The 57,671-nt window shown below is 43.4% G+C and carries 49 protein-coding genes and 1 rRNA gene (1 of these 50 running past the window's edge); 36 read left to right on the top strand and 14 right to left on the bottom strand.

The genetic code is table 11. The annotated features are described in order from the left end of the window. Together BM739_RS05105 and BM739_RS05100 are read right to left on the bottom strand one after the other, a co-directional pair. Positions 1-491, bottom strand: partial view of a chromophore lyase CpcT/CpeT gene (locus tag BM739_RS05105; protein WP_076538063.1) — the 5' portion only. 142 nt of this gene lie to the left of the window's left edge; only the first 491 of its 633 coding nucleotides appear in the window; the start codon lies at positions 489-491; its stop codon lies beyond the left edge, outside the window. Positions 492-617: 126 nt separating this feature from the next. Then, complete coding sequence (locus tag BM739_RS05100; RefSeq protein WP_076538060.1) at positions 618-3,791, bottom strand: DUF3427 domain-containing protein; 3,174 nt, start codon at positions 3,789-3,791, stop codon at positions 618-620. 934 nt (positions 3,792-4,725) lie between these two features. Between BM739_RS05100 and BM739_RS05095 the strand changes: the two genes are divergently transcribed. The 3 genes from BM739_RS05095 to BM739_RS05085 are packed head-to-tail and all read left to right on the top strand — an operon-like array spanning position 4,726 to position 7,355. Then, the gene (locus BM739_RS05095; RefSeq protein WP_076538057.1) at positions 4,726-5,016 is read left to right on the top strand and encodes a helix-turn-helix transcriptional regulator; all 291 of its coding nucleotides are present in this window, start codon (positions 4,726-4,728) and stop codon (positions 5,014-5,016) included. After that, positions 5,006-6,316, top strand: coding sequence for a type II toxin-antitoxin system HipA family toxin (locus tag BM739_RS05090; protein ID WP_076538054.1), 1,311 nt, complete (start codon positions 5,006-5,008; stop codon positions 6,314-6,316). The genes BM739_RS05095 and BM739_RS05090 overlap by 11 nt, the downstream gene beginning before the upstream one ends. A 40-nt stretch (positions 6,317-6,356) precedes the next feature. After that, the gene (locus BM739_RS05085; RefSeq protein WP_076538052.1) at positions 6,357-7,355 is read left to right on the top strand and encodes an SEC-C metal-binding domain-containing protein; all 999 of its coding nucleotides are present in this window, start codon (positions 6,357-6,359) and stop codon (positions 7,353-7,355) included. Positions 7,356-7,464: 109 nt separating this feature from the next. Here BM739_RS05085 and BM739_RS05080 read toward each other — a convergent pair whose 3' ends face one another. Continuing rightward, complete coding sequence (locus BM739_RS05080) at positions 7,465-8,328, bottom strand: YicC/YloC family endoribonuclease (protein ID WP_076538049.1); 864 nt, start codon at positions 8,326-8,328, stop codon at positions 7,465-7,467. A gap of 303 nt (positions 8,329-8,631) precedes the next feature. On the opposite strand from BM739_RS05080, the gene lgt reads away from it, so the two are divergent. Next, complete coding sequence (gene lgt, locus BM739_RS05075; RefSeq protein WP_076538047.1) at positions 8,632-9,414, top strand: prolipoprotein diacylglyceryl transferase; 783 nt, start codon at positions 8,632-8,634, stop codon at positions 9,412-9,414. 148 nt (positions 9,415-9,562) lie between these two features. Here lgt and BM739_RS05070 read toward each other — a convergent pair whose 3' ends face one another. Further along, a complete protein-coding gene (locus BM739_RS05070) occupies positions 9,563-10,627 on the bottom strand; it encodes a 2-dehydropantoate 2-reductase (protein WP_076538044.1) in 1,065 nt (354 codons plus the stop codon). A gap of 213 nt (positions 10,628-10,840) precedes the next feature. Between BM739_RS05070 and rph the strand changes: the two genes are divergently transcribed. Both rph and pyrE read left to right on the top strand, forming a co-directional pair. Continuing rightward, the gene (gene rph / locus BM739_RS05065) at positions 10,841-11,554 is read left to right on the top strand and encodes a ribonuclease PH (protein ID WP_055025233.1); all 714 of its coding nucleotides are present in this window, start codon (positions 10,841-10,843) and stop codon (positions 11,552-11,554) included. An 83-nt stretch (positions 11,555-11,637) separates the two neighbouring features. Continuing rightward, complete coding sequence (gene pyrE / locus BM739_RS05060) at positions 11,638-12,279, top strand: orotate phosphoribosyltransferase (protein ID WP_076538041.1); 642 nt, start codon at positions 11,638-11,640, stop codon at positions 12,277-12,279. Between the two features lie 86 nt (positions 12,280-12,365). Here the strand turns inward: pyrE and BM739_RS05055 are convergent, their stop codons facing one another. From BM739_RS05055 to coaBC, 6 genes are all read right to left on the bottom strand, one after another. Then, on the bottom strand, positions 12,366-12,764 hold the full coding sequence (locus BM739_RS05055) for a hypothetical protein (RefSeq protein WP_076538038.1): 399 nt from the start codon (positions 12,762-12,764) through the stop codon (positions 12,366-12,368). Positions 12,765-12,816: 52 nt separating this feature from the next. Next, positions 12,817-13,461 carry a GTP cyclohydrolase I FolE gene (gene folE, locus BM739_RS05050; RefSeq protein WP_076538035.1) on the bottom strand — a complete coding sequence of 215 codons (645 nt, stop codon included), beginning with the start codon at positions 13,459-13,461 and terminating at the stop codon, positions 12,817-12,819. A 189-nt stretch (positions 13,462-13,650) separates the two neighbouring features. Then, positions 13,651-15,615: a S9 family peptidase gene (locus BM739_RS05045; protein ID WP_083698072.1), complete on the bottom strand. Its 1,965-nt coding sequence runs from the start codon at positions 15,613-15,615 to the stop codon at positions 13,651-13,653. A gap of 191 nt (positions 15,616-15,806) precedes the next feature. Next, positions 15,807-16,400, bottom strand: coding sequence for a nucleoid occlusion factor SlmA (gene slmA / locus BM739_RS05040; RefSeq protein WP_076538032.1), 594 nt, complete (start codon positions 16,398-16,400; stop codon positions 15,807-15,809). A gap of 34 nt (positions 16,401-16,434) precedes the next feature. Beyond that, positions 16,435-16,893: a dUTP diphosphatase gene (gene dut, locus BM739_RS05035; RefSeq protein WP_076538029.1), complete on the bottom strand. Its 459-nt coding sequence runs from the start codon at positions 16,891-16,893 to the stop codon at positions 16,435-16,437. Beyond that, entirely contained in the window at positions 16,890-18,089 is a 1,200-nt protein-coding gene (gene coaBC, locus BM739_RS05030) for a bifunctional phosphopantothenoylcysteine decarboxylase/phosphopantothenate--cysteine ligase CoaBC (protein ID WP_076538026.1), read from the bottom strand. Before coaBC ends, dut begins: the two co-directional genes overlap by 4 nt. A gap of 225 nt (positions 18,090-18,314) precedes the next feature. Here coaBC and radC point away from each other — a divergent pair, with 225 nt between their 5' ends. From radC to BM739_RS05005, 5 genes are all read left to right on the top strand, one after another. Further along, positions 18,315-18,992 (top strand): DNA repair protein RadC, encoded by a 678-nt coding sequence (radC, locus tag BM739_RS05025; RefSeq protein ID WP_076538024.1) that lies wholly within the window; start codon positions 18,315-18,317, stop codon positions 18,990-18,992. A gap of 122 nt (positions 18,993-19,114) precedes the next feature. Beyond that, a complete protein-coding gene (gene rpmB, locus BM739_RS05020; RefSeq protein WP_055025225.1) occupies positions 19,115-19,351 on the top strand; it encodes a 50S ribosomal protein L28 in 237 nt (78 codons plus the stop codon). A gap of 6 nt (positions 19,352-19,357) precedes the next feature. Further along, positions 19,358-19,531, top strand: a complete 174-nt coding sequence (gene rpmG, locus BM739_RS05015) for a 50S ribosomal protein L33 (RefSeq protein WP_011494790.1) — start codon at positions 19,358-19,360, stop codon at positions 19,529-19,531. Positions 19,532-19,925: 394 nt separating this feature from the next. Beyond that, on the top strand, positions 19,926-21,251 hold the full coding sequence (gene argA, locus BM739_RS05010; protein WP_076538021.1) for an amino-acid N-acetyltransferase: 1,326 nt from the start codon (positions 19,926-19,928) through the stop codon (positions 21,249-21,251). A gap of 216 nt (positions 21,252-21,467) precedes the next feature. After that, positions 21,468-21,992, top strand: coding sequence for a hypothetical protein (locus BM739_RS05005; protein ID WP_083698071.1), 525 nt, complete (start codon positions 21,468-21,470; stop codon positions 21,990-21,992). A gap of 35 nt (positions 21,993-22,027) precedes the next feature. Here the strand turns inward: BM739_RS05005 and rarD are convergent, their stop codons facing one another. Further along, positions 22,028-22,924 carry an EamA family transporter RarD gene (gene rarD / locus BM739_RS05000; RefSeq protein ID WP_076538016.1) on the bottom strand — a complete coding sequence of 299 codons (897 nt, stop codon included), beginning with the start codon at positions 22,922-22,924 and terminating at the stop codon, positions 22,028-22,030. A gap of 195 nt (positions 22,925-23,119) precedes the next feature. Next, positions 23,120-23,584 carry a thioesterase family protein gene (locus BM739_RS04995; protein ID WP_076538013.1) on the bottom strand — a complete coding sequence of 155 codons (465 nt, stop codon included), beginning with the start codon at positions 23,582-23,584 and terminating at the stop codon, positions 23,120-23,122. A gap of 156 nt (positions 23,585-23,740) precedes the next feature. On the opposite strand from BM739_RS04995, the gene recQ reads away from it, so the two are divergent. The 7 genes from recQ to glpK all read left to right on the top strand — a co-directional run bounded on the left by recQ (position 23,741) and on the right by glpK (position 34,844). After that, positions 23,741-25,609, top strand: a complete 1,869-nt coding sequence (recQ, locus tag BM739_RS04990) for a DNA helicase RecQ (protein WP_083698070.1) — start codon at positions 23,741-23,743, stop codon at positions 25,607-25,609. A 748-nt stretch (positions 25,610-26,357) separates the two neighbouring features. Continuing rightward, the gene (gene leuA, locus BM739_RS04985; protein WP_076538011.1) at positions 26,358-27,926 is read left to right on the top strand and encodes a 2-isopropylmalate synthase; all 1,569 of its coding nucleotides are present in this window, start codon (positions 26,358-26,360) and stop codon (positions 27,924-27,926) included. Then, positions 27,923-29,017: a 3-isopropylmalate dehydrogenase gene (gene leuB, locus BM739_RS04980; protein WP_076538010.1), complete on the top strand. Its 1,095-nt coding sequence runs from the start codon at positions 27,923-27,925 to the stop codon at positions 29,015-29,017. The genes leuA and leuB overlap by 4 nt, the downstream gene beginning before the upstream one ends. After that, a complete protein-coding gene (gene leuC, locus BM739_RS04975; protein ID WP_076538008.1) occupies positions 29,017-30,420 on the top strand; it encodes a 3-isopropylmalate dehydratase large subunit in 1,404 nt (467 codons plus the stop codon). The genes leuB and leuC overlap by 1 nt, the downstream gene beginning before the upstream one ends. Before the next feature lie 138 nt (positions 30,421-30,558). Then, the gene (leuD, locus tag BM739_RS04970) at positions 30,559-31,164 is read left to right on the top strand and encodes a 3-isopropylmalate dehydratase small subunit (protein WP_076538005.1); all 606 of its coding nucleotides are present in this window, start codon (positions 30,559-30,561) and stop codon (positions 31,162-31,164) included. A gap of 531 nt (positions 31,165-31,695) precedes the next feature. After that, entirely contained in the window at positions 31,696-33,039 is a 1,344-nt protein-coding gene (locus BM739_RS04965) for an outer membrane protein transport protein (protein ID WP_076538002.1), read from the top strand. A gap of 323 nt (positions 33,040-33,362) precedes the next feature. Continuing rightward, a complete protein-coding gene (gene glpK, locus BM739_RS04960; protein ID WP_076537999.1) occupies positions 33,363-34,844 on the top strand; it encodes a glycerol kinase GlpK in 1,482 nt (493 codons plus the stop codon). A gap of 28 nt (positions 34,845-34,872) precedes the next feature. Here glpK and BM739_RS04955 read toward each other — a convergent pair whose 3' ends face one another. Next, positions 34,873-35,118 carry a hypothetical protein gene (locus BM739_RS04955; RefSeq protein ID WP_076537996.1) on the bottom strand — a complete coding sequence of 82 codons (246 nt, stop codon included), beginning with the start codon at positions 35,116-35,118 and terminating at the stop codon, positions 34,873-34,875. 543 nt (positions 35,119-35,661) lie between these two features. On the opposite strand from BM739_RS04955, the gene mraZ reads away from it, so the two are divergent. The 15 genes from mraZ (at position 35,662) to lpxC (ending at position 52,704) form a co-directional block, all read left to right on the top strand. Further along, complete coding sequence (gene mraZ, locus BM739_RS04950) at positions 35,662-36,120, top strand: division/cell wall cluster transcriptional repressor MraZ (RefSeq protein ID WP_076538407.1); 459 nt, start codon at positions 35,662-35,664, stop codon at positions 36,118-36,120. Positions 36,121-36,142: 22 nt separating this feature from the next. Then, positions 36,143-37,084, top strand: a complete 942-nt coding sequence (gene rsmH / locus BM739_RS04945) for a 16S rRNA (cytosine(1402)-N(4))-methyltransferase RsmH (RefSeq protein WP_076537994.1) — start codon at positions 36,143-36,145, stop codon at positions 37,082-37,084. 14 nt (positions 37,085-37,098) lie between these two features. Then, the gene (ftsL, locus tag BM739_RS04940; RefSeq protein WP_076537991.1) at positions 37,099-37,413 is read left to right on the top strand and encodes a cell division protein FtsL; all 315 of its coding nucleotides are present in this window, start codon (positions 37,099-37,101) and stop codon (positions 37,411-37,413) included. 10 nt (positions 37,414-37,423) lie between these two features. After that, positions 37,424-39,160, top strand: a complete 1,737-nt coding sequence (locus BM739_RS04935; protein WP_076537988.1) for a penicillin-binding protein 2 — start codon at positions 37,424-37,426, stop codon at positions 39,158-39,160. Continuing rightward, positions 39,157-40,698, top strand: coding sequence for a UDP-N-acetylmuramoyl-L-alanyl-D-glutamate--2,6-diaminopimelate ligase (gene murE / locus BM739_RS04930; protein WP_076537985.1), 1,542 nt, complete (start codon positions 39,157-39,159; stop codon positions 40,696-40,698). Before BM739_RS04935 ends, murE begins: the two co-directional genes overlap by 4 nt. Next, positions 40,695-42,068: a UDP-N-acetylmuramoyl-tripeptide--D-alanyl-D-alanine ligase gene (gene murF / locus BM739_RS04925; RefSeq protein WP_076537982.1), complete on the top strand. Its 1,374-nt coding sequence runs from the start codon at positions 40,695-40,697 to the stop codon at positions 42,066-42,068. Before murE ends, murF begins: the two co-directional genes overlap by 4 nt. Next, positions 42,069-43,151 carry a phospho-N-acetylmuramoyl-pentapeptide-transferase gene (mraY, locus tag BM739_RS04920; RefSeq protein ID WP_076537980.1) on the top strand — a complete coding sequence of 361 codons (1,083 nt, stop codon included), beginning with the start codon at positions 42,069-42,071 and terminating at the stop codon, positions 43,149-43,151. It abuts the gene before it with no gap. Between the two features lie 9 nt (positions 43,152-43,160). Then, positions 43,161-44,486: a UDP-N-acetylmuramoyl-L-alanine--D-glutamate ligase gene (gene murD, locus BM739_RS04915; RefSeq protein WP_076537979.1), complete on the top strand. Its 1,326-nt coding sequence runs from the start codon at positions 43,161-43,163 to the stop codon at positions 44,484-44,486. Then, positions 44,473-45,687, top strand: a complete 1,215-nt coding sequence (ftsW, locus tag BM739_RS04910) for a cell division protein FtsW (RefSeq protein ID WP_076537977.1) — start codon at positions 44,473-44,475, stop codon at positions 45,685-45,687. Before murD ends, ftsW begins: the two co-directional genes overlap by 14 nt. Before the next feature lie 8 nt (positions 45,688-45,695). Continuing rightward, positions 45,696-46,784, top strand: coding sequence for an undecaprenyldiphospho-muramoylpentapeptide beta-N-acetylglucosaminyltransferase (gene murG, locus BM739_RS04905; protein ID WP_076538403.1), 1,089 nt, complete (start codon positions 45,696-45,698; stop codon positions 46,782-46,784). A 1-nt stretch (position 46,785) separates the two neighbouring features. Beyond that, entirely contained in the window at positions 46,786-48,252 is a 1,467-nt protein-coding gene (gene murC / locus BM739_RS04900) for a UDP-N-acetylmuramate--L-alanine ligase (protein ID WP_076537975.1), read from the top strand. 152 nt (positions 48,253-48,404) lie between these two features. Then, complete coding sequence (locus tag BM739_RS04895; RefSeq protein WP_076538400.1) at positions 48,405-49,133, top strand: cell division protein FtsQ/DivIB; 729 nt, start codon at positions 48,405-48,407, stop codon at positions 49,131-49,133. Next, entirely contained in the window at positions 49,133-50,368 is a 1,236-nt protein-coding gene (gene ftsA / locus BM739_RS04890) for a cell division protein FtsA (protein WP_076537973.1), read from the top strand. The genes BM739_RS04895 and ftsA overlap by 1 nt, the downstream gene beginning before the upstream one ends. 26 nt (positions 50,369-50,394) lie before the next feature. Continuing rightward, on the top strand, positions 50,395-51,573 hold the full coding sequence (ftsZ, locus tag BM739_RS04885) for a cell division protein FtsZ (protein WP_076537971.1): 1,179 nt from the start codon (positions 50,395-50,397) through the stop codon (positions 51,571-51,573). A gap of 210 nt (positions 51,574-51,783) precedes the next feature. Next, complete coding sequence (gene lpxC, locus BM739_RS04880; protein ID WP_076537968.1) at positions 51,784-52,704, top strand: UDP-3-O-acyl-N-acetylglucosamine deacetylase; 921 nt, start codon at positions 51,784-51,786, stop codon at positions 52,702-52,704. Positions 52,705-52,708: 4 nt separating this feature from the next. Here the strand turns inward: lpxC and BM739_RS04875 are convergent, their stop codons facing one another. Then, on the bottom strand, positions 52,709-53,161 hold the full coding sequence (locus tag BM739_RS04875) for a DUF721 domain-containing protein (RefSeq protein ID WP_076537966.1): 453 nt from the start codon (positions 53,159-53,161) through the stop codon (positions 52,709-52,711). Between the two features lie 27 nt (positions 53,162-53,188). Between BM739_RS04875 and BM739_RS04870 the strand changes: the two genes are divergently transcribed. From BM739_RS04870 to BM739_RS04860, 3 genes are all read left to right on the top strand, one after another. Beyond that, complete coding sequence (locus BM739_RS04870) at positions 53,189-54,088, top strand: M23 family metallopeptidase (protein WP_076537963.1); 900 nt, start codon at positions 53,189-53,191, stop codon at positions 54,086-54,088. A 58-nt stretch (positions 54,089-54,146) separates the two neighbouring features. Then, positions 54,147-56,867, top strand: coding sequence for a preprotein translocase subunit SecA (gene secA, locus BM739_RS04865; RefSeq protein ID WP_076537961.1), 2,721 nt, complete (start codon positions 54,147-54,149; stop codon positions 56,865-56,867). 642 nt (positions 56,868-57,509) lie between these two features. After that, positions 57,510-57,671 (top strand): 16S ribosomal RNA (locus BM739_RS04860); the annotation flags it as partial.

Below are 57,671 nucleotides of genomic sequence, written 5' to 3'. Positions count from 1 at the left end.
CTTAAACAAGTTTTCTCATCAGTAGAGCCTGTAAAGTGTTGCTCGGTTTCAGACCAAGCTAAAAACACCGTACAACCTGATTTTTCGGTTAAATCGCTCGGCGTGAGTTCGCTTAGGGGCGCCTCATCTTTGTAAACCCCAGCAAAGCTTTTATCATTTTCAAAAGTGTAAACCTTGCTCGCAAATCGGCTATCAGATAATGCCGTTACTTCATACACGCGTTGGCGATATGGCTTATCTAAATGCGTTGCAGCAGCTTGCTCGACATAAAGCCAAGTCGAGTTATCTTTAGGCCAAATCTGCACCATATTAAGATGAATATTATAAAAATCTTTATCGTCAACTGATTGCTGCTGACTATCGAAATGCCCCTGCATCCACTCAAGTAACAAAGCTTGTTTGTCTTGTTCAGTCGCTTGAGAGGTGATTGGCATTAAAGCCAAGGCAGAGAATGCGCTGGTTAGAGCAACAAGAGTCAATGATGTTTTCATAGGAAATCCTTTCCGTTAAATGGGGCGTTTATGCTGACAAATATATATATTTCTTGTGTTAAATTAACTGATTAGTTCAATTGTGTAAAATGGGACTTTTCAGATGTATTTAGTTAGCTTTTAAATCTAGCCGATCGCGAGCTTAGCCGTTTCATGCCATAAATAGGCTGGCATTGGGTGCTGCAATTTCCATGTGATATTCATCGGCTGACTACCTTCATATTTTACAAAGTCGATAGGACCAAAATTAACGAACCCCATGGTTCTGCCATGTTGATCCTTGGCTTGTTCTCTAACAAATAAGATGAATATTTTACCGTTTTTACTTTGGTTTATATAACTCAAACCTCGGCCTGAGCAAGGTTTGGAATTATTTTGGGTTTGCCAATGAAACAGAGTCGGGCTAATGGCGTAATCATGATACATGGTGGTTGCTGAGAATTGTTTTTCACATTTGTTTAAAGTAACAAATAGCAGCGCAACATTGGCATTGGGTATATCTAAAATACCTTCACGGCTTGATGATTTTTTATCGAAAGTACTGTCACCAAAAGCCACTAGAATATGCTCTTTTGGGTAACGAACATGCATTTTTAATGGTGAAGTATCTACCACTGAATTATTAACCACTGGTATAGAGAATTCATTTACTTCAAGTCTTTCTATAAGTAGAGAAATGACTTGGCTTAACTCATCTTGTAAGCTTTGATTTTGTAAGGCCAATAGGCTGTCTTTCAGAGTGTTAAATCCAGCGCTTTTACCTGTTTTATCCCAAAAATCATAATGGCACATTAGTGCTAAAAGTCGGTCGTTGGTTGAATGATTATGGAAGTTACTTTCACAGAGCGCTTTTACAAAGCGTAAATAGGAAATAGATGAACAGCTCAATAAGCGATTCTTAATCGCACGATAATAGGCTTCATAAATTGTTTTGCTATCTGGTGATACTTCTTCTCCTTTACTCAATGCCAGCAATACAGTCCATCCTCCTAATTTGTCATGTTTAACTTTGTAAATGTCTTCTAAGCTTATATTTGGGTGGATATGCAAGAAGTTAATCAAGGTTAAAGGCAGGTTGGTCACATGCGGGTAATTGATGATTAAGCTAATAAGCTTATTTTTATTGAGGGTAGCTTGGGTAATATTTTTAAGGATCATGGATTGAGTTTTTTCTTGTAACTCAATGCGGCAGCCTAAAGGTAAATGCGGAAAACCCTGCTTTATTTCTTTAGCGATCGGCTGATTAGTTTTACCCACTAATGCTCTAAATTTATGGGAAAAATCATACTCAGGTCGTGAGTTACCTACAAAGTCTAAAATGGTGCAGCATTCTTTATCATTAGTTAATCGTAAGCCGCGACCCAGTTGCTGCAAAAATATAGTTAAACTTTCAGTAGGGCGTAAAAAAAGCAAGGTGTCCAACTCGGGAATATCGACCCCCTCATTAAAGATATCAACCACAAACAAGACATTTATTTGCTTTAATTTTAACTGCTGTTGCAACACTTCACGGTCGTTACTGTTATCGCTAGTTAATACGCCACAAGCAATATTATGTAAGGTAAACTTTTGCGCCATGAACTTTGCGTGAGCTTTACTAACGCAAAATGCCAACGCCCGCATTTGGGTTATATCTGTCACTATCTCGTCAAGACTTTGCAATATCCGCTGTAGGCGTTGATCGTTATAAGTATAGAGGTGGGTCAATTCGGCAATATCATAACGACCTTTTGACCAAGATATTCGTGTTAAGTCGGTGTCATCATCAATAGCAAAATATTGAAATGGCGATAAGTGCCTTTGATTAATGGCCTCTGGTAAGCGAATCTCAGCAGCAATGACATTACAAAAGTCAGTTAAAATATCTGCCCCGTCATTGCGCTCCGGTGTTGCAGTTAAGCCTAATAGAATTTGAGGTGCAAAATGCTGTAATACCGCTCGATAACTACTTGCTGCAATATGATGTACTTCGTCAATGACGATGTAATCAAAGTAATCTTCACTCAAGGCTATGCTATCAATTTGATTATTTAGGCTTTGAATAGAGGCAAATAGCTGCTGAAATTGTGTTGGTTTGTGATTACCGACCCATAACTCACCAAAGGCACTATTTTTTAACACGCCACGATATGCCGCTTGTGCTTGTTTTAGTATTTCTTCGCGATGGGCAACAAATAAGAATTTGGCTTCGGGATTATTTTGATAAAAGTGCGCGAAATCAAAAGCTGAAATAATGGTTTTCCCAGTTCCGGTCGCCGCAACCACCAAATTTCGGTATCTGCCATGTAGCTCTCGTTCAACTTTTAATTTATCCAGAATGGTTTGCTGGTGAGAGTGAGGCTGAATGTCAAAATAGAAACTCGGCGCTGTGGTACTGAATTGTCCCTTTGCTGTTTGCAGTGCCGCATGCAATTTTTCACGGCTTTCAATGTTACCGTCAAAGATTTCGAAATCAGCTGACTCCCAATAGGTTTCAAAAGTACTTAAGGACTTTTCAATGATGTGGGGGATTTCTTGGAAGGTGATTTTTAGGTTCCACTCTAAGCCGCTTGTTAACGCTGAATGTGACAGGTTAGAAGAACCAATATAACCGGTGTGAAAGCCTGTGTTACGCATGAATAAATAGGATTTTGCATGCAAACGTTCACGATTGGTGTTGTAGCTAAGTTTAACTTCGGTGTTGGGTAGTGATGCTAGAAACTCAACCGCCTTTGCGTCAGTGGCGCCCATATATGAAGTGGTAATAATTTTTAATTGTTTGCCGCTACGGGTAAAAGACTCTAGCTCTTTTTTAAATATTCGAATACCGGCCCACTTTATAAATGAAACTAACCAATAGATTTTGTCAGATGACAGGATCTCTCTTTTAATTTCAGTTTCTAGTGAAACGCCCACATTACTGCCACAAAATAGCTCACTCTGCGTGAGGCCTGTGATTGGCATTATGGCTTCTACGTGTTTAGGTAAATCAGCTGCAATGGGATTTGATTTATCAAATAGCGCGGTAAGTATTTTACCTTGGCTATCGATTAAGTTTTCGTTAATTAATTCTTTATCGTGAATATGAGCACTGAGCCACTGAACGATTGTATTAGCTAAATTGATCTGCTGATGAGCTCTAGTATCGCTATTGGGAACAGAATCCATAGCAATTTCAATAATGCGGGTTAAAAATCGAGATAAGAATGTGGCCGCTTCAGCGGCTTCCAATGTGCGTTCACCAACATAAAAAGAATCACGATCTAAGTTGTGCTCAACCAACTGGGTAATGAGTTGCTCGTATATACCTGCTTGATTCATGGAAGCTCATTGTTATCTGCTATTTGTCAGCCAGGATAACTTAAATATCTGTAAAGATGAATGATGTGAATAATATTGAGGTAATCTTTTAAAAACAGCGGTTTGAATGGATTTTAAGGTAGGGTTACAAGGCCATAAAGTATACAAGCTTACCGCCTATAGCGTGTAAAAGTGATTTTAACGGTTATAGCGTGTGAAATTTGATTACCTAGACAATGGATAAACACTGAACGGCAGAAACACAAAACCCAGCCGTTGCTGGGTTTTACTCGTTTGATAAATTCAATTAAACGCTTTCAATAATGACGTAGTTACTTCGCTATAGCTTGATATGTTTCATTTCTTCAACTTGAGCAAGATAGTACTTAAAAGGTGTAATAACCTACACCGTTGTGAAAGTTGGTGCTTGCTCAAGGCAAAAGTGTAGGATCGTCCACATTGAATAAAATAATACGGTGGCACTTTTAAAAAGAGTAATAAGGTTCGCTATTTTTTGTGTTAATCAGTCGCTGTTTTAAATCTAGGGCAGAGTAAATTTTCCATCAATCCTAACCCCTGCTTTGTATCTCATTGCTATAAAATAAAAAGCCCAGCTTTTGCTGGGTTTAGTGTTATATAACGCCTGTAAAAAGGCTATTCAACGTTTTGAATCAGAATGTGGGTTGAAACTGCAAACATATTAAAATCAATTACTTGATGTTGAGTTAGTTTTGCTTTTTTATTTTTAACCACCAGTGGTTCACTTCCTAGATACAAGCCTATTAGGCAATTAATTACCTTAACTCAACCTCTTGCCTGACGCAAAGTATCAGCTTTAGTATCCTTCTCCAGTCATGTGATTGTTATTCATATTTATATTTCAATGGGCATTATTTTGTCCATAAATTAGAAAATATAGCTATAATAGACATTATTGTATCCATTGAGGCTGCGCATGAATTTTCCACTTTTAGATGATACCGATGTAAGCCAAGCTTTTGCTACTCATCTGCGGGGCTTGCGCAAACAAGCGAAGCTATCGCGAGAGGCACTGGCCCAGCGTAGTTGTGTGCCTGCTTCGACCATAAAAAAGTTTGAGCTTACCGGACAGATTTCATTTCGCCAGCTGCTGCTTTTGTGGCAGTCGCTGGATTCACTAGACAGGCTTTATCAATTGACACAAACAACTGCTGACCGTAGTGCTTTACCGACCAGTATAGAAGAGGTGCTTAAAGATGAGTTTTAAATCCATCCAAAAGCTGAATGTAGGTCGAACTCTCACAACAGGCGAAATCGTATCGGTGGGTGTATTAGCGCAAAACCGCCAAGGTGTTTTCTTTCAGTACAATGAAAACTATATAAGCAGGTTTGGCAATTTATCACCATATACTCTTCAAGGTGATGTGCGATTACAGCAAGCACCGAAAGGACCACATCAAGGCATTCACGGCGTTTTTGGCGATAGTCTTCCCGATGGGTGGGGGTTATTGTTGCAAGATCGCGTGTTCCGCCAACAAGGTATAATACCTGCACAAGTAACAGCAATGGATAGACTGGCGTTTGTTGGCCTGCAAGGAATGGGGGCATTGTCTTTTACCCCTGTATCTGAGCTCTCATTCGATCAGCGTTCAGATATTGATTTGGACACACTTGGGCTTGAAGCACAAACCTTGTTTGACCAGGCTCTATCTGACGATATAGACGGTAGCACTCAGCACGTGTTAGCAACCTTGGTAGCTGTCGGCAGCTCCGGCGGTGCTCGCCCTAAAGCACAAATCTATATGCCTGCCGGAGACGCGACGCAATGCCGCACCTATGCACAGCCTGGCGATGAAGCATGGCTAGTTAAGTTTACCTCGAAGAACTTGGCGTTGGGCCATGAAGAAGGTTTGTGTGAAGCGGTTTATTTACAAATGGCTGAGCAAGCAAAATGCCAGCCACCGATTTGGCAGTTAATTGCAGCACCAGCAAGTAGTGGCGCTAAAGCATGGCTTGCGTTAAAGCGTTTTGATTATTTACCAGCGCAGGATAAGGCTGGGCGTTTACATATGCACAGTGCCTGCGGCTTATTGGATGCTGATTTTCGAAGCCCGAGCTTAGACTACAGCGATCTTATTAAAGCCAGTCGTCAACTGTGTAAGTCACCTGCTGCCGGGCAACTTCAATTTCGACGCGCAATGTTTAACTTATTTGCCGCGAACCAAGACGATCACAGTAAAAACTGGGGCTTTTTACAAGCAGATGATGGCAGCTGGCAACTCGCACCATTTTATGATGTGACCTTTAGCCCTCACCCGTTTAATGAGCATGCTACCGCCTTTGCAGGGTACGGAAAAGCGCCACCACTCAAAGTGATGCAAAAGCTGGCTGCTAGTGCAGGCTTTGCTAATTGGAAGGAAGCGCAGCAATGCATTCAAGAGGTCGTTGATGCCATTAGTCAGTTTAAGTACCTTGCCGAGCAACATGCGATCAGCAAGACAACAATATTAGCGATAGAAAAAACACTCGCAGAGCGCAAGCAAGAAAACGCGACACTCTTAGTTTGAGGCGACGTAGCATTAAGATAAATAGGTGAGTAGGTACAGTATGAAACCAGGTCGAAATGAACCTTGCCCTTGTGGCAGCGGTAAAAAGTACAAACGTTGCTGCATGAACAGTATTTCTAAGCAACACGCATCTATGTTGGATGATATTGAGCAAGTTGCTGCAATGAACCCTAACTTGTCTTTAGAAGAACTCAATATTGTCGCAGAACAAAAAATGAAGGCGGCTAATGATCGGCCTCATCCTGATTTCTGTGGCCTTTCGCCAACACAAATGAGTAATTGGTTATATGCGCCTTTCAGTGAGTTGGAAGGGGTACTAATACAGACGCCAGATAACCTAATAACCAGCCCAGTGATGCGTTACTTAGCATTGATATTAGATGAAGCCATGCAAAACGGTGGTTCATTTGAAGCTACCAGCAAAGGTAACTTACCGACAAAAATTGTTAAGCAGGCTAGTGAGTTATTGCCAGAGTTCGCCGTCTCTGAATTTGAACGACACATCAGCATTAGTGAATATGCAGGCAGTAACGAAGATAAGTTCAATGCATTGCATTACAGCCGAGTACTGGCAGAGATTGCAGGTATTATTTATCGTCGCAGTGGCCGCTATCATGTTAAAAAAGCGGCTCAAAAGCAGTACCTAGCTCATGGTATTCAAGTGTTCTTTATTCCTATGCTCGAAGCAGCAACCTCTCGGTACAATTGGGGCTACCTAGATGGATGGGAGCACGACATTGATCTAAGACCCTTCTGGTTGTTTATGTTGTGGCGCTTGCAAACTCATGCCAGTGTAAGTCAGATGATTGATGAAGTGATTACCGCATTCCCTGACATACTGTTAAGATGCCCTGAAGATGGGTATTCGTCTCCAAGTCAGTTGTTAGGCACAATGATTGAATCGCGCTTTATTAAACGCTTCCTGGAGTTTTGGGGCTTAGTCTCGGTAGACCCTAAAGGATTTCTTTATGAACAATATGAACTGAGAAATGCAGACATCAAACCATTACTGAAGCAAACTTTTCAATTTAATGTTTAGTATGAATTACTAAGGCTAGGATCGATTTTCAAGTTCAGATTGTTATTCTTAACTAAAATACCCAGCTATTGAAGCTGGATATTTTAGTTTTGAATTCTAGCAAATGTGATTACTCAACATTCTGAATTTGCTCGCGCATCTGCTCTATCAATACTTTAAGTTCTACCGCTGCGGCGGTGACTTCTGCACTGATTGATTTAGACGCTAGGGTATTAGATTCACGGTTGAATTCTTGCATCATGAAATCTAAACGGCGGCCTTGGGCGCCACCTTTTTTGAGGATTAAGCGCGTTTCTGCAACGTGTGCATCAAGGCGATCCATTTCTTCTGCGACATCCATCTTTTGTGCAAGTAGCACCATTTCTTGTTCCATGCGGGCTGGATCAAGTTCGCCGGTGATTTCTGCTAAACGGTTACTGAGCTTGTCACGTTGCCATTGCATGACAGCTGGCATGTGCTCACGTACGATTGCCACTTGCTCAACAATTTGGTCTAGGCGCGTTTGCAACATGGTGTTGATGGCTTCACCTTCACGGCCGCGAGCTTCGATAAATTGCGCTACTGCGCCATCAAAAGCCACTAGTAAGTCTTTATTGATATCGCCCATGTCTTGCTCTGCGCCAGACATCACACCAGGCCAGCGTAGAATGTCGGCTAAGTTAAGCTCGCCATGGCTAGATTCTTTTTTTAACCAATCTGCTGCGTTAAGTAGTTGCTTGGCTAAGTCTTGGTTTAGGCGCATTTCACTGCTGCCAGACTCTGAAAGTTCATAACGTAAGTTGACCTCAACCTTGCCGCGGTTTAATCGCTTACGAAGGCGATCACGCAATACTGGCTCTAGGCTACGCATTTGCTCTGGTAAGCGTAAGTAGGTTTCTAAGTAGCGTTGATTGACTGAGCGGATTTCCCACGAGGCTGTGCCCCATTCGGCTTTGTGCTCAATGCGAGCGTAGGCGGTCATACTTTGGATCATTGTGAACCCTGATTAATTAGCAACGTAATAGTGTGTCGATTATAGTCTGCTGATTGTGAAGGTCAAAGCTTAGCAAGTTTTATCAACTGGCTTTTGGGCTATTTATACTGGTTAGTGTGCAACTTAAGCGGCTTTTATCGGTCACAGCATTGCGATTAAGGCACGAGTGTCGTCTACCTATCATGGAAATAGTTTGCTGTGGTGACCATAGTCATCGAATTAAGCCGATGAATTGTTTATAGTAGCGGCAATTATTTGCTCACGCCTGCTGCGTGAGTTGTTGTTAATGTTTGGAGTAGTCAATTGGACCATTTTGTGTGGAATCTCGACCCAGTACTCATTTCATTTATGGGTTTACAAGTACATTGGTATGGGGCTTTGTTTGCAGTAGCCATTGCCAGTGGTTTTCAAGTTATGAAGCACATGTACAAAAAAGAAGGTTTGGATGTCGCATCGTTAGATAATCTACTGACTTATTGTGTGGTGGGGATTATTGTTGGCGCCCGTTTAGCCCACTGTTTCTTTTACGATCCAAGTTACTATTTTGCCAATCCAATGAAGATTTTGGCCATTTGGGAAGGTGGCTTAGCCAGTCATGGCGGCGGTTTAGGTGCCATTTTAGCGCTGTATTATTACAAGCGTAAAACCGATATGCCGTTTTTGTTTTTACTTGACCGCTTAGCCATTGCCACGGCGATATTTGGCTTTTTTGTGCGGATGGCGAACTTTGCCAATTCAGAGATTTTAGGGCTGCCGACCACTAAACCGTGGGGCATTATTTTTGAACGTATTGATATGCTGCCGCGCCATCCGGCGCAGTTATACGAGGCCATTAGCTATTTAGTTATCTTTATTGCTTTGTTTGCGGTGTATAAATTTACCAACTTAAAACAAAAGCACGGGGTTATTTTTGGGCTGTTCTTGTGCAGCGTATTCAGCGCACGTTGGGCCATTGAAATGGTCAAGGTTAAGCAAGCCGCTTATGCCACTGAGTGGACAATGAGTGCAGGGCAGTTATTGAGTATTCCGTTTTTAGTGGTGGGTGTGGCGCTGTTGGTGCTGCCTATGATTAAAAAGACTAACTAGATTGAGCAAGACTGTTTACGACGATTAACTGTTTTAAGCCTTTAAAAGCCGAGTGAGTTGCTGCATGCAGTGATGAGCTCGGTTTTTTTGTGCCTAGCCAATACTCATGTTGGCGCTAATATCCGTGCTAACTCTATACAACTGCTAACTAGGCTCCAATCATACGGTAAATCTCATCGATGCTGACTGTCTTGCCTTGCTCTAATTGTTTAATCCCAGCGACTATGGCGCGATTTACTGGGGTTGCCACTTGATGTTTGAGCCCAAGCTTTACGACTGCGCCATTAAGGTAATCAATCTCGGTGGGGCGCTGGGTGTGAATGTCTTGCCACATGGATGAACGGGCTTGAGGGTCGATTGCCAACATGGGTTTTGCTATCAGGCTAAATAAGCTATCAGGCACTGACAAGATCAGCGGCAGTAAGCTAGGGTTCACTTTGGTAAATTGAGCCAGTGGCAACTGTGCTTGTTTGCAGATCTTAAGCCACTCTTGCATTGCCATGGCTAGCAGTTTTCGGGTTTTGCGTTGGCTTAATTGCTGCTTTATCGGTACATCACATATGGCGTTTAAGGCGTTATTGAGGTTGAGCAGTAATTTACCATTAATAATGGCCGCCATATCGGCTACTAATGTGCAGCTGATATTTGCCTGTGCATTGTTCATCGCGGTTTCAATGGCGTGAGTTTGCGGGCATGTTTCGAAGGTAAATACCCCTTCAGTGCCTTTATGAAAGCTGGCGTTGTCTTGCTGCAATACATTAAACGGGGTGATGCCCTGAAAGATTTGCCTTACTTGATTGCGGTTTTTAAAAGCTTGCTGAAGGATTTCAAGGCTACCTAGGCCATTTTGCATTAATACTATGGCGCTTTGCTGGGTTGATATTGCTAATAAGTCATCGATGATGCTGGCGAGCTGATGGCATTTTAGGGTGACAAAGATGACATCGAATTGGGTTATTTTCCCATTATCGACGCTGTTATTATCACTTTGATTATGGCTCTTATTAACAGACGGGTTGATATCGGTCATCAGTGCATCTGGCATGACGCGTTGATCTAAGCCTTGATAGTCAGTAAGCCGAATACCGTTATTTTCAATAATGCTGTGTTTAATCCGTGGCCGGCAAATAACACTGACATCAAGCTTAGCGAGTTTGAGTTCGCCTGCTAAAAAACAGCCTGTTGAGCCGGCACCAAAGATGGCAATTTTCATGTGTCTCACATCATTTAAACAATATTTAATCCCTCAGTGTGCCGTTTTGTTAATAAAAAACCAATAAGGGTTTTGTTAAGCGTGGCATCCACTGAAACAAGTCACTATAATATGCTGCCAAATATGCACGAAATTTATGTGCACAAAGCTATTTACTTAAAACAGCTATTTACTGAAAACTTAGTCATCAATTCCACACTATAGGAAATGCATATGCGTCCAAGCGACAGAACACCTGCACAATCTCGTCCAGTTACGATTACTCGTCAATTTACAGCTCACGCTGAAGGTTCGGTGTTGGTTGAATTTGGTGACACAAAAGTTTTATGTACTGCCAGTTTTGAAGAAGGCGTACCACGTTTTCTTAAAGGCCAAGGCCAAGGCTGGGTAACTGCTGAATACGGTATGCTACCGCGTTCGACTCATAGCCGTATGCAACGTGAAGCTGCTCGTGGCAAGCAATCTGGTCGTACTCAAGAAATCCAACGCTTAATCGGCCGTTCATTACGTGCAGCTGTTGATATGAAAGCATTGGGTGAAAACACTATCGTTATCGATTGTGACGTAATTCAAGCTGACGGCGGTACACGTACTGCTGCTATTACTGGTGCTTGTGTTGCATTAGTTGATGCGCTGAACTGGGCTCGTGGTAAAGGTATTTTAAAAACTAACCCGCTTAAGTTCCTTATTGCTGCTGTTAGTGTTGGTATTTATAAAGGTGAGCCAATCTGCGATTTAGAATATATCGAAGATAGCGCTGCTGAAACTGACATGAACGTAGTGATGACAGAAACCGGTAAGATGATTGAGATCCAAGGTACTGCTGAAGGCGAGCCATTCAGTCATGAAGAGCTATTAAGCTTACTTGAGTTAGCCAAGCACGGCATCCGCGAGATCGTGGACACTCAGAAAGCGGCATTAAGCTAAAAATTGATTCAAATTAAGGGCCCATTCGGGCCCTTTTTTAAAATGTATTCTACAAAAAAAGATAACAGTATAAAGGAGATAATGTGAAAGCATATCAACGTGAGTTTATTGAATTTGCTCTTGAGCGTCAGGTATTACGCTTTGGTGAGTTTACTCTGAAATCAGGCCGTACTAGCCCATACTTTTTTAATGCGGGTTTATTCAATACGGGTCGTGATTTAGCACGTCTTGGTCGCTTTTATGCTGCTGCATTAGTTGATTCTGGTATCGATTACGATTTAGTGTTTGGCCCTGCTTATAAAGGCATTCCAATTGCTACGACCACAGTGGTTGCCTTGTGCGATCATCACGACAAAGATGTGCCATATTGCTTTAACCGTAAAGAAAAGAAAGATCACGGTGAAGGCGGCTCATTAGTGGGTAGCGAACTGGCTGGCAAAGTGATGTTAGTTGATGACGTGATCACCGCGGGCACTGCAATTCGTGAATCAATGGAAATCATTGCTGCACATGATGCAAGCCTTGCAGGCGTATTGATTGCCCTAGACAGACAAGAAAAAGGCAAAGGCGAGTTATCAGCGATTCAAGAAGTTGAGCGTGACTTTGGCTGCGCCATTGTGTCAATCATCAAGTTAGCTGATTTGATTAACTACCTTTCAGAGAAGTCAGGAATGGAAGCAGAACTTGCTTCAGTTAGCGCTTATCGCGAGCAATACGGTATTTAATCTGAAACTTCTACTTATTAGAAAGTATCAGTTTTTAGTACGAAGATAAGAAACGCTGCAATATAATTGCAGCGTTTCTTTATTTATTAAGCTTCCAATCTCGAATAAACTTCAAGGATAGGAAATTTATATTCACCGAAATTAATCGTAATCGATAAGATTTCATTACTGTCGAATTTAGCAGTAAAAGCAGCTGGTACTATTCGGTCACCGTTAGCAAATAAAGCAAGTAGATGTTTTTGATTTAACGTTCGCTGCCCATTAGCGGTATTATTCACGGTGATGACAGCCCACCTTTCTCCTTTATCATTGCTCATAAGTACACAATTGAGAATCTGAAAGGCACTAATATCTGCAAATATTTTCTGGTCATTAGGAAAGGAAGATTGAAAGCTACCTGATACAGATCTGTCTACGGTGAGTATTTCCTCTTCTGCAATAGCCCAACTAGAAAAACATACTAAAAGTAAAAAAACATATCTCATAAAACGTCCTTGTAATATTAAAGAAGATTGAAATCACTCGTTGTAGCTATGGTTAGTTACCAAGAAATTCAGCCCTTGTGGCTGGATTAGATTTAAAAACCCCACCTAAAGCTGTGGTGGTGGTTGAACTGGTTGAGTCCATAACGCCACGGGATTTAACGCAGTAATGCACCGCGTCCATTTTTACCGCTACATCTTTGGTTTCAAGCAAGGTTTGTAATGCCACCAACACTTGCTGGGTCAGTCTTTCTTGCACTTGAGGGCGCTGGGCAAAAAAGCGCACAATGCGGTTGATTTTTGATAAACCAATAATCTTAGTGCGCGGTAAATACGCCACGGTGGCATAGCCATCAATAGTCACTAAATGGTGCTCACAGGTACTGGTGAGGCTGATATCTTGCACTCGCACCATTTCATCAACGCCCATCTTGTTATCGATGACAGTGATTTTAGGGAAGTTTTGATAATCAAGCCCTGAGAAAATCTCATCAACATACATTTTTGCAATGCGGCGTGGGGTGTCCATTAAGCTATCATCTGATAAATCCAACGACATTAATGTCAGGATTTCTTTCATATGATGCTCAATTTTCTGCTTACGCTCTTCAGCTGTGTGAGTTTGAGGCAGCATTGGGGTTTCAAGCCCTTGCTCAGTTAGTGCTGCTTTAACTTTCAACGCGGCTTCACTTAGTGCCATCTTATCCTCCAACCACAGGGGTAATACTTAATGAGTGTATGCTAAAAATGACGTTAACGCTTTATGGACAAGCGCTGCATCAAAGATCAGGGACGGGATAATAACGTGATTTAGGTCAAATTAATATTATTGAAATAAAAAAAGCCGACCTTTTTAGTCAAGTATCGGCTTTAGTGTGAGGCGATAAAATTACAACTTGAGGTTTTCTTTCAAAAAACTCAACATCTTATTGTAGTATTTAGCTCTATGTTCATCATTATAAAAGCCATGACCTTCATCATCCATGACTAGTTTTTGATAGGGGTATTCGTGCTGCTTTAAGCCTTTTTCTAATGACTCTAACTGCTCAATGGGGGCTCTCTCATCATTGCCACCATGAACCAGTAATAAACTGGCTTTGAGCTTATCGGTATTAAAGGCCGGTGACATGGCTTTAAGTTGTTGGGGGTTTTCTCCAAGCACATCTTTTAAATAGCTAGTGCCACTTCGAGATTCTTGTACATCACCTTCTTCAAACATCATTTCTAAATCGTAAACACCTGCAAAGCCAATGGCGCACTTGAATAAATCAGGCTCAATAATGGCACTTTGTAGGGCGCTGTAGCCGCCAAAACTGCCGCCCACAATACAAATGCGCTCTTTATCTGCAAAACCTTGGTCAATTACATATTTGGTGCCATCAATAATATCGTATTGAATCTCAGAGCCCCACTTTTGATAACCATCTTGTTGGAATTGTTCGCCAAAACCACCAGAACCTCGAAAGTTAACCTGTAATACCGCCATGCCTTGATTCGCCAGTAACTGATTTTGTGGGTCAAAGCCCCAATTGTCGCGAATATAATGTGGGCCGCCATGGGGGTTAACAATCAGAGGCAAATTTTTGGCTTCTTTGCCTGCAGGTAAAGTGAGGTAACCAGAAATCGTTTTGCCATCACGACTGGTGAAGCTGATAGGTTTCACTTCTGCCATTGCATCTGGGTCTAGCCAGCTTTTCTCAGACAAAAGATATTCAAGTTTGGTTTTTTCGGTATCAAATAAGTAGTAATCACCAGGGTTGCGATCGTTAAAGGCTTTAATGATAGCGAGTTTAGCGTCGTTAGTTTCGCTGACTATTTGGATTTGATGTCCAGGTAGTGATGCCAGCAATTGTTTAACGAGTTTGGAGTGGGGATCTTGTTTATCTACAAAAGCATAAGTTGGGTAGCCGCTATCGAATTCGACGGCATAAAGCTGTTTGGTTTTTTTATTAATCCAATAGTTGCTTGGGTCAACATCTTCATCTTGAACAACCAGTTGCTTTTCGCCGCTAGTTAAATCAATTTTATACACCCCCAAGGTGTGATTGTCTTCTCTGCCTGCGGCAAAAATGGTGTCAGGGTTATTGGCGAATGAAATGGGATAAAAATCAGTCAAACCAAGATTAAGCTTGCTACTGTTCAGCCAATCGCCTTCATGGCGATAAAATATTTGGGTTTTATGTTGACTATCGATACCAGCTACAAATTTTACTTCGCCAGTATGATTGGTTAAAAAGCTAGCTTTACCTATGGGAGAGGTAACGATTTTGCGTCTTTTACCTGTATAGAGATCGACACGATATACATCTTGAAGGCTATCATAACCTCGTGAAATTGCACTGCTCCATGGTATCGCATTGACCAGCATGTGTTTATTGTTTTCTGGCATTGGATCAAGTATGTATGCAGTGGCATTAATAGCGGTGTTTTTCTTTATGTGGGAACCGGTTTGTTGCTCGCCACTGTTATAGCCAAATAAGTATTTTTTGCGTGAGCCATCAGCGTTAGTAGCAAATAATTCGCCATAATATTGTGGGACATCAGACCAACCTTTCAAATAGACTTTTTGTAGCACAATACGTTCATGGTTTGCCCATACATAATTGCCGACTTCCGCATTACCTGGAAAGTTGAGCGCATTGATCAGCTTTTTGGTCTTTGTTTCTAAAATTACTAAGGTTTTTTTGCCATTGTGGCTAGTTAATGCACTGAGGTAATCACCTTCTGGAGAAATTTTGACATCGCTAAACTCTGCCCCTTTACTGAAAAGGCTCGCATCAGATAATGATGCCGCATGAGATATTGAGGGAGTAAAGGCTAGCAGGCAGGCTGCAATAACAGCGGTGTGTTTCATAAACGTCCTTGTTAATTTTTATAGTCGTAATATTTATCGATAGCTATCGAAAAACTAAACCTAAAGTACGATATTTAATTAACAAATACAATTTATTGGCAATAAAAAACGCACCGAAGTGCGTTTAAGAACTGTTGTTGTTTTGTGTTAGTTCAACGACCACAACCAGCGATATTAGCAATGCTAATGGGTTAGCTTCTCAGCAGCTGCTGCTGAATAAACTGCCACTGTTCATCGAAGTGCTTAGTGGGCTTTTGTTTGAACTCACTACGCACAAACTGAGCGATTCTCCCTTCTGCTACTGCAAGGAGTAGGTTGGCGAGTATGGCTTCGTCGATATTAAAACCTTTGCCTTCACGTAAGGTTTTTTCACGCAGTATTTGTTTGATTTGGGTTTCAATTTTTGCAAACAGTGCGCTAATGCGGCTGCGTAAACGTTCATTTTCACCTAAAAGTGCATCACCATTGAGCACTCGTGAGATCCCCGGGTTACGCTCTGAAAACACCAGTAGTAGTTGCAGTACCAGCTCACAACGTTTCATGGTGTCTTTTTCTTCATCCATGATGATGTTTAAGCGCGATAAGATTGCATCTTCAATAAACTCGATTAAGCCTTCAAACATTCTCGCTTTACTTGGGAAGTGGCGATATAACGCCGCTTCAGAAACACCAACTTCAGCTGCCAACTTAGCAGTGGTAATACGTTGGCCAGGGCTGGTTTCCAGCATATGCGCAAGGCACTGTAAAATGTGCTCACGACGATTTATCTTTGGGCTAGCCGCCATTATTTTTTCCTAGGATTGTGACTACTTGTAAAGGTTATTTGGTGCCAGAATGACCAAATCCACCTTCACCACGTTCTGAGGTATCAAACTCATCGACTAAGGTAAACTGCGCCTGTACTACAGGCACAAAAACTAACTGCGCTAAACGATCGCCTATTTCGATACTGTAGGCTTTATCGCTGCGGTTCCAGCAAGACACCATTAAGGGGCCTTGATAGTCTGAATCAATTAAGCCGACTAAATTGCCTAATACGATGCCATGTTTATGACCTAAGCCTGAGCGAGGCAAGATCACGGCAGCTAAGCTTGGATCGGCAACATGCACCGCTATGCCAGTTGGGATTAATACGGTTTCACCTGGCTCGATAACCATAGTGGTATCAATCATGGCACGTAAGTCCATACCTGCACTGCCTGGGGTGGCATAAGCCGGTAAAGGAAACTCGCTGCCAATACGCGAGTCGAGAAGTTTAAGTTCTACAGGTGTTTTCATGATGTTTTAATCTTTGCTGCTATCAAAGTAAGTAATTGTGTTGCCAGTGTCAGTTTGTCTGTTGCGGGTAGTTTTTCACTACCGTCTTTCCAGAACACTTGCAGTGCATTGTCATCGGCGTTAAACCCTAGACCTGCAATTGATACGTCATTTGCAGCAATGAGATCTAATTTTTTCCGTTCAAGCTTGCCACGGGCGTATTCTTCTACGTTATCGGTCTCTGCAGCAAAACCTACAGTGAAAGGTCGATTTTTTAGTGCTGAAACGCTGGCTAAGATATCAGGATTGCGAACGAGCGCAAGTTGCATGTTTTCTGCCGACTTTTTGATTTTAGATTCCGCGACGCTGGCGATGCGGTAATCCGCCACTGCAGCGCAGCCGATAAAAATAGCTTGGTCTTCAATGTTTTCCATGACGGCATCTAGCATTTGTTGTGCTGATTCGACATTGATGCGCTTAACGCCCGCTGGGGTGGCTAGATTAACAGGGCCACTAATGAGGGTCACTTCGGCGCCCATTTGGCTGGCGGCGCTGGCTAATGAAAAGCCCATTTTGCCTGAGCTGTGGTTAGAGATGTATCTAACTGGGTCTATCGCCTCACGGGTTGGGCCCGCGGTTAAGATCAGCTTATAACCGTTTAAGGGTTTTTCAGCTGGGGCAAAATACTGCACCAGTTGCTCTGCAATGGCTAATGGCTCTTGCATTCGGCCTGGGCCGACTTCACCACAGGCTTGATCGCCGCTGGCAGGCCCCCAAACGGTAATGCCTTTACGTTTAATATTGGCAATGTTTTCTTGGGTAGCAAGGTTGCGATACATTTGCTGGTTCATCGCTGGGCAAACGATAACCGGCGCTTCTGTGGCAAGGCAAGTTGTGGTTAACAGCTCATCCGCCATGCCTGCATTAATACGAGCTATGAGGTTAGCTGTCGCTGGCGCGACGATAACCACATCAGCCCATCTAGCGAGCTCAATGTGTCCCATTGCGGCTTCAGCTGCAGGATCGAGTAAATCTGAGGCCACAGGATGACCTGATAGCGCTTGAATTGTCAGTGGGGTAATAAACTCCATGGCGCTTTGGCTCATGACCACACGAACATCTGCACCGCGCTCTTTAAGGCGGCGTATTAAGTCGGCACTTTTATAGGCAGCGATACCACCACCTATGCCTAGAAGGACTTTTTTATTTGTCAGCATGTTTTGCTCAATCCTGCTCATCGCGATATTGCGGCTAAGATATCACAATCTAAATAAGGATGATGATCCGAAATTAAAAATATAGACCATAATGATGTGCTAAGGGTCACAACAACTCAGGGTCACAACTCGCTATTTACAAAAGCTATTGCTACCCACTATGTATAACTTACTCATACCAGCATGAGTGTCCCCGTCACGGATGATAATAAACAAGGAGTGTTTATGGCGATTAAAGACTGGCCTGATGGAGAAGGGCCAAGAGACAAATTATTACATTTAGGTGCCGGGCATTTATCGGATGCTGAGTTACTGGCGGTTTTACTGCGAAATGGCATAGCAGGTCAAAATGCGGTCGATCTTGCCCGAGATATGATTGGTCAGTTTGGCGGATTAAGGGCTTTATTTTGTGCACCGCGTAGTCAAGTTTGCCAATTGTCGGGTGTTGGGCCGGTAAAATATGCCCAATTACAGGCGGCATCGGAGATTTCTAAGCGAATTTCGCAAGAAAATCTGCGTAGAGGGCAAATTTTGGTAAATCCTGATTTAACTCGGGACTATTTAATGAGACAATTAGCAGACCGATCCTATGAAGTGTTTGCATTACTATTGTTGGATAGCCAACATAGAGTGATTCAATTTGTAGAATTATTCCGCGGAACGATTAATTCTGCATCAGTCTACCCACGTGAAGTGGTGAGCTTGGTGTTGGAAAAAAAAGCTGCGGCAGTCATAGTGTGTCATAATCACCCGTCTGGCATTGCAGAGCCAAGTCAGGCAGATCGGCAAATTACTGACAGATTAAAAAAAGCCTTATCTACTATCGATGTTTCTCTTTTAGATCATATGGTTGTAGGCGATCAGGAGATAGTTTCTTTTGCTGAGCGCGGGTGGATAAATTAAACAACGCTTGACCTTAATTTTGTTATCGTGTATAAAATGCGCCCTCTTTGTGCCTCGGGCGACGGCCACACGAGGCACATAAATGCTCGAGCGTTTTAAAATTGTTTTTGGAGAAGATTGACATGTCAAGAGTATGCCAAGTTACTGGCAAGAAGCCTATGGTTGGTAACAACCGTTCGCACGCTAAAAATTCGACTCGTCGTCGTTTTTTACCTAACCTACAAAACCACCGTTTTTGGTTAGAAGAAGAAAAACGCTTCGTGCAACTACGTGTATCTACTAAAGGTATCCGTATCATCGACAAAAAAGGTATTGAAGTTGTTGTTAAAGAACTTCGTGCCCGCGGCGAGAAGGTATAATAGAAAATGGCTAAATCTAAAGGTAATCGTGAGAAGATCAAATTAGTATCTAGTGCTAAAACTGGTCACTTCTACACTACTGAAAAAAATAAGCGTAACATGCCTGAAAAAATGGAAATCAAGAAATTTGATCCAGTTATTCGCCAGCACGTTATGTATAAAGAAGCTAAAATCAAGTAATTGATTTTGTTCTTTTAAAAAAGTCCCTTTATGGGGCTTTTTTTTTGCCTGTCAAAAATGTAATCCAGATCTCCGCGTTATCAATTTCAATCGGTTATGCTTTTCTCTTGCTTTATAAACAACGCCTTACAGTGATAGAGGTCGTTACGCCTATTTTATCTTCATGATTCAGTTATTGACGCTATATTGCCGCCTTATGCATAAACGCCATTTGTACTATTTGGCAGCTAGGTGAGCTTATTTGCTGCTTTATAGGCGCTATTTATGATCTAAAACTATTACTAATGCGATAAAATGCTTTTAAAGTGAATTTAAATGCAATATTATTGCGTAATTATATTGTTGGTGGGTTTGTCACTGACTGTTCTGATTGATTATTTGTTTAGGGGTTAATGTGCCTTTAAGAACCACAGAGCTGGTTGATGGTTTCCGCCATTCAGCGCCATACGTTAATGTTCATCGCGGAAAAACCTTTGTTGTCATGCTTGGCGGCGAAGCCCTGCTGCATAATCAATTTAGAGGCATCTTAAACGATGTCGCCTTGTTGCACTCCTTAGGGATTAAAGTGGTATTGGTTTATGGCGCAAGGCCGCAAATTGATAGCGCCATGCACAATGCGGGTATCGAGCCGAGTTATCACAACGGCGTGCGCATTACTGATGAAGACTCGTTAAAAGTGATTAAGCAAGTTGCTGGCTCAGTGCAATTTGATATTACCGCAAGGCTGTCAATGAGCCTTGGCAACACCCCAATGCAAAATGCACAAATCAACCTTGTCAGTGGTAACTTTGTTATTGCGCAGCCTTTGGGGGTCGATGACGGGGTGGATTTTTGCCTAACCGGAAAAGTGCGCCGCATTGATACGCAAGGTATTGAGCGCCAGTTGGATAAAAATTGTATTGTATTGATGGGGCCTATTGCGGTTTCTGTCACTGGCGAATGTTTTAACTTAACCGCCGAAGAAGTGGCCACCAAAGTGGCTATAAAGCTTAAAGCCGACAAAATTATTGGTTTTAGTAATACCCACGGCATTTTAGGCAAAGACGGCGAGGTGATTGCTGAGCTGATGCCAAATGGCGCGCAGTCCATCTTGGATGAAATGCAAACGGCGGGTAAATCTTGTGTGGGTACCATGGCGTTTTTAAAGGCCAGTATTGATGCTTGTCGTAATGGCATTCCACGTTGTCACTTGGTGAGCTACCTTGAAGATGGCACTTTGCTACAAGAGTTGTTCTCCCGTGAAGGTATTGGTACCCAAATTGTTACTGAAAGCGCTGAGCGCTTAAGGCGCGCCACCATTGGCGATATCGGTGGGGTATTAGACCTTATTCGCCCATTAGAGGAGCAAGGGGTGCTCGTGCGCCGCTCCCGTGAGCAGCTGGAAATGGAAATTGAGCAGTTTATGCTGATTGAGCGCGATAGCTTAGTCATTGGCTGCGCGGCGTTATATCCCTTTGAAGAAGACAATGCCGGTGAGTTTGCCTGTTTAGTGGTGCATCAAGATTATCGTGATGCCGACAGAGGCAGTGTATTGCTCAATAACATCATTGGTCAGGCGCGTGTGCGTGGTTATTCAAAGTTATTCGCCTTAACCACCCGCAGTATTCATTGGTTTTTGGAGCATGGCTTTAATATTGTTGATGTTGAACAACTGCCTAATGCGAAAAAGAAGCTGTATAACTTCCAACGTAATTCAAAAATTCTGGCGTTAGACTTATAAGTTGTATTGCGATTAAGTCGCTATAACAATGCCACCGTGAAGGTTCTTACGGTGGCATTTTTGTGCGCTTTAGATGCTAACTCATCACGGTTACTGATGTTTAGGCAAGCTTTTAACGAGTAAAACTATGCTTGTCAGCATGTTATGAAGATTATGATAATATTGAAAAATAAATAAAGATGTATCCTTATAAAACATATCACTAAGCAGGAAATAATGACTGAAATAGCATTAGCAGGGTTAAGCAGTCACGGCACGTTCAATTTTGTCGGGGTGCTGATTGGATTATTAGGACTAACGGCGTTGATTTGGGTGAAGAAATTACCGAGTACCGCCTTGTATGTTAGCTACGGAATTATTTTATTCCTGTTTATACTGTTCTCATGGACCCTGTATCAAACCAATAATAGCCAGTTAACGCTAAAGCCTGACAATAAGCCTTTGACGTTATCGATCCCCCTTTACAGTCAGGATTTCAACACGGATGAGTTACTTTGGCAGCAAGCGAGAGTAGTGGACTTAACAACTGAATTAGAATTAACGCCACAGTGGCGTACAAACGGCATAGGCATTGCCGGATACTCACTAGGATGGTTTACCCTTAAAAACGGCGATAAGGCGTTGGTGTCGCTCACAAGGGACGATGCATTGCTACTGCCAACCACGAAAGGCTATGTGATTTTAGCCACCCTAGAAGATAACCCAGCCGCAATGAAAGCCATTGCGGCTATGAAGCATTGATAAGCCCTAAGTCCTAAGAACTAAGCCCTAAGCGATTAGGCTGACTTTAACCGGCGGCGACGCTGCAGCGCCATGTCGGCGGTAAATACCACTAGCGCGCTCCAAATAAAGCCAAACGTGACCCCTTTTTCAATATCAAACGGCTCGTTGAACAGGTAAATGGCCAAAATAAACATGATGCTTGGGCCGATATACTGGAAAAAGCCCAGCATAGATAGTGGAATGCGCATCGCAGCGCCAGCAAAACACAGCAAGGGAATGGTGGTCACAATACCTGCAGCCACTAAGGTTAAGTTCATTTCGATATCGTTAGTGAACATATTCGCTGATGCGGTATCAAGCGTGAGGGCTAAATAGCCTAATGCCACAGGCAGTAAAATAGCGGTTTCAACCAATAAACCCGCTTTGGCATCAATGTTGACTTTTTTACGTAATAAACCATAAAAACCAAATGACGCTGCCAGCGCTAAAGACACCAATGGGATAGAGCCAAAAGAGATCAGCTGAATAATGACACCAATAGCGGCCAGCGTTACAGCAAACCACTGTAATTTTCGTAAGCGCTCAGATAAAAATATCATCCCCAGTAAGACGTTAAATAGTGGATTAATGAAATAACCTAAACTGGCATCTAGCATGTGGTCGTTGTTAATCGCCCAAATGAAAATCAGCCAATTAAGTGCAATCAACACCGAGGTAAGCGCTAGCACCAGTAATTGTTTGGGCTGTTTAAGCAAAATGGCAAGGCGGCTAAACCCACCAATAAACTGCATTAAAATGATAATAAAGATAAATGACCACACAACGCGGTGAGCCAAGATCTCAAAGGCAGACACATCAGCGAGTAATTTAAAATACAGTGGTGCTACGCCCCATAGGCTATAGGCACAAATGGCGAGGATAATACCTTTACGGGTTTCAAGATCTTGCATGAATTTCCACAAACAGCTGACAAAGAGAGGGCGATTGTAGGTTGCCTTTGCCGATCTCTCAAGCTAATCGCTGGATCATTTTTCAATAAGATCTACTCATTAACCTCAGCATTATCGCAGTTTGTATAAAACGGCAAACGAAGATGTTTTAAGCTGATGTTTGTGTTAGTTTTTTGTGGCTTTAGTCGTAAAGGGTTAACCCACCATATAGGTTCCTGTACCGAAGGCGATGTGAGTACCTTGTTCGTTATGTAACTCCATGCGACAGACTGACACCCGATTACCTGCACGAATAACACAACCTGTGCCAGTAAATATTTCACCGCGTCCAGGGCGCAAAAAATCAACCCGCATATCAATAGTGCCTAAGGTGGTAAGACGTTGTTGTAATTGCTCTAAGGTCCAATCATCCCTACTTGAGACTAATCCAGCAAAACAGGTCAGTCCGCCAACGACATCGAGCAAGGTTGCAGTGACTCCGCCATGCAAAATATTTTGATGAATATTACCGATAAGCTCAGGCTTCATTTTTATCACCACCTCGACACCATTTTCGTCATAGCGCTTTATCTCTAAGCCGAGTAAATTATGAAATGGCACATGTTGGTCAAATATTTCAGCGACTTGCTTTAATGCTTGTAGTTGGACATCCGTGGTCATATGCAGCCTAATTTCTATCGTTATTATTGTAGAGCATTTAATCTAGCCTAATCGGCTTGGTAAAATCAATGCTGCATATTTGAGCAGTTGCGGTTTGTGTGCAGACATCTTCGCCTCAGTGCTTTAAAATGCTGCATCTGATCTCAAGCCCTATTAATGGATAATCTTATTTCTAGCCCAGTCGAGTCTCAAGTTCCAGCGCAAGCGATTGTTTCTGCAACCCCAGTTGTGGAAGATGTGCTTGGACAGCAATTACAGCAAATCTTTGGTTATCGTGACTTTCGTGAAGGTCAGCGTGAGATCATTGAGCAGACCTTAAGTGGCCAAGATACTCTAGTGATTATGCCAACCGGTGGCGGTAAGAGCATGTGTTACCAATTACCGGCTTTGGTGCTTCCTGGATTAACCATTGTGGTATCGCCGCTAATTTCACTGATGAAAGATCAAGTTGATAGCTTGACTCAGTCAGGTGTTGCCGCCGCTTATTTGAACTCTTCTTTACCCCGCGATGAAACCGTTGAGATTTTAAAACGCTTACATAAAGGCGAAATCAAATTGCTTTATGTATCACCAGAGCGTTTGCTACGGCCTGACTTTATCGAGCGGATGCATGAGTTACAAATCTCATTGTTTGCCATTGATGAGGCTCACTGTATTAGCCAGTGGGGCCATGATTTTAGACCAGAATATGCCGCCCTTGGTCAACTGAAGCAGTTGTTTCCTTATGTGCCACTGATGGCGTTAACGGCGACGGCAGATCAGGCTACCCGCGAAAGTATTTGTCAGCGGCTGCAAATCAGTCCTTTTTGTTTATTATCCAGCTTTGATCGTCCTAACATTCGCTATACCGTAGTTGAAAAGCTTAATGCGGCTAACCAGCTCAAACAGTTTTTACAGTTACAAAAGGGCAGTAACGGCATTATTTATTGCAGTAGCCGCCGTCGAGTCGATGAAGTTGCCGATCGCTTAAAGTTACAAGGCTTTAGCGCCGCTGCTTATCATGCGGGGATGACCCAAGAAGAGCGCGGCGCGATTCAAGATAATTTTTTAAAAGACAAAATCGATATTGTGGTTGCTACCGTGGCGTTTGGCATGGGAATTAACAAATCCAATGTTCGCTTTGTGGTGCATTATGATATCCCCAAAAGCGTTGAGTCTTATTATCAAGAAACAGGCCGAGCAGGCCGTGATGGCTTAGATGCCGAAGCGTATATGTTGTTTGACCCTGCTGATATTGGCCGCGTTAAGCACCTGATTGAGCAATCAGAACCTGGCCCACAGCAAGATGTTGAACTACATAAAATGAACACCATGGCAGCCTTTGCTGAAGCGCAAACCTGCCGCCGACAAGTATTACTGCATTACTTTGATGAAAGTGGCTCAAAACCTTGTGGTAACTGCGATATTTGTCTCGATCCGCCTAAGCGTTATGATGGCAGCGAAGATGCCAAAAAAGTGCTGTCGTGCATTTTTAGACTCAATCAATATTTCGGTGTTAACCAAGTCATTGATGTGCTGCGGGGCTCAAAAGCCGCCAACGTGATGGATCGCGGCCATAACAAGCTGTCCACTTGGGGCATTGGTAAAGATCACAGCCATGAATATTGGCTCAGTGTGATTAGGCAGCTTATTCATTTAGGGTTAGCGAGCCAAGATATTACTCGCGGATCTTCAGTAAAGCTAAATGAATCAGCACGACCAATATTACGTGGGGAAGCCAGCTTACAGCTCGCCGAACCGCGGATTCAGTTAGTGACCAGTAAACGCAAAAGTTCATCTCGTGCGCCGCAGCAATATGATCGTAAATTATTTGCTCGACTCAAGCTGCTGCGCCGTGAATTGGCTGAAAAACATGATGTGCCACCTTATTTGGTGTTCAATGATGCCACCTTAGCGGAAATGGCAGCGATGGTGCCCACCAGTGCCGGTGAAATGCTGGCGGTAAATGGTGTCGGTGAGCGCAAGTTAAGTCGCTTCGGCGGTGATTTTCTTGATGAAATTAGTCAGTATTTGATTGAGAATTAACTCACTCGCCTTCAAGGCTATGTTAATTGCTTTAGCTTAAACAGCTTATCTGCAGCATTGGTGACTCGTTAGCCGCTAATGCTAGTTCTCGTTCCTTATAAACACTCCTTTCTAATCATTTGCCCCTCGTCTGTTTGCATTTTAAAACAAGCCTGTCATGGTTTGTCTTCCTCGCTTAGCCGCGTTAAGGCTTAAGCTTCTTTGGGCTTAGATATAACTAAAGCCTGCCTTTAACCAGATTAATATTAGAAATCTCAAATCGGTTTTTTGCATATTAATAAAGGCGAAAAAAAACTATAAATTACGTGTAAACAGCAGTGTACGGGCATATGGGGATTTATTTGTGCTTAAAAGTAATGCGTTAATCAAGCTTTTAAGCTGCAGTGTTGTACAAAAGATGAATAAATTGGGGTTGACACAGCCAGCTGGTCAGGATAAAAAGTGGGTATAGATAAATTAATTGCAGAATAGTTAGTTAAATAAAATGAATATTTATAGTGGTAGCATTTTACTAGGTCTCCTTCTTCTCTTACGCAATATTTGCGCGGAGTCCTTTGTGTTACAAGCTAAATAAGTTTACTAGCATTCACAAACCCCGCGCTAATAGCCGCGGGGTTTTTTGTTTCTGCCTCTGATTGATTTATATAGCAAACAAAAAGTCTAATGAACTGAATGAGCAAAACACTCAAATCCATTAGCAAAGCGAACAAACTTTAACGTGAACAACCAGGTTCGATGGAGAAAACAGATGTCCGATAGAGTCATAATATTTGATACCACATTAAGAGACGGCGAGCAGGCGTTAGCAGCCAGTTTAACGGTTAAAGAAAAGCTGCAAATTGCATTGGCTCTTGAGCGTTTAGGTGTTGATGTTATGGAAGTGGGCTTTCCTGTGTCATCGCCTGGTGATTTTCAGTCAGTGCAAACCATTGCCAAAACCATCAAAAATAGCCGCGTGTGCGCCTTATCACGCGCATTAGAAAAAGATATCGATGCCGCAGCGCAAGCGCTATCAGTTGCTGATCAATTTCGAATTCATACCTTTATTTCAACCTCAACTATTCACGTTGAAAGCAAATTAAAGCGTTCATTTGATGACGTATTAGAAATGGCGGTGAGCGCGGTTAAATACGCACGCCGCTTTACTGATGACGTTGAGTTCTCTTGTGAAGATGCTGGGCGAACGCCGATTGATAACCTTTGCCGTATGGTAGAAGAGGCCATTAAAGCAGGGGCGAGAACCATTAATATCCCAGATACCGTGGGTTACACCATTCCAAGTGAGTTTGGCGGCATAATTCAAACCTTGTTTAACCGAGTGCCGAATATCGACCAAGCGGTGATTTCGGTGCATTGTCATGATGATTTAGGCTTATCGGTGGCTAACTCTATCACTGCTGTTGAGCATGGTGCCCGCCAGATTGAATGTACCGTTAACGGTATTGGTGAGCGTGCTGGTAACTGTTCACTTGAAGAAATAGCGATGATCTTAGCCACCCGTAAGAGCTTGCTAGGACTTGAAAACAACATTAATGCCAAAGAAATTCACCGCACTTCATCGCTTGTTAGTCAGCTATGTAATATGCCGATACAAGCAAACAAAGCGGTAGTGGGCACTAATGCATTTTCGCATTCATCAGGTATTCACCAAGATGGCATGCTAAAAGCTAAAAATACTTACGAGATCATGACACCAGAAAGTATTGGCCTTAATCGCAATAACTTGAATATGACTTCGCGCTCAGGTCGTCACGTGATTAAGCACCGCATGGAAGAAATGGGCTATAAAGAGACCGATTATGATATGGACAGCCTTTACGATCAGTTTTTGAAGCTAGCTGATAAAAAAGGTCAAGTATTTGATTATGATCTTGAAGCCTTAGTGTTTATCGAAGCCCAGTCTCAAGATGATGATAATTACTCACTGCAACATTTAATGGTGCATTCTGATTCAACTGAAGGGGTTGCCACTGCCACAGTGCGCATCGTGGTTGATGACAAAGAAATCACTGAAGCGGCAACGGGAAACGGCCCAGTCGATGCGGCATACAATGCTATTGCTCGTGCAACAGGTCGTAGCATTAATATTACCAATTACAAATTAAGCGCTAAAGGCGAAGGGCAAAACGCCTTAGGCCAAGTGGATATTACCGCTGAATACAATCAGCAAACATTCCATGGTGTCGGCTTGGCAACCGATGTTGTCGAGTCATCGGCTCAGGCCTTGGTTCATGTAATGAACTTAACCTATCGCGCCGATAAAGTGGCTGATTTTAAACAACAGATTCATAAAGAAAGGGAGTTAGGTGGAGTATGAGTTATCAAATAGCTGTATTGGCCGGTGATGGTATTGGACCAGAAGTAATGGCTGAAGCACGTAAAGTGCTGAATGAAGTTGAAACCCGATTTGCTCTCGACATTGAATATGCCGAGTACGATGTGGGTGGTATTGCCATTGATAACCATGGTTGCCCGCTGCCTGATGCAACCTTAAAAGGCTGTGAAGCATCAGATGCGATTTTATTTGGCAGTGTTGGCGGCCCTAAGTGGGAACACTTAGCCCCCAATGATCAACCTGAACGTGGCGCGCTATTGCCGCTACGTGGTCACTTTGAATTATTTTGTAATTTACGTCCGGCAAAATTACACGCAGGCCTTGAACATATGTCGCCGCTGCGCAGTGATATCTCAAGCAAAGGCTTTGATGTGTTATGTGTGCGTGAATTAACAGGCGGCATTTACTTTGGTAAGCCAAAGGGTCGTCAAGGCGAAGGCCTGGATGAAGAAGCCTTTGATACCATGCGCTATAGCCGCCGTGAAATTGAACGTATTGCCCATATTGCTTTTCAGTCGGCTCAAGGTCGCCGTAAAAAAGTTACTTCAGTGGATAAAGCTAACGTATTAGCCTGTTCAGTGTTATGGCGTGAAGTGGTTGAAGAAGTGGCTAAAGACTACGCTGATGTGGAGCTTGAACATATCTACATCGACAATGCCACCATGCAATTATTACGTCGCCCGAATGAATTTGATGTGATGCTGTGTTCGAACCTCTTTGGCGACATAGTGTCAGACGAAATTGCCATGTTAACCGGCTCAATGGGGCTTTTATCTTCAGCAAGCCTTAACAGCAGTGGTTTTGGTATGTATGAACCTGCTGGTGGCAGTGCACCTGATATCGCAGGCCAAGGCATTGCTAACCCTGTGGCGCAAATTCTATCAGCTGCCTTATTACTACGTCATAGCTTAAAACTTGAAGATGCCGCGAGCGCCATAGAACGCGCAGTGGGTAAAGCCTTATCAGCTGGCTATTTAACTGGCGAGCTATTAAGTAGCGATGAGCGTCATAACGCGAAATCAACCAGTGAAATGGGTGACTATATCGCTAATGCTATTAAGGAAGGTGTCTAATGGCAGCAAGAACGCTATATGAAAAAGTATGGGATGCACATATTGTCGCATCACCCGACTCGGAAGCGCCGATTGTTTATGTTGACCGTCATTTAGTTCATGAAGTGACGTCACCGCAAGCCTTTAGCGGGTTAAAAACAGCGGGTCGTCAATTACGTGCTCCTGAAAAAACCTTTGCCACCATGGATCATAATATTTCGACCTTGAGCGCAAGCTTAGATGCCATGAGCCCAATGGCGCGCATTCAGGTAGAAACCCTAGCGCAAAATTGTAAAGAGTTTGGCGTAAAACTTTATGACATTCACCATCCTAACCAAGGGATTGTTCATGTCATGGGACCTGAGCTTGGTATTACCTTACCCGGCACTGTGATTGTCTGTGGCGACTCCCATACCGCCACCCACGGCGCTTTTGGCGCCTTGGCATTTGGTATCGGCACCTCTGAAGTTGAGCATGTGTTAGCCACCCAGACGTTACGTCAGTTAAAAGCTAAAACCATGAAAATTGAAGTCCGTGGTCATGTGGCCGCGGGCATTACGGCTAAAGATATCGTATTGGCGATCATTGGCCGTTTAGGTATGGATGGCGGTACCGGTTACGTGGTTGAGTTTTGCGGCGAAGCTATTGAAGCCTTATCAATGGAAGGGCGAATGACCTTATGTAATATGGCCATTGAAATGGGTGCTAAAGCCGGCATGGTCGCGCCAGATCAAACCACATTTGATTACCTTGAAGGGCGTGAATTTGCCCCTAAAGGTGATACTTGGGCGCAAGCTGTTGCAGATTGGACCGCACTTAAAACAGATGCTGATGCAGTATTTGATGCCGAAGTGGTGCTTGAAGCTGCTGAAATCGCGCCGCAGTTAACTTGGGGCACTAATCCGGGCCAAGTGGTAGCTATTGATGCACAAGTGCCTAACCCTGAGTCTGAGCCCAATGCAACTGTGCGTGACAGCATGGAAAAAGCCCTTGAGTATATCGGGCTGACTTCTGGCACCAACATGGTGGATATTCCCATCAACAAAGTCTTTATTGGTTCATGTACTAACTCTCGCATTGAGGATTTACGTGCCGCCGCCCATCATGCTAAAAACCGTAAAGTGGCCGAAGGCGTCACCGCTATTGTGGTACCGGGTTCTGGACAGGTGAAACTGCAAGCAGAAGCGGAAGGTTTAGATAAAATATTCCTAGAAGCTGGGTTTGAATGGCGCTTACCGGGCTGCTCAATGTGTCTGGCAATGAACGATGACCGACTAGAGGCTGGCGATCGCTGTGCATCTACCAGTAATCGTAACTTTGAAGGTCGCCAAGGGCGTGGTAGTCGAACTCACTTAGTGAGCCCTGCTATGGCAGCAGCGGCAGCCATTGCCGGTCACTTTGTTGATATTCGTAAGCCTTATTAATTGCCAAGCCACTAGGAGAAACAGATGCAAGCTTTTACAGCACATACGGGCTTAGCGGTTAAGGTTAATAGTATTGATAGCGCAAATATCGATGTGATATCAAATTCAAATAACGCCGTTAACCACTAGGAGAAACAGATGCAAGCTTTTACAGCACATACGGGCTTAGCGGTGATTATCGACAGCGCTAATATAGATACCGATCAAATTATCCCTAAGCAATTTTTATCAAAAGTCACTCGCGATGGTTTTGGGGTGCACTTATTTCATGATTGGCGTTATTTAGATGACGCGGGCGAGCAAGATAACCCGACATTTTCGCTGAATTTACCGCGCTATAAAGGCGCGTCGATTTTACTCGCACAAGAAAACTTTGGTTGTGGTTCAAGTCGCGAACATGCGCCGTGGGCATTAGCTGACTTTGGCTTACGGGTAATTATCGCGCCAAGTTTTGCTGATATTTTTTACGGTAACTCCATTAACAATGGCTTATTACCTGTGCAGTTAACCGCAGCGGAAGTGAGCCAATTAATGGCTGAAGTTGATGCTCAAGAAGGGGCCGAAATCAGTGTTGATTTGCAAGCCCTCACTGTAACGTCACCACAAGGCAGCACATTTAGCTTTTCTTTGGCAGAGTCTGCAAGGCACAAGTTGCTTAATGGCTTAGATGCCATCGGCTTAACGCTGGAATTTGCTGCGGCAATTAGCGACTATGAAGCCAATATTCCTGCTTGGCGTGGCTGATGTAAGATTGATGAGCCAATTGTAAGTTTAACATTGGCGATTAACATTTAAGCTTACACTTGTACCAATCCGGTATTAAATAAAGCCTTCTAGCTAACCCTAGAAGGCTTTTTTATGTATCCCAACAATAACTAACTACTTATCATACTGTATTTATTGGCTTTTTAAGCTATGAAATTTGGCGATTTATAGCGGTAGTTAAAAAAACTATAAAATTCAGCGCAGGTTTGTGAGTCGTATGTTTTTTAGCAAGTTATTGAATATCAATATTAAAAATATTTTAGTTAACTATTTTTAATATGCTTCAGCGAATCAATTAGTGTTATTGACGCTTTTTTCTCGCTTGGTGTGTGATCCTTGTCACTTAAAAATATTGCAAACACCGAAAAGGTAGTTATTTCCTCTGTTTTTAGGCATTTAGTTGTAAATATATTCTGCATCAGTACACTTGCCCCGATTTCAAATTGAGCTATTGCTCTAATGATGTAAGAGATTAAGCAAATAATAAATTTGCATACCTGGGGACAAATGATGAAAAAGAAATTATTAACCGTGGCAGTAAGCGCCATGCTGTTAGGGGCAACGACTCAAGTAAGTGCAGCAGGCTTTCAATTAGCTGAATATTCTTCTACAGGTTTAGGCCGTGCTTTTGCTGGTGAAGCTGCGATGGCAGATAATGCTGGCGCTCAAACCAAAAACCCTGCCATGTTGACTTACCTTGAAGGTCGCCAATTGTCTGCAGGTGCTATTTATATTATGCCTAATGTTGATGTGCTGGGTGAAACCAGTATTTCATCGCCTTTACTAGGGGCTGATCCTATTGTTATCCCAAGCAATGCCATTGATTTTGCCGGTGATGCGCTTATTCCAAATTTTTATTACTCAAATCAGTTAAACGATAACTGGACTTGGGGTTTGGCTTTTCACTCAAATTACGGTTTAGCGACAGAGTTGGATGCAACTCACTCAGCAGCGATATTTGGTGATGATACTGCAATCACTACCGTGGAATTTAACCCAAACATTGGCTATAAAATCAATGATGCGGTTAGCATTGGTGCGGGTCTGCGTATTGTTTACGGTGAAGGTAATGTTGGCGCATCAATGCCAGGTTGGATTGATGGCATTAAAGCTCAATTACCTGATTTAGCACCTATACTGCCGGCTGCTGGTACAAGCCTTAAATACATGGAAGGTGATGATATTGCCATCGGTTGGAAAATTGGTTCTAGCTGGCAGATTAATGACAAGCACCGTTTAGGTTTTGCTTATCACAGTGGTGTCGAGCTAGAACTAGACGGTCATGCATCAGGGCTACTTTATGACGGTGGTCAAAATGTCAGTATTGAAGGTTACTTGCCGATTGAGATCCCTGCATTTGCAGAGCTTGCCTCTCATCACCAATTAACGGAAAACTGGGCCATGCACGCCAGCGTTAACTGGACTCAGTGGAGTGTCTTTGATGAGTTAGTGGCGCATTTCCCTGGTGAAATCAAACCAATTGGCGACCTTGAGTCTGATTTGGTTAAAGAAGAACACTTTAAAGACAACTGGCGCTTCGCCTTAGGCACGACTTACCAGCTAAATGATAAATGGTTAGTCCGTGGCGGTATGGCATTAGATAACGGCGCGGCTCAAGATGAGTACCGCTCTACCACTATTCCAGATTCAGATCGTTTATGGTTTAGTGCCGGTGCGGGTTATCAGGCCAGTAAAAACCTTACGGTTGATTTTGCCATCACTTATATCAAAGGTATCGGTGATGCACCAATCGATGAGACTCAAGACTTATTAGGTTTAGCGTCTGTGAACTACAGCGGTGATGTTGAAGCCGATGTGTGGTTAGCAGGTGTGCAGTTTAGCTATAAGATGTAGTCGACAGTATTATTAATACATTCAAAGCCTCGCAATTGCGGGGCTTTTTGTTATTTGAAAATCATCAGGCTAATATTGATATGCCAGCTATATTTGACTGGTAACAGTGTGAAAAAGCCATGGTCAAATACTAAGTTATTGACTAATTATTGGTTTTATACCCAAGTGAAATAGCGTGGCTAGGCAGAATAAACAAGTATAACTGTAATGACAGCAAAACGATTGCAATGTAAAGTATGATAAATCACATAAATGAAATGATAGCCGATTCACAGCATTCAATTCATGTGAACAAACTAAAATTAATAATATGAGATAGTAATATGCAAGCTAAGAAATACATTATTGCATTAGATCAAGGCACAACCAGCTCTCGTGCAATCGTATTTGACCATAAAGCCAATATGGTGGCGGTGGCGCAGCGTGAGTTTACCCAGATTTATCCTCAGGCGGGTTGGGTCGAGCATGATCCAATGGAGATTTGGTCATCTCAAAGTTCATCATTGATTGAAGTGCTGTCTCGGGCGGGGATTAGCGGTGATGATGTTGCCGCTATGGGGATCACCAACCAACGTGAAACCACCGTAGTGTGGGATAAGAAAACCGGTAAGCCGATTTATAACGCCATTGTGTGGCAGTGTCGTCGGAGCCAAAGTATATGTCAGCAACTCAAAGCCGACGGCTTTGAAGCTTATATTAAATCCGCCACAGGCTTGGTGCTCGACCCGTACTTTTCCGCGTCTAAAATTAAGTGGATTCTAGATAACGTAGAAGGTGCTAGGGAAAAGGCCGAGGCCGGTGAGTTGTTATTTGGCACCATAGATACCTGGCTGGTGTGGAAACTCACAAAAGGCAAAGTACATGTTACTGAGCCCACCAACGCCTCGCGGACCATGTTGTTTAATATCCATCAGCAGCAGTGGGATGAAAAGTTATTAACGGCCTTTGGTATTCCGGCTTCGATGTTACCCGAAGTGAAACCCTCTTGTGCTGTGTACGGCTCAACCAGCATTGTCGGTGGCGATATTACCGTGGCGGGTATGGCAGGGGATCAGCAATCGGCGTTATTTGGTCAATTATGTTTTGAACCCGGTATGGCCAAAAATACCTATGGTACTGGCTGTTTTTTACTGATGAACACCGGTGATAAGGCAGTGGTATCGGATCATGGCCTATTAACCACCATTGCTATAGGCGCTGATCTAAAGGTTAACTATGCCCTTGAAGGGGCAGTATTTATGGGCGGCGCGGTGATCCAATGGCTGCGGGACGAAATGGGCTTGATCCAAGATGCCCATGACACTGAATACTTTGCCAATAAAGTGGACGATACCAATGGGGTGTATTTAGTGCCAGCATTTGTCGGCTTGGGTGCCCCATATTGGGAAGCGGATGCCAGAGGCGCGATTGTTGGACTTAGCCGCGGGGTAAATCGTAGTCATATTATTCGCGCAGCGTTAGAAGCCATTGCATATCAAAGCAAGGATTTACTCGAGGCAATGATACAAGACTCAGGTGTCGAACTTAAACAAATCCGCGTTGATGGCGGCGCAGTGGCAAATGAGTTTTTAATGCAGTTCCAAGCCGACATCAGCAATGTTGATGTGATTCGCCCGCAAGTGACTGAAACCACAGCCATGGGAGCAGCTTTTTTAGCAGGTCTTGCGGTTAACTTTTGGCAGTCTACTGAAGAGTTACAAAACATTGCCGTGGCTGATAAGCATTTTTCACCAGCAATGGATGATAGCTGTCGCCAAGATTTGTATCGCGGATGGAAAAAGGCGGTGAGGCAAACCATCGGCTAAAGGGCATTTTAAAGTCACTGGTAAACGATTAAATTTCAATATCAATATGTGTGACGTTTGTATTGTCACTAGTGGCCTGTTTTGCGTCAGCGTTGCTGTTAGCTTGAGCCAGCTGTTTTCTGCTTAAGCTTGCTGGTGGCAATGGCGTTTGCGGCGCCTGATGGTTATCAGCACTGATAACGGCTGAGTCAGAAACTTTTTTCACTTGTTTTTTAGGCGTGGTAGCCTGCCTTGGCGGTCTGGCAGTTACTGCATAGAGAATATCTAGGTTCATGATTACCTCCTTTGATGCTGTATTGAGTATATCTTGTTATCGGCCGTTTTGATTATAAATTAAGCGGCTAATGGTTTTAAATATAAGACGCTAGCAGTCATCCTTGTTTGAGGATGTTTTAGCGTAAAGGCAAATTAAAAGTTTGCTATGTGCTTAGATTTAAAAACGCCAAGGCTGCAAGACAATTTGTTGAACTGGTTTTTCTCACATTGTGAGTGAATATTTATTATACAAATATAACTTTGATAGCGTGGTCATTGTCATTTTAAGATGATAATGGTCAATTTTTAGTACATTTTCGCCACATTTTACCCCGCTAGAGTCGTTGTTATGTGTATGGTTTCGTTCATTTAGCCCCATAAAATCCACTTTCCTCCACCTAGAACAAATTAAATCAAATTTGCTGCGAACCCGCTTCAGAACTGGATTTAATTAATCTTCTATCCCTTGACAATACTTGTGTTGTGTCCCTAAACTTAAGGGTTGTGGGGAATTGTGGTTTTTTGTGGGAATTTTAATAACAAATCATAGGGATTAATGATCGTGTTTCGGGGTGCTAGTGCGATAAATATGGATGCAAAAGGACGGATCGCTATTCCAATGCGATACCGAGAATCCTTACGCGTCGAGCACAGTGGCATTGTCGTCATCACCGTTGATATCCAATCAGCTTGTTTATTGATTTATCCAATCCATGAATGGGAACTGATAGAAGCAAAACTATTGCAACTGTCAGACACCAATCACATTGAACGATCCATGAAACGAAGATTATTAGGCCACGCTCATGAATGTGAGTTAGATGGTAATGGACGTGCGCTCGTTCCCCCCGCATTAAGACAATTTGCCAGCCTGCAAAAGAAAACCATGCTGGTGGGTTTACTGAATAAGTTTGAGTTGTGGGATGAAGCTGCTTGGCAGTTGCAGATGGACGAAAGTCATCAGCAAATTCAAGCTGCAGATCTTACTAGCCATGAAAGATTAGCTAATTTTTCATTATAAACAATTAATTAAGAAGAGTCTGATGAGCCAAGAATTTGCCCATTTATCTGTACTACTGCAAGAAACCGTTGATGGTTTAAATATCCAAGCGGATGGCATCTATATTGATGGCACCTTTGGTCGTGGTGGTCATTCAAGGCATGTGCTGAGTCAGCTCGGTGAAAACGGCCGCTTGATTGCCATTGATAGAGACCCACAAGCCATTGAAGCCGCAAAGCAATTTGCCGATGATTCCCGTTTTCAAATCGTTCATGGTGGTTTCGGCCAGTTGGCTGAATACGTTACCGAGTTAGGCTTGAAAGGCAAAATCAATGGCGTGCTGTTGGATTTAGGGGTGTCATCGCCGCAGTTAGATGATGCCGAGCGTGGCTTTAGCTTTTTACGTGATGGCCCGCTGGATATGCGTATGGATAATAGCCAAGGTCAAACGGCTGCGCAGTGGTTAGCTAAGGCTGAAATTGAAGATATGGCTTGGGTATTTAAAACCTATGGCGAAGAGAAAAACTCACGTCACATAGCCCGCTGTATTGCAGCGGATCGAGATGAAAAACCTTTTTTAAGAACCAAAGATTTAGCCGACCTTATTGCCCGTATTACTAAAAATAAAGAGCGTAATAAGCATCCAGCGACGCGTGTTTTCCAAGCGATAAGAATTTATATCAATAGTGAATTAAAGCAAATTGATCAAGCCCTTGAAGGCGCTGTGTCTGTGTTAGCGCCAGAAGGGCGTTTATCGGTGATTAGCTTTCATTCATTAGAAGATCGTATGGTGAAACGCTTTATTCGTCGCCATAGCCAAGGTGAAAGCGTACCTCATGGGTTACCCATCACTGAAGCTGAAATCAATAAATCTAAAAAGTTAAAAGCCATTGGTAAGGCAATGAAGCCTTCTGATATTGAAATTGAACAAAATCCACGAGCAAGAAGCTCGGTGTTGCGCGTTGCGCAGCGACTTGAATATTAATTACTGAGGTTATATTGGCGCAGTCATCAATCAATTTATCCCGCATAGTGTTAGCCGATATTTGGCAGCACAAGTGGATATTATTGCTGACGCTAATTGTAATCGGCAATGCGATGAGTGTGGTGTATACCAGCTATGCGACCCGAAAACAGACCTCGCAATTAGATCAGCTACTACAAGAACGTGACCGCTTAGACATTGAATGGCGCAACTTGTTACTGGAAGAGCAATCTAAGTCGGAACACAGTCGAGTGACAAGGAGCGCCACTAAAGATTTAAAAATGGTGCGACCACTACCTAAAGAAGAAGTGGTGATAAGGCTGCAATGAGAAAGGAATAATGAGCAGACAAGCAAAACGTAAATTAAACCCTGAACTGATCCCATGGCGACTATTCGTTGTGGTGGGTTTTGTGCTGCTGCTGTTTACTGCGTTAATTGCCCGCGCCGCCTATATTCAAATTATTGAGCCTGAAAAACTACGTCACGAAAGTGACATGCGCACCTTACGCACCACCAGTAATCAAGTGCAGCGCGGCCTAATCACCGACAGAAACGGTGAAATGCTGGCAGTGAGTGTACCAGTACGAGCTGTGTGGGCTGATCCTAAAATATCCCATGATGAAGATGCCTTTCAAGATATGCGCCGCTGGAAAGCGCTGGCCGATATTTTACATGAGCCCGTTGATAAGATTGTTAGCAAGGTGCAGCGCGACCCTAAAAGGCGCTTTATTTACCTTAAACGTCAAGTGACTCCAGCGGTTGCGGAATATATCAAGCAGCTGAAAATTGCTGGCATCTATTTAAAGTCTGAATCACGCCGCTATTATCCCGCAGGTGAAACTGCCGCCCAGCTAGTGGGTCTAACTAATATTGATGATGTTGGCATTGAAGGCATCGAAAGTGCTTACGATAGCTGGCTTACTGGCACCCCTTCAAAACAAAAAGTCCGTAAATCCCGCGATGGTAAAGTAGTACAGCGGTTAGATATGGTGGAAGAAGGCGAGAGCTCAAATGATTTAGTCTTGAGTATCGATCAACGCATTCAGCAGCTAGCTTATCGCGAGTTAAAACGCGCCACAGAAATAAACCAAGCTACTTCAGGCTCAGTGGTGGTACTTGATGTACACACTGGCGAAGTGCTGGCGATGGTGAATACGCCGTCATATAACCCCAATTCTCGAGAAAACTTACAATCTCACCGCATGCGCAACCGCGCCTTAACCGATACCTTTGAGCCGGGTTCAACCGTTAAACCATTTGTGGTTGCCGCAGCGCTGCAAGCAGGCACTGTTGAACGTGATGATATGATTAACACCTCACCAGGCTGGATGCGAGTCGGTGGCCGTCAAGTGCGTGATACGGTGAATTACGGCAATATGACCTTAGATAAAATCTTGGTTAAGTCCAGTAACGTGGGGATCAGTAAAGTCTCATTGTCGATGCCTGTGCAAGAGCTATTGGGCACTTACCAGTCAATGGGCTTGGGTAATTATTCAGGAATTAACTTAGCAGGTGAAAGCGCCGGCCTTATCCATGATCGTCGTCGTTGGTCTGATTTTGAACGTGCGACCTTATCCTATGGCTATGGTTTAACCGCGACTCCACTGCAACTCGCCAGAATGTATGCCACTTTAGGCAGCGGCGGCGTTTTGTATCCCGTATCGATTTTAAAGCTAAAACAAGCACCTAAAGGCGAACAAGTTATTTCACAGCAAGTGGCCCAAGATGTCATGGAAATGATGCTAGGGGTAACAGAACGTGGCGGCACCGCCACCAAAGCCCATATTGATGGTTATCCTATTGCGGGTAAAACCGGTACCAGTCGTAAGTCTGTAGCCGGTGGTTACGGTGATGATTATGTCGCACTGTTTGCCGGGGTTGCGCCAGTGCATAATCCTCGTTTAGCTATTTCTATTGTGGTTAATGAACCCAAAGGCGACCGTTATCACGGTGGTGATGTGGCAGGCCCCGTATTTGCAAAAATTATGTCTGGTGCGTTACAGATGCTGAATGTAGAACCATTAAATGAACAAGAAAAAGTTAAATTGGCCGCCATTGCTAAGAGGGCTGAATAATGCTGCTTAGTGATTTATTAGCCCCCTGGTTTCATTATGCTGGTGTTGAGTCTGTTGATACGCTGAGCCTTGATAGCCGCCAAGTATCCCAAGGTGGTTTATTTGTCGCCTTGCCAGGCCACAAGGTTGATGGCCGTAAATTTATCACTAAAGCCATTGAAAATGGCGCCGTGGGTGCGTTAATTCATACTGATAATCCTGATGAACATGGTCAAGTAAAATACCAAGATAATGGCGCAGTGCTGATATCGTTTTTTCAATTAACTCGGCAGCTTTCAGCTGTTGCAGCGCAGTTGTATCCGGTTAATCATTCATCAATGGCGATTATTGGGGTTACCGGGACTAATGGTAAAACTTCCGTTAGTCAACTGATTGCGCAATTGGTATCACTTAAACAGCAAAAAGCTGCAGTCATGGGTACATTGGGCAATGGCGTTTGGGGTCAATTAATCGATAGTGGCAATACCACTGCTGATGCAATTACTTTGATCCGGCAATTACATCAATTTCAAGCCGAACAGGTAAATGTGTGCGCCATTGAGGTCTCCAGTCATGGTTTAGTGCAAGGCCGAGTGGAAGCTGTGCCTTTTGATACGGCCATTTTTACTAATTTAAGCCGTGATCACCTTGATTACCATGGTGATATGGATGCCTATGGCGCAGCTAAAAAGCGTCTGTTTACCTTTCCTTGTGTCAAACATGGTTTGATTAACCTTGATGATGGCGTTGGTCAGCAATGGTTCGATGAACTGGCAAATGATTCGTTCTATGGCTTTAGCATTAGCGCAAATACTAAAGCGCAATTTTATACTGACAATATGCAGTTTAATGATGCTGGCGTGCAGTGTGATTTTGTTTACCCGCATCTGGATATTAACAGCGGCCAAAAAACGACTTTAGCACTACGCGGACGCATTGTTTCGCCTTTATTGGGTGACTTTAACTTAGCAAATCTTGTGGCGGCCCTAAGTGGCCTGTATTTACAAGGTTATGATATGCAAGAGTTACTTGATTTAGTGCCATTATTAACGCCAGTTGCTGGTCGCATGGAGCGCTTTAATCAGCCCAACGGGCCCACCTTAGTGGTTGATTACGCCCATACTCCAGATGCTATCGAGCAAGCGTTAAAAGCGCTGCGGATACATTGTAAAGGCAAGCTTTGGTGTGTCTTTGGTTGTGGCGGTGATAGAGATAAAGGCAAGCGGCCTTTAATGGCCCAAGCGGCTGAGCAGTTTGCCGATACCGTGATGATCACCAGTGACAATGCCCGTAGTGAAGATCCTGCGGCCATTATTGAGGATGTATTAGCGGGGTTGGCATTTCCTGAGCGCGCACTCACACTCACACAAGTCGATCGCATTAAAGCCATTAACACCGTAGCTTCACTGGCTCAAACAGGCGATATCGTGTTGCTTGCAGGTAAAGGCCATGAAACCTATCAAGAGGCCAATGGTATCAGAACTGAATATGATGAAAGAGCACTGGCTATCGAACTCACTCAGCCAAGGTCTAACACAGCATTAAAGGAGCGCTTATGATTGCCCTGATGCTTTCACAGCTTGCGCAAACCCTTAATGGCAAACTTGTGGGCGATGATATTTGTGTTGACCATGTCAGCAGTGATAGTCGAGCGATGCAAGCTAATAGCTTGTTTGTGGCGTTAAAAGGCTTACGTTTTGATGGTCATAATTTTGCACAAACCGCCATTGATAATGGCGCGAAAGCCTTATTGGTTGAACGCCAACTTGAGCTAGATATTCCGCAAATTTTAGTGGGCAATAGTCAAAAAGCCATGGGTGAAATCGGCGCATTAGTGCGCGCGACAGTCAACCCTAAAGCCATCGCTTTAACTGGCTCAAATGGCAAAACCACAGTAAAAGAAATGGTGGCGGCTATTTTGAGCCAGCACCATAGCGTGCTTTATACCGCCGGTAATTTTAATAATGAAATCGGGGTACCGTTAACGTTATTGCGATTAACTCAAGAGCATGAGTTCGGGGTATTTGAGCTGGGCGCCAATCATCAAGGCGAGATTAATTATACTTCATCTTTGGTGACGCCTCAGGTGGCGCTAGTAAATAATATCGGCCATGCACATCTAGAGGGTTTTGGTTCAATTGAAGGTGTGGCGCAGGCTAAAGCGGAAATTTTTAACCACTTAAGTAAAGACGGCACCGCCATTATCAACGCCGATGATGACTTTGCTGAGTTTATGGCGCAAAAATCAGCAGCATTTAAGCAGCTGCGTTTTTCCAAAGTCGCCACCACAGACGCAGATATTAAAGCATTAGCCCTTGAAGCTGATGCAAGTGGTTGTTATGCCTTCAATTTAGAAATGTCTGGCCAGTCCCATTTTGTGCAGCTTCCGTTAGCAGGTGAACATCAGGTCAGCAATGCTTTGGCTGCCAGCGCTATTTGTAGTGCTTTAGGCATTGCCATCGAAGAGATTATTAGCGGGCTTTCAAGCCTAACGCCAGTAAAAGGGCGCATGGTGCCACACAGGTTGGGGCGCATTTTACTGGTTGATGATAGTTACAATGCCAACCCAACATCAGTAGACGCTGCGATTAACTGGTTAAAACAAACTCGAGGTTTTCGATGTTTAGTGCTGGGAGATTTGGGTGAATTGGGTGACAATAGCGCCCTTTTGCATGCCGAGGTCGGTCAACAAGCCAAATCAGCGGGTATTGATGCCTTGTTTTGTTGCGGACAGCTAAGCGCTGAAACCAGTAAAGCCTTTGGTTCTGAACACTATAGTGATTCAAAAGCCGTCGCGCAGGCAATGATTAAAAAAGTAAATCAGTTACCGGGTGAGGTAACTATTTTAGTTAAAGGTTCACGAAGCGCAGCAATGGAAACTGTAGTCGAAGTGTTGTTGGATGCCAATGGGCGTGGGGAGTTTGTGTAGATGCTGGCTTATTTAGCTGAGTATTTAACCCAATTTTATAGCGGGTTTAATGTTTTTTCATATGTAACGTTTAGAGCGATCTTAGGTTTAATGACAGGGCTTGTTTTTAGCTTGTGGTTTGGCCCTAAATTGATTGAACGTTTGCAGTTATTACAAATTGGCCAAGTGGTCAGAAATGACGGCCCAGAGTCACATTTTAGTAAGCGTGGCACCCCGACAATGGGTGGTTTACTGATCTTGGCAGGCATATTTGTCAGTGTTTTATTATGGGGTGATTTATCTAATCGGTATGTCATCGTCATGCTATTTGTATTAGGGACTTTTGGCGCAATTGGGTTTTTAGATGATTATTTGAAAGTGGTAAAAAAAGACTCTAAAGGTCTGATTGCACGCTGGAAATATGCATCGCAATCCATAGCTGCATTAGCAGTAGCCATCTATTTATATAGCTCAGCAACGCTGCTGGGGGAAACCCAGCTCGTGGTGCCATTTTTTAAAGATGTGATGCCGCAACTCGGACTGCTTTATATCGTGCTTGCGTACTTCACCATAGTCGGCGCCAGTAATGCGGTTAACTTAACCGATGGTCTTGATGGTTTAGCTATCATGCCAACGGTAATGGTCGCAGCTGCATTTGCATTGATTGCCTATTTATCAGGTCATGCACAGTTTGCTGATTATTTACATATTCCGCACTTACCAGATGCTGGTGAACTGGTGATTGTATGTACCGCGATAGTCGGGGCTGGTTTAGGATTTTTATGGTTTAACACTTATCCAGCGCAAGTGTTTATGGGCGATGTAGGCTCATTAGCATTAGGTGCAGGGCTAGGCGCAATTGCAGTATTAGTGCGCCAAGAAGTGCTATTAGTCATTATGGGCGGCGTTTTTGTGATGGAAACGGTGTCGGTGATTTTACAGGTGAGTTCGTATAAATTGCGCGGTCAGCGTATTTTTAGAATGGCGCCTATTCACCATCATTACGAATTAAAAGGTTGGCCGGAGCCAAGAGTGATTGTGCGCTTTTGGATTATTTCATTATTCCTAGTCATGCTAGGGCTGGCAACGCTTAAGTTAAGGTAGTTATTAGTCATGCAAACATGCTATTCGCACATTGTATTGGGATTAGGCGCAACAGGTATTTCTGTTGTGCGCTACCTCATGTCCCAAGGTATTACCCCATTGGTGATGGATAGCCGACGAACGCCGCCTGGAAGCGAAACGCTGGCAACAGAATTTCCGGAAGTTGAGTTAATCACTGGTGGCTTTATGTGCCGCTCTTTAGTGCAGGCGCAGCAAATTATTGTTAGCCCCGGTATCCCTCTTGATACGCCGGAAATTCGTGCGGTGATAGATATGGGCATTGAAGTGATTGGCGATGTGGAGCTGTTTGCTCGCGCGGTTGCTGAAAAGTCACCTTGCGTGGTAGCGATTACTGGCTCAAACGGTAAAACCACGGTGACGACCTTGGTTTACGACATATTGAAAGCAGCCGGAAAAAAGGTGGCTGTTGGCGGCAATATTGGGATTCCAGTATTAGATTTACTGGCAAGCGATGCGGATATTTTTGTATTGGAGCTATCTAGCTTTCAGCTGGAAACCACTTTTAGCTTAAATTGTGTGGCGGCAACCTGCCTCAATATTAGTGAAGATCATATGGATAGATATCATGATCTGCATGCTTATAGAGAAGCCAAGTTACGCTTATATCCACAAAGCCGGTTTGTGATGTTTAATCGTGATGATCCACTGACATTTCCTGATGAGCCAACAAACCAAAATACCTTTGGTTTAGGTGTACCTGAAGGAGATGCTTGGGGGATTGCTGACGGCAAGATTTTCCATGGCGAAAGTGAAATCATGAATCTACATGAAGTCAGTTTAATCGGTAGCCATAATCACGCCAATTTACTTGCCGCTATGGCATTAACCGATGCCTGCGGTATTGATAAAGAGTTTATGACTGAGATTGCTAGCAACTTCAAAGGTCTTGAGCATCGTTGTGAAATGGCAGGTATTAAGCAAGGCGTTACCTATATCAATGACTCTAAGGCGACTAATATTGGTGCAACTGTAGCGGCATTAAATGGCTTAAGTGATCACTTAGGCGACTTAGTGCTGATTGCTGGCGGAGACGGTAAAGGCTCAGACTTTAAAGAGTTGACCGAGTCGCTTAATAACGTTACTCAATTAATTACCTTTGGTAAAGATGGTGCAAAAATCGCAGCTTTAAAGGCTGATAGTATTCAGGTCAGCGATCTTGCTGCAGCGGTTAATAAAGCAGTAGAGATAACATTCTCAGGCGATATCGTATTGTTGTCACCAGCTTGTGCCAGTACTGATATGTACAAAAACTTTATGGAACGCGGCAATGACTTTAAGCAATTAGTGGAGCAAATTGCCGATGGCGAGGGCTGAGCAGCAACTTAGCTTGTTCCAGCAAGTCCTCAAGCGGCCTTGGCCTAATATCTTGTCTGAGAGTAGGCCCAGTGAGCACCTGTATGACCGCAGTTTATTGGTTGCGGTAATGGGCTTGATTGCATTTGGTTTTGTGATGGTGATGTCTGCCTCAATGCCAGAAGCGCAAAAACTGACAGATAACCCGTTTCATTTTATTTATCGTCATGTGGCGTATTTAATGGGTTGTGGCGTGATTGCTTACGCTGTACTCAATATAGAGATGAAAACTTGGGAACGTTACAGCGCGTATTTGGTGCTGGCGGTGTTACTGATGCTGGTTGCAGTCTTGATTGTCGGAACCACGGTTAATGGCGCAACCCGCTGGTTAAGTGTTGGACCGGTGCGAATTCAAGTGGCTGAAATCGCAAAGTTTGTGTTTATTGTTTACATGGCGGGGTATTTAGTCCGTCGTCATGGTGAATTAAGGGAAAACAGTAGGGGCTTTATTAAGCCTATTATCGTATTTACCTTATTTGCACTACTGATTTTAGCGCAACCAGATTTAGGTACCGTAGTGGTATTGTTTGTCTGCACTGTCAGTCTGTTATTTCTGGCTGGAGCACGGATTTTAGACTTTTTAGTGTTGATGTTTTTTGGTATTGGCTCATTTATCTTTTTAGTTATTTTTGAGCCTTATCGGATGCGGCGGGTAACCTCGTTTCTGGACCCATGGGAAGATCCATTTGGTAGCGGATATCAGTTAACTCAGTCATTAATGGCTTATGGCCGTGGTGACATATTCGGTCAAGGTTTAGGTAATAGTATTCAAAAATTATCTTACCTGCCTGAAGCGCACACCGACTTTATCTTTGCCGTGATTGGTGAAGAACTAGGTTTTGTCGGTATTGTTTGTGTATTAACCGTATTGTTTTTTGTGGCATTTAGAGCCATTCGATTGGGCAATTTATGTTTGAGTATTCAACGCCCGTTTGAAAGTTATTTAGCCTATGGCATTGGTATTTGGATTTGTTTCCAAACGGTCGTTAACGTTGGCGCCAGTATCGGTATGTTACCGACTAAAGGCTTGACGTTACCTTTTATTAGTTATGGCGGCAGTAGTTTGTGGGTGATGACAGCGGCAGCGATGTTATTGATCCGCATCGACCATGAACGGCGAATAAGTTTGATTCAAGCGGTGCAAGGGAGAGTAAAGAAATGAGCCCTAATATGACCAACGCACCGAAATTATTGGTAATGGCGGGCGGTACAGGTGGACATGTGTTCCCTGCATTAGCGGTAGCCAAAGCGTTAGCAGATAAAGGTTGGCAAGTTCGTTGGTTAGGGACGGCCGACAGAATGGAGGCAAGGTTAGTGCCTCAACATGGCTTTGATATTGAGTTTATCGATATCAAAGGGGTGCGAGGCAATGGCATTATTCGAAAATTAGCCGCGCCTTTTAAAATTTTGCGTTCAATCATTCAAGCGAAAGCCTTTATTAATGAATATAAGCCCGATGTTATTTTAGGCATGGGTGGCTTTGCCAGTGGCCCTGGCGGGGTTGCGGCGAAGTTATCAGGCATTCCGCTGGTGCTACATGAGCAAAATGCCATTCCAGGGATGACAAATAAGTTGTTATCTAAGATTGCCAGCAAAGTATTGTGTGCGTTTCCCAATACATTCTTGCCCGCAGTTAAAGCGGAAGTGGTCGGTAACCCTATTCGTCAAGAGTTGCTTGAATTAGGGCAAAGCGCCAAATTTGCTGAAGATGAAGCCTTAAAAGTATTAGTGGTGGGTGGCAGTTTAGGCGCCAAAATTTTTAACGATGTTATGCCTGCTGTTGTGGCGCATATTAGCCTGCATCATTCGGTGACCGTTTGGCATCAGGTGGGCAAAGGCAATGAAGCGAAAGTAAAAGCGCTTTATCAAGATAAAGGTCAAACTGCTAGCGTTAATGTGGCTGAGTTTATCGATGATATGGAAGCAGCTTATCGCTGGGCAGATGTGGTTGTTTGCCGTTCTGGTGCATTAACCGTATCAGAGCTGGCAGCCGTAGGACGCGGCAGTATCTTGGTGCCTTATCCACATGCTGTGGATGATCACCAAACCAAAAATGCTTCAGTATTAGTTGAAGCGGGAGCGGCATTTTTATTACCGCAAACCATATTAAATGCAGATAATTTAGCTGAGAAGTTAACCCTATTTGCTGAAAACCGACAAGTTGTTTCACAGATGGCGCATCAAGCCAGAAGTGTTGCTGTACTAGATGCAACCCAACGAGTCGCGAGTATTTGTGCTGAATTAGCACGAAAGGATTGACATGACCAAGACAGAAAAGTACGCCCAATTACGCACCATGATCCCAGAAATGCGACGGATTAAGAAAATCCATTTCGTCGGTATTGGCGGTGCTGGTATGGGTGGAATTGCAGAAGTATTAGTGAATGAGGGCTACCACATCAGTGGCTCTGACATCGCTGAAAACACAGTGACACAAAGGTTAGCAAGCTTTGGCGCCAAGATCATTATTGGTCATCAGGCGCAAAGCGTGGTTGATGTGGATGTGGTGGTCGTGTCAACGGCCATTAATAACGAGAATCCAGAAATCATTGAAGCGAAGCTGCGCCGTATTCCTATTGTACGCCGTGCTGAAATGCTTGCTGAGTTAATGCGTTATCGCCATGGTGTTGCCATTGCCGGCACCCACGGTAAAACCACTACCACGAGCTTAATTGCCAGTGTTTATGGTCAAGCTGAGCGGGATCCGACATTTGTCATTGGCGGCTTATTAAACAGCGCTGGTACTAATGCGCGTTTAGGTACCAGTCGTTATTTGATTGCTGAAGCTGATGAAAGTGATGCGAGCTTTTTGCATTTGCAGCCAATGGTGAGTGTGGTTACCAATATTGAAGCTGATCATATGGATACCTATGGCGGCGATTTTGAAAAATTGAAAACAACCTTTGTCGACTTTTTACATAATCTGCCCTTTTATGGCGTTGCAGTGATGTGTATTGATGATGAAGTGATCCAAGAGATTATGCCAAGAGTTGGCCGTCAGGTAGTGACTTACGGTTTCAGTGAGCAAGCAGATGTACAGGCGCTTAACTTTAAGCAAGTGGGTCATCAAAGCCAATTTAGCGTGCGCCGTAAAAACCGTGATGATTTAGATATCGTGTTAAACCTGCCTGGTGAACACAATGTACTTAATGCACTTGCTGCTATTGCAGTGGCATCAGAAGATGAAATAGATGATGAAGCGATTGTCACAGCCCTTGCTGACTTTGAAGGCATTGGCAGACGTTTTCAGCATCTTGGCGAGTTTGACACTGCTAACGGCAAGGTGATGCTAGTTGATGATTACGGTCATCACCCAAGTGAAGTACTGGCAACCATTAAAGCTGTCAGAGCGGGCTGGCCTGATAAACGCTTAGTGATGGCTTATCAGCCCCATCGTTATAGTCGTACTCGCGATTTATATGATGACTTTGTCGAGGTGCTATCACAGGTTGATGGACTGCTATTGCTCGATGTTTATGCCGCAGGCGAAAGTGTCATTCCAGGCGCTGATGGACGCGCTTTATGTCGCTCTATTCGCTTAAGAGGCCAAGTAGAACCGATATTTGTGGCTTCACCTGAGCTATTAACCGATGTATTGCCTGACGTATTGCAAGAGGGTGATTTATTGCTAACTCAAGGTGCAGGTAATATCGGCGCCTTGTCAAAATTACTTGCTAGTAGCAATTTAGGCTTTGATAATTTAATTGATGCTAAAGATGGTGAGTGATTTTTGCACTATAAATGATTGTTAAATAGATACTTTATTACAATCGGTATGCTAGATATAATGGTGAATTGGCCAATGAAAGTGACATTGTACATTGTGGAGTTACAGTAACCGTGGCGTGGAGTGATAAAGCCCGTCAGTTGCGAGGCCATTTGAGTGAAATCAATTGGTACTTGTATACAGGGTTATTGTTTTTGCTCATGGTGTTAATGACCATTGTCTGGGCCAGTTTAAAGTTAAATACGCTGCTAAATGATGCAGATGCCTTGCCCATTGAGGCCGTAGCAATTCACGGCGAGCGTTTATATACCAGTGACGCAGATATTCAAGCGGCGCTACAGGCCTTGATGCAGAGCAGCTTTTTTAGTGCCGATGTGGTTGAAGTGCAGCACGCTTTAGAGGCTTTACCTTGGGTATATCGCGCCTCAGTCAGACGCGAATGGCCAGCTAAGTTGAAAGTGAACTTGCAAGAGCAACAAGCGGTAGCGCATTGGAATGGTAATGATTGGCTTAATGTGGACGGTGAAGCGTTTAAAGCCCAAGCCCATCCCATGATTAATGCCTTGCCCATGCTGTCAGGTCCTGAGGATATGTCAGCTGAAGTGTTAACTAGCTATCAGCAATTAGCAGATTTATTAAGTATTAATGGCTTTACCTTAGCAAGTTTAAGTTTAAGCCCACGCCATGCTTGGCATGCAACATTAGATAACGGCATTCTTCTTGAGTTAGGTCGAGAAGATAAGATGTCGAGAATACAAAGATTTATAAATGTTTACCCTGAAATAATACAAAATAAAAAGCCAATAGCGACAATTGATTTGCGCTATGACACAGGTGTCGCGGTTGGCTGGGATGATACTAAAACAGAGAGTCGACATTAATGACCAAGAATCAGGAAAGAAATCTTATCGTAGGCTTAGATATCGGTACATCTAAGGTCGCAGTTATCATTGGTGAAGTATTGCCAGATGGCGAGATAAGCGTGGTTGGTTTAGGTAATCACCCTTCTCGTGGTATGGACAAGGGCGGCGTAAATGATCTGGATTCGATTGTTAGAAGTGTACAACGTGCATTAGACCAAGCTGAATTGATGGCAGATTGCCAAGTATCATCAGTGTATTTAAGTATTTCAGGTAAACATATCGCCTGCCAAAACGAAAACGGCATGGTGTCAATTAATGACGAAGAAGTTACCCAAGAAGATGTGGACAATGTCATCCATACCGCTCGTTCGGTGAAGATCCCGACCGAGCGAAGAATTTTGCATGTGTTACCACAGGAATACTCAATTGACGTTCAAGACGGGATAAAAAGCCCAATTGGTATGTCGGGTATGCGAATGGAAGCCAAAGCGCACATCGTCACTTGCGCTAACGACATGGCGAAAAATATTACTAAGAGCGTTGAGCGCTGCGGCCTAACCGTTGATGACTTGGTGTTTGCAGGTATTGCATCAGCGGACTCAGTGCTGACCAATGATGAAAAAGATTTAGGTGTGTGTATTGTAGATATCGGTGGTGGCACCACAGATATTGCCGTTTACACCAATGGCGCACTAAGGCATTGCGCTGTGATATCAGTCGCAGGTAATCAAGTTAGTAGTGATATAGCTAAAATATTTAGAACGCCGCTGACCCATGCAGAGCAAATCAAAGTACAGTTTGCCAGTGCCAGAAGCGCTATGGTCAGTCGTGAAGATAGCATTGAAGTACCATCAGTAGGTGGCAGACCTTCCCGCAGTATGTCACGTCATACGTTAGCAGAGGTTGTCGAGCCAAGGTACCAAGAGCTATTTGAATTAGTGCTTAAAGAATTAACTGACAGTGGTTTAGAAGATCAAATTGCTGCCGGGATCGTGTTAACAGGCGGTACATCAATGATTACCGGCGCCGTGGATATTGCAGAAGCAACATTTGGCATGCCAGTAAGGGTTGCATCACCACTACCAGTTAAAGGATTAAATGAATATGTAGATCAACCTATTTACGCTACAGGAATAGGTTTGCTTCATTACGGCGCCAGACGCGTAATCGAACGTCAGTTCGAACGCCCTGAACGTCAAGGGGTTACCAGTCTTTTGAATCGGGTCAAAAGCTGGTTTAAGGGTGAATTTTAATAACGCAGACAAACGGAGATCAGACTATGTTTGAGATCATGGACACTCATAACGACGAAGCGGTGATTAAAGTCATCGGCGTCGGTGGTGGCGGCGGTAACGCAGTCGAACATATGGTAAAACACAGCATCGAAGGTGTTGAGTTTATCGTAACTAACACGGATGCTCAGGCATTACGTAAGTCAGGTGCTGGTTCAACTATTCAATTGGGGCGTGATGTCACCAAAGGTCTAGGTGCTGGAGCAAACCCTGATGTCGGTCGTCAAGCGGCAGAAGAAGACAAAGAAAACATTCGCGCAGCAATTAAAGGATCTGACATGATCTTTATTGCCGCAGGCATGGGTGGTGGTACCGGAACTGGTGCTGCCCCTGTTGTGGCTGAAATTGCCCGTGAAGAAGGCATCTTAACCGTTGCTGTAGTCACAAAGCCTTTTCCATTTGAAGGCAAAAAACGCATGTTATTTGCAGAGCAAGGTATTGCAGAGCTGGCAAAGCATGTTGATTCATTGATTACTATCCCTAACGAAAAGTTATTGAAAGTATTGGGCCGTGGTACATCACTATTAGATGCATTTGCAGCAGCTAATAACGTATTGCTAGGCGCTGTGCAGGGTATTGCGGAGTTAATTACTCGCCCAGGTTTAATCAACGTGGATTTCGCCGACGTTAAAACGGTTATGTCTGAAATGGGTAATGCCATGATGGGTACAGGCGTTGCAACTGGTGACGACCGCGCTGAAGAAGCGGCAGAAGCTGCTGTGGCCAGTCCATTACTAGAAGATATTGATCTTGCTGGCGCTCGTGGCGTATTGGTCAATATCACTGCTGGTTTAGATATCAGTATTGAAGAGCTAGAAACCGTGGGTAACCACGTTAAAGCTTATGCATCTGATAACGCAACCGTCGTAGTTGGTGCAGTAATTGATCCTGAAATGAGCGAAGAGCTGCGTGTAACCGTAGTTGCTACTGGTATCGGTGCTGAGAAAAAGCCTGATATTCAATTAGTGACAAAACCGGTTTCACGCCCAGAGCCTGCGCCAATTGAAGTTAAAGCTGAGCCAGTTGAAGAGCACGTTGCGGCGACAAATTATGTTGCGCCAACAGGTAATGCTGTGCCTGCTCAGCAACCAGTAGCACAACCGTCAGCTCGTGCAGATGGTGACTATTTAGATATCCCAGCATTTTTACGTAAACAAGCTGATTAATTACAGTTTGGTAGTAAAGTTAGAATGTTGAATGCATAAGATGTTGATAAATTGTTGCTTGTGTAAGTAGAGGCGTATTAAAAACCACTAAATGGTACTTTTTTTGTGAAAAGGCAATTTTATGGTAGTATACCGCCTCAGCTTGCTGGGTAAACTCAGTATATATAGCGCATGAATGTTTATTTTAAAGTGATTAAAACGGGTAACTGAATGATTTTTCAAAGAACTGTTCAAAAAATGGTGAAGAGTACTGGTGTCGGGCTTCATTCCGGCAACAAGGTCACTCTGTGCATTATGCCCGCACCTGTCAATACTGGTATCGTACTTCGTCGTACAGATTTAAGCCCAGCAGTGGAAATTCCTGCTAAGGCTCATCTGGTGCGTGAAACAACTATGTGTACGGCATTAGTTAATGATGAAGGTGTTCGCATTTCAACTATCGAACATTTATTTGCAGCACTTGCAGGCCTTGGCATTGATAACGCAGTTATTGAAGTTGATGCTCCTGAAATCCCGATTATGGATGGCAGTGCAAGTCCGTTTGTTTTTTTACTGCAAAGTGCAGGTATTAAAGAGCAAGCAGTCGCTAAAAAATATATCAAAATCAATAAAACTGTGCGTGTTGAAGATGGCGATAAATGGGCAGAGTTAAAGCCTTTTAAAGGCTTTAGAGTGGATTTTAAAATCGACTTTAATCACCCAGAAATCTCTCGTAGTCAACAGCATATGGTTATGGATTTTTCAACATCTGCATTTGTGAAAGATATCAGCCGTGCAAGAACATTTGGCTTTATGCGAGATATTGAATATCTTCGAGCCAATAACTTAGCGCTGGGTGGCAGCATGGAAAATGCCGTCGTGCTTGATGAATATCGTGTCCTTAACCCTGATGGTCTGCGTTATGAGGACGAATTTGTTAAGCACAAAATTCTTGATGCTTTTGGTGATTTATATGTCGCAGGGCATGCCATTGTTGGTGAGTTCTGTGCGTATAAAACGGGTCATGCTTTAAATAACCAATTGGTTAGAGCTTTATTAGCCCAACAAGAAGCGTGGGAGTTAGTCAGCTTTGAAAATGAAGTCGATGTGCCGTTAAGCTTTATGGTACCCGGCGCTGCGTCTTTCGCATAAATAGTTAAGATTGCCTATTACGGCTGGCCAATGCAGCCAGCCGTTTTAGTTTTTCACCTAGTGACCCTTCAACATGATCTGCCAAAGTTTGTAAATGTTCTGCCGCGACAGGGCTAATGGTTGCGTAATTAGTTGAGGTTTTGCTTGGTGATATTGCTAACCCTGGGTTAACTTTAACCTCTATAGCGGTAAGCATTGGAAGGGTTTCTTCCTTAAGTTGTTGCAGTAATTTGGTCTTTTGGAAATTTATTCTAGCAGCCCAAGCAGCCGATGTAGTTTCAATTACAAGAACACCCTGACGAAGATTAGCGACTTTAAGCTGTTCAACAACAGGACCTGTTAAACTCTGCTTTACGTAATTATTAAGTTGATTTAATAGTTCTGCTTTTTCAGCCAATGCCGGTAATTGTCCAGATTGATGTAGTAAGCTACTGAGATCTTGCGGGGGCTTTTTCATATGATAATAAGATGGCTGAGTTAGGCTATGAGTGTAACAGTTTTTATCCAAGGTCGAAACGGAGTAACTCGCTGGCATCCTAGCAAGCGTTGGTTACTTCTACCTATCCTATTAGTTGTAGCGGGAACCGGCATCTATCAACAAAGTGCCGATCGTTTTGCTGAGCAACAAACCAAAGTTGATGAAAATAAAAAGTTGCGCGAGCAACAAAAGCAGCAAGTCATTAGCCTCAAAAAAGCAACAGAAACCCAATTAGCCACATTGGTGACTCATGTCGCCTCTATGCAAGCAAAGATTACCCGCCTCGAAGCCCTCGGTCAGCAAGTTGCTGAAAATAATTTACTCGAAGATCAATTCGACTTTGCCACAGAAGTGGGTGTCGGAGGATTGAGTGAAATAGGCACAGGCGTGGAAATAAACCAACTGTTAAATGATATGACCCAGTTGGTATCAAGAATTGATAATAATAATGTTCAGCTGTCTCTACTTGAAACAGTGTCAACTAATCTCCATATAGATGAAGAACGTTATATATCAGGGCGGCCAATCGTAAAAGGTTGGTTATCTTCGCCCTACGGTTTACGGAATGACCCTTTTAATGGTCGTAGAACAATGCATAAAGGTATTGATTTTGCGGGCACTGAAGGCGGCGATGTTATTGCAACTGCTGCAGGTGTAGTAACGTGGTCTGGAAATATGCTTGGATATGGTGGGTTAGTCGAAATTGATCATGGAAATGGTCTTCGAACCCGCTATGGACACAACAAATCTATGTCAGTAAACCTAGGTGACGTCGTTGCCAAAGGCGATAAAATTGCCAGTATGGGAAGCACAGGCCGTTCAACTGGTCCCCACGTGCATTACGAAGTTTTGCGAAACGGACAGCAAATAGATCCAAGAAAGTTCGTCTATCGCAAAGCGAGTTAATAACATTTTCGGTTAAGTCGCTCATTTGAGCTCAACCTACAAGAGATAAGTGATTAAGATGTTAGGCAAATTACTGACAAAAGTATTCGGCAGTCGTAACGACCGTACCTTGAAAGGTTTAGGTAAAGTTGTAACTAAAATAAACGCATTAGAAGCTGAATATGAAAAGCTGACAGATGAACAACTAAAAGCAAAAACAGACGAGTTCCGTCAGCGTATTGAAAATGGTGAAACCTTAGATGCGCTTATGGCAGAAGTATTTGCCACAGTGCGTGAAGCATCTAAACGTGTTTTCGAAATGCGCCACTTCGATGTGCAATTACTCGGTGGTATGGTACTTGATAGTAACCGCATCGCTGAAATGAGAACCGGTGAAGGTAAAACCTTAACCGCAACTCTGCCAGCATATTTAAATGGTATTACCGGTAAAGGCGTCCACGTCATTACGGTGAATGATTACCTTGCACGTCGTGATGCGGAAAATAACCGTCCATTATTTGAATTCCTAGGGCTTAGCGTTGGTATTAACGTGGCAGGCCTTGGTCAAGCAGAAAAAAAACAAGCCTATAACTCTGATATTACCTACGGTACTAACAACGAGTTTGGTTTCGATTACCTGCGTGACAACATGGCGTTCTCTCCTCAAGAGCGAGTTCAACGTCCGCTGCACTACGCACTGATTGATGAAGTTGATTCGATCTTAATTGATGAAGCGCGTACACCATTGATTATCTCTGGTGCAGCAGAAAATAGCTCTGAGCTATATATCAAAGTAAACACCCTAATCCCGAACCTTATCGTTCAAGAAAAAGAAGATACCGAAGATGAGATTGGTGAAGGTGATTTCAGTATCGACGAAAAAGCCAAACAAGTTCATTTTACAGAGCGTGGCCAAGAAAAAGTTGAATTACTATTAGTTGAGCTAGGTGTGCTGAATGAAGGTGACTCACTGTATTCTGCAGCCAACATCTCATTACTACACCACGTTAACGCTGCATTAAGAGCCCATACCTTATTTGAGCGTGATGTTGATTACATTGTTCAAGACGGTGAAGTCATTATCGTTGATGAACATACTGGCCGTACCATGCCAGGTCGTCGCTGGTCAGAAGGTTTACATCAAGCTGTTGAAGCGAAAGAAGCTGTCAACATTCAAAATGAAAACCAAACATTAGCGTCAATCACATTCCAAAACTACTTCCGTCAATATGAGAAGCTAGCTGGGATGACAGGTACCGCTGATACTGAAGCATTCGAGTTCCAACACATTTATGGACTTGATACCGTCGTGGTACCAACCAATAAGCCAATGGTACGTAATGATATGCCTGATTTGGTGTATCTAACGGCCACTGAAAAGTACAACGCCATAATCGAAGACATTAAAGGTTGTCGCGAACGTGGTCAGCCTGTACTTGTGGGTACGGTATCAATCGAGCAATCTGAATTATTAGCGACCTTATTAAAGCAAGCTAAGATCCCACATTCAGTTTTGAACGCCAAGTTCCATGAAAAAGAAGCAGACATTGTTGCTCAAGCGGGTAGCGCTGGCGCCGTCACTATTGCAACTAACATGGCCGGTCGTGGTACTGATATCGTGTTGGGCGGAAACTGGAAAGTTGAAGTTGATGCATTAAAGGATCCAACTGAAGATCAAATCGCACGCATTAAAGCTGAATGGCAAGTACGTCATGATGCTGTTATTGCCTCGGGTGGTTTACACATCTTAGGCACTGAGCGTCACGAGTCTCGTCGTATCGATAATCAGCTTCGTGGTCGTTCTGGTCGTCAAGGTGATGCGGGTTCGTCACGCTTCTATCTTTCAATGGAAGATAGCTTAATGCGTATCTTCGCATCTGAAAAAGTCTCAGGCATGATGAAAAAACTGGGTATGGAAGAAGGCGAAGCCATCGAACATCCTTGGGTATCACGTGCAATTGAAAACGCCCAACGTAAAGTAGAAGCACGTAACTTCGATATTCGTAAGCAATTACTTGAATATGATGATGTCGCTAACGATCAACGCCAAGTTGTTTATTCTCAGCGTAATGAGTTAATGGACGCAGAAAGCATTGAAGATACCATTTCAAATATCGAACAAGATGTCGTTAGTGGTGTGATTGATCAATATATTCCACAGCAGTCTGTAGAAGAGTTGTGGGACGTACCAGGTCTAGAGCAGCGTCTTGCCCAAGAGTTTGGTCTGCAGCTAACCATTCAACAGTGGTTAGATAAAGAAGATGACCTTCACGAAGAAACTTTACGTGAGCGTATTGTATCGAGCTGGAGCGAAGCATATAAAGCTAAAGAACAGATGGTCGGTGAGCAAGTGCTACGTCAGTTCGAAAAAGCAGTCATGCTACAAACACTAGATGGTCTGTGGAAAGAACACTTAGCAGCAATGGATCACTTGCGCCAAGGTATTCATTTACGTGGTTACGCGCAAAAGAATCCAAAGCAAGAGTATAAGCGTGAATCGTTTGAGTTATTCCAACAAATGTTGGAGTCACTAAAACACGATGTCATCAGCGTACTGTCTAAAGTACAAGTTCAAGCACAATCAGATGTTGATGATATGGAGCAGCGTCGTCGTGACGAAGAAGCTAAGGTTCAACGTGAATATCAGCATGCAGCATCAGAATCGCTAACAGAGAATAAAGAAGCTGAAGCAGCAGCGCCAAGAACAGTGATCAGAGACGGTGAGAAAGTTGGCCGTAACGATCCTTGTCCTTGCGGCTCGGGTAAGAAGTACAAGCAGTGTCACGGTAAACTGACCTAACACACCGCAATATTTAATAATTTAAAAGGCAGCTATTTTTAGCTGCCTTTTTTGTGCCTAATAAATAGTATAAAAAACAGTCGCCTCAAGTGATTTTGTGGATAACACTGGGGGTAAAAGCTGGGTAACATGTGATTAATAAAAAAGATCGCAAAAAATGCGAAAAACTTTTAAAAAGCCCTTGCACCAAATCAGAATCTGCCTATAATGCGCATCCACTGACACGGCAAACCACGCACTAGCATGGGTTACTCGCCAAATCAGTTCACTGTAAAGTGACGCTGAAAATTGTTTTTAAATAAGTTTAAAAATGACTTGACGCGAAAAAGGAATTGCGTAGAATACGCATCCCAAGCCAACGACCTAGCGTCTAACGGCGGAGTCTGAAAAATTGATTCCACGCTCTTTAACAATTTATCAAGTAATCTGTGTGGACACTCACAGGTGTTGAGTTAATCGAAATTGCCATTCTTTCTCGTAAAGAATGTAGCAATCAAAATTATTACTCAATGTAACGATGAGTGTTCATAGCAATATGTAACAAACGTTTTAGAGATTCTTCCGAGTCTTTAAATCGAAATCAGAATTCATTGAGCCGAAACGAAGCTTTTATTTATAAGAGTGGATGTTTCAACAAAACTTTAATTGAAGAGTTTGATCATGGCTCAGATTGAACGCTGGCGGCAGGCCTAACACATGCAAGTCGAGCGGTAACAGGAATTAGCTTGCTAATTTGCTGACGAGCGGCGGACGGGTGAGTAATGCCTAGGGATCTGCCCAGTCGAGGGGGATAACAGTTGGAAA

Source organism: Shewanella sp. UCD-KL21 (genome assembly GCF_001957135.1).
Lineage (GTDB): Bacteria > Pseudomonadota > Gammaproteobacteria > Enterobacterales > Shewanellaceae > Shewanella.
This window is presented reverse-complemented; position numbering and strand designations above follow the sequence as displayed.

Excerpts from the sequence above, each read along its gene's own strand:
- BM739_RS05100 (WP_076538060.1), bottom strand. The coding sequence starts at position 3,791 with ATGAATCAAGCAGGTATATACGAGCAACTCATTACCCAGTTGGTTGAG.
- BM739_RS05095 (WP_076538057.1), top strand. The coding sequence starts at position 4,726 with ATGAATTTTCCACTTTTAGATGATACCGATGTAAGCCAAGCTTTTGCT.
- BM739_RS05090 (WP_076538054.1), top strand. The coding sequence starts at position 5,006 with ATGAGTTTTAAATCCATCCAAAAGCTGAATGTAGGTCGAACTCTCACA.
- BM739_RS05085 (WP_076538052.1), top strand. The coding sequence starts at position 6,357 with ATGAAACCAGGTCGAAATGAACCTTGCCCTTGTGGCAGCGGTAAAAAG.
- BM739_RS05080 (WP_076538049.1), bottom strand. The coding sequence starts at position 8,328 with ATGATCCAAAGTATGACCGCCTACGCTCGCATTGAGCACAAAGCCGAA.
- BM739_RS05070 (WP_076538044.1), bottom strand. The coding sequence starts at position 10,627 with ATGAAAATTGCCATCTTTGGTGCCGGCTCAACAGGCTGTTTTTTAGCA.
- rph (WP_055025233.1), top strand. The coding sequence starts at position 10,841 with ATGCGTCCAAGCGACAGAACACCTGCACAATCTCGTCCAGTTACGATT.
- BM739_RS05055 (WP_076538038.1), bottom strand. The coding sequence starts at position 12,764 with ATGAGATATGTTTTTTTACTTTTAGTATGTTTTTCTAGTTGGGCTATT.
- folE (WP_076538035.1), bottom strand. The coding sequence starts at position 13,461 with ATGGCACTAAGTGAAGCCGCGTTGAAAGTTAAAGCAGCACTAACTGAG.
- BM739_RS05045 (WP_083698072.1), bottom strand. The coding sequence starts at position 15,615 with ATGAAACACACCGCTGTTATTGCAGCCTGCCTGCTAGCCTTTACTCCC.
- slmA (WP_076538032.1), bottom strand. The coding sequence starts at position 16,400 with ATGGCGGCTAGCCCAAAGATAAATCGTCGTGAGCACATTTTACAGTGC.
- dut (WP_076538029.1), bottom strand. The coding sequence starts at position 16,893 with ATGAAAACACCTGTAGAACTTAAACTTCTCGACTCGCGTATTGGCAGC.
- coaBC (WP_076538026.1), bottom strand. The coding sequence starts at position 18,089 with ATGCTGACAAATAAAAAAGTCCTTCTAGGCATAGGTGGTGGTATCGCT.
- radC (WP_076538024.1), top strand. The coding sequence starts at position 18,315 with ATGGCGATTAAAGACTGGCCTGATGGAGAAGGGCCAAGAGACAAATTA.
- rpmB (WP_055025225.1), top strand. The coding sequence starts at position 19,115 with ATGTCAAGAGTATGCCAAGTTACTGGCAAGAAGCCTATGGTTGGTAAC.
- rpmG (WP_011494790.1), top strand. The coding sequence starts at position 19,358 with ATGGCTAAATCTAAAGGTAATCGTGAGAAGATCAAATTAGTATCTAGT.
- BM739_RS05005 (WP_083698071.1), top strand. The coding sequence starts at position 21,468 with ATGACTGAAATAGCATTAGCAGGGTTAAGCAGTCACGGCACGTTCAAT.
- rarD (WP_076538016.1), bottom strand. The coding sequence starts at position 22,924 with ATGCAAGATCTTGAAACCCGTAAAGGTATTATCCTCGCCATTTGTGCC.
- BM739_RS04995 (WP_076538013.1), bottom strand. The coding sequence starts at position 23,584 with ATGACCACGGATGTCCAACTACAAGCATTAAAGCAAGTCGCTGAAATA.
- recQ (WP_083698070.1), top strand. The coding sequence starts at position 23,741 with ATGGATAATCTTATTTCTAGCCCAGTCGAGTCTCAAGTTCCAGCGCAA.
- leuA (WP_076538011.1), top strand. The coding sequence starts at position 26,358 with ATGTCCGATAGAGTCATAATATTTGATACCACATTAAGAGACGGCGAG.
- leuB (WP_076538010.1), top strand. The coding sequence starts at position 27,923 with ATGAGTTATCAAATAGCTGTATTGGCCGGTGATGGTATTGGACCAGAA.
- leuC (WP_076538008.1), top strand. The coding sequence starts at position 29,017 with ATGGCAGCAAGAACGCTATATGAAAAAGTATGGGATGCACATATTGTC.
- leuD (WP_076538005.1), top strand. The coding sequence starts at position 30,559 with ATGCAAGCTTTTACAGCACATACGGGCTTAGCGGTGATTATCGACAGC.
- BM739_RS04965 (WP_076538002.1), top strand. The coding sequence starts at position 31,696 with ATGAAAAAGAAATTATTAACCGTGGCAGTAAGCGCCATGCTGTTAGGG.
- glpK (WP_076537999.1), top strand. The coding sequence starts at position 33,363 with ATGCAAGCTAAGAAATACATTATTGCATTAGATCAAGGCACAACCAGC.
- BM739_RS04955 (WP_076537996.1), bottom strand. The coding sequence starts at position 35,118 with ATGAACCTAGATATTCTCTATGCAGTAACTGCCAGACCGCCAAGGCAG.
- rsmH (WP_076537994.1), top strand. The coding sequence starts at position 36,143 with ATGAGCCAAGAATTTGCCCATTTATCTGTACTACTGCAAGAAACCGTT.
- BM739_RS04935 (WP_076537988.1), top strand. The coding sequence starts at position 37,424 with ATGAGCAGACAAGCAAAACGTAAATTAAACCCTGAACTGATCCCATGG.
- murF (WP_076537982.1), top strand. The coding sequence starts at position 40,695 with ATGATTGCCCTGATGCTTTCACAGCTTGCGCAAACCCTTAATGGCAAA.
- mraY (WP_076537980.1), top strand. The coding sequence starts at position 42,069 with ATGCTGGCTTATTTAGCTGAGTATTTAACCCAATTTTATAGCGGGTTT.
- murD (WP_076537979.1), top strand. The coding sequence starts at position 43,161 with ATGCAAACATGCTATTCGCACATTGTATTGGGATTAGGCGCAACAGGT.
- ftsW (WP_076537977.1), top strand. The coding sequence starts at position 44,473 with ATGGCGAGGGCTGAGCAGCAACTTAGCTTGTTCCAGCAAGTCCTCAAG.
- murG (WP_076538403.1), top strand. The coding sequence starts at position 45,696 with ATGACCAACGCACCGAAATTATTGGTAATGGCGGGCGGTACAGGTGGA.
- murC (WP_076537975.1), top strand. The coding sequence starts at position 46,786 with ATGACCAAGACAGAAAAGTACGCCCAATTACGCACCATGATCCCAGAA.
- ftsA (WP_076537973.1), top strand. The coding sequence starts at position 49,133 with ATGACCAAGAATCAGGAAAGAAATCTTATCGTAGGCTTAGATATCGGT.
- ftsZ (WP_076537971.1), top strand. The coding sequence starts at position 50,395 with ATGTTTGAGATCATGGACACTCATAACGACGAAGCGGTGATTAAAGTC.
- lpxC (WP_076537968.1), top strand. The coding sequence starts at position 51,784 with ATGATTTTTCAAAGAACTGTTCAAAAAATGGTGAAGAGTACTGGTGTC.
- BM739_RS04875 (WP_076537966.1), bottom strand. The coding sequence starts at position 53,161 with ATGAAAAAGCCCCCGCAAGATCTCAGTAGCTTACTACATCAATCTGGA.
- BM739_RS04870 (WP_076537963.1), top strand. The coding sequence starts at position 53,189 with ATGAGTGTAACAGTTTTTATCCAAGGTCGAAACGGAGTAACTCGCTGG.
- secA (WP_076537961.1), top strand. The coding sequence starts at position 54,147 with ATGTTAGGCAAATTACTGACAAAAGTATTCGGCAGTCGTAACGACCGT.